The sequence below is a fragment of the Enterobacter cloacae complex sp. P13B genome (assembly GCF_014895915.1).
GTDB classification, from domain to species: Bacteria; Pseudomonadota; Gammaproteobacteria; order Enterobacterales; family Enterobacteriaceae; genus Enterobacter; species Enterobacter bugandensis.
In genome coordinates this window covers 1-57,671 of record NZ_JADBQN010000021.1, presented here as the reverse complement: position 1 = coordinate 57,671, position 57,671 = coordinate 1, and the positions used below count along the sequence as shown (strand labels likewise).

The following is a 57,671-nucleotide window of genomic DNA, read 5'->3' as shown; positions in this document are numbered from 1 at the left end:
ATCGAGGGCGGAGAAGGCTTCATCCATTAATAATATGTCTGGATTAATGGCTAACGCGCGGGCTAATCCAACGCGCTGACGCATCCCGCCCGAAAGCTCGTCCGGGTAGGCATGAGCGTAATTTTCCAGCCCAACCTGACGCAAAGCATCCAGGGCTTTTTCCTGACGTTCCTGAGCAGGCGTGCCGGCTAATTCCATACCGAAGGCGGTATTATCGAGCACCGTCATATGCGGCATCAGCGCGAATGACTGAAACACCATTGCGATCTTCTTTCTGCGCACCTCGCGGAGTTCTGCGTCTGAGATTCTGGCGATATCCACGCCGTCAATCAGCACCTGTCCGCGGGTGGGTTCAATCAGGCGATTGAGAAGGCGAACCATAGTGGATTTACCCGAACCGGATAACCCCATGATGACAAAAATCTCGCCTTCTTCAATGGCCAGACTGGCGTCTTTAACGCCAAGCGATAGCCCGGTTTTTTCCAGAATTTGCTCTTTCGAAAGGCCTTTCTCAATATATTTGAATGCGCGCTGCGGGTGCTCGCCAAATATTTTATAAAGATTTTTCACTTCTAATTTAATTGCCATGCAATAGAGAGTGTCCTGTTATTTGTTTATGTCGATATGATTACCATGGTAAATTGTTAACGGGCATAACCCTAACATACTGAGAATCTGAGACAACCCTGAGTTGGCCTGGCGCCGGAATTTTGTTGCAAGCGAAACGGCTGAATTTCCCATGAATAAAGGGCTGAGGGCGGTTTGAATTTTTCTCAATTTTTTGCTGCTGCGTCGGGAAATTCGCCTGAATCGGTGTGATTCAGGCGAATATGACGGGGAAATTACAGTGTAGTGCCTGGTGAAATAGTGGTGTGGAAATAATGAGATTTATATTTAATTAATGAACGTTAATTCATACATTAAAAATCCCAATCCTCATCTTCTGTCTCCACCGCTTTACCCATCACGTACGACGATCCGGACCCGGAGAAGAAATCGTGGTTTTCGTCCGAATTGGGCGACAGCGCCGCGAGGATCGCCGGGTTTACCTCCGCCATCTCCGGCGGGAAAAGCGCGTCGTAGCCCAGGTTCATCAGCGCTTTGTTCGCGTTGTAGCAGAGAAACGCCTTCACGTCCTCTTCCCAGCCCGTTCCGGCGTACAGCTCTTCGGTATAGCTCAACTCGTTGTCATACAGATCCATCAGCAAATCGAGGGCGAAACCTTTGAGTTCCTCGCGTTTTTCCGGGCTGACTTTCTCCAGCCCTTTCTGATACTTATAGCCGATGTAATACCCGTGCACCGCCTCGTCACGGATAATGAGGCGAATCAAATCGGCGGTGTTGGTGAGCTTGCCCCGGCTCGACCAGTACATGGGCAGCCAGAAGCCGGAATAGAAGAGGAAGGATTCCAGGAACACGCTGGCGATCCTCTTCTTCAGCGGCTCGTCGGCGCGGTAATACTCCAGCACCAGCTCCGCCTTGCGCTGCAATGACGCGCTCTCTTCGCTCCAGGCGTAGGCCGCGTCCACGTCTTTGGTCTGGCACAGCGTGGAGAAAATCGAGCTGTAGGAGCGGGCGTGCACCGCCTCCATAAAGCTGATGTTCGACATCACCGCCTCTTCGTGCGGCGTCAGCGCGTCGCTCATCAATGCGGGCGCACCGACGGTATTCTGAATGGTGTCCAGCAGCGTCAGGCCGGTAAAGACGCGGATCGTCAGCTGCTGTTCGGCGTGGCTCAGCGTCTGCCAGGCTGGAATATCATTGGAGAGCGGCACCTTTTCCGGCAGCCAGAAGTTGCTGGTCAGGCGGTTCCACACCTCCAGGTCTTTATCGTCCTGAATCTTGTTCCAGTTAACGGCACTCACGCGTGACAGTTTCATCCTTTCTCCTTACAGCGCGCAGGACACGCAGCCTTCGATTTCGGTGCCTTCCAGCGCAAGCTGGCGCAGGCGAATGTAGTACAGCGTTTTGATGCCTTTCTTCCAGGCGTAAATCTGCGCTTTGTTGATATCCCGCGTGGTGGCGGTGTCCGGGAAGAAGAGCGTCAGCGACAGCCCCTGATCCACGTGTTTTGTCGCCTCGGCGTAGGTATCAATGATTTTTTCCGGGCCGATCTCGTACGCGTCCTGGTACAGAGCCAGGTTCTCATTGGTCATAAACGGGGCAGGGTAGTAGACGCGTCCGGTTTTGCCTTCCTTACGAATTTCAATCTTCGACACGATCGGGTGAATGCTCGACGTGGCGTGGTTGATGTAGGAAATCGAACCGGTTGGCGGTACCGCCTGCAGGTTCTGGTTATAAATGCCGTAGCGCATCACGTCGTCGCGCAGCTGCTGCCACATCTCGCGCGTCGGCAGGGTAATGCCGGCGCGGTCAAACAGCGCGCGCACTTTTTCGGTTTTCGGCTGCCAGTCGCCTTCCAGATACTGGCTGAAATACGCCCCGCTGGCGTAGCGCGACTGCTCAAAGCCTGCGAACCGCTGGTTGCGCTCGCGCGCCAGCATCATTGAGGTATGCAGCGCATGCCAGGTGACGGTGTAGAAATAGAGATTCGTGAAATCCAGCCCTTCCGGGCTGCCGTAGGCGATGCCTTCCCGTGCCAGATAGCCGTGCAGGTTCATCTGCCCCAAGCCGATGGCGTGCGACGTGGCGTTGCCCGCCTCAATGGACGGCACGCTGCGGATGTGGCTCATGTCCGATACCGCTGTCAGCCCGCGAACGGCGGTCTCCACCGTGCGGCCAAAATCCGGCGAATCCATGGTGTGGGCAATATTGAGCGACCCGAGGTTGCAGGAGATATCTTTGCCGATCTCCGCGTAGTCCAGGTTCTCGTCGTAAGCGGAGGCGCTGTTGACCTGCAAAATTTCCGAGCACAGGTTGCTCATGTTGATGCGCCCGGCAATCGGATTGGCGCGGTTTACCGTATCCTCGTACATGATGTACGGATAGCCGGATTCAAACTGAATTTCCGCAAGCGTCTGGAAGAAATCGCGGGCGTTGATGTATTTCTTGCGGATGCGATCGTCTGCAACCAGCTCGTCATAAAGCTCGCTTATCGCCACGTCGCCAAACGCTTTGCCGTAGATCCGTTCAACGTCATACGGCGAGAAGAGCGCCATGTCGGCATTCTCTTTGGCCAGCTTAAACGTGATATCCGGGATCGTCACGCCGAGCGACAGGGTTTTGATGCGGATTTTTTCGTCGGCGTTTTCGCGCTTGGTATCGAGAAAACGCAGGATGTCCGGGTGGTGCGCGTGCAGGTAAACCGCCCCCGCCCCCTGGCGCGCGCCAAGCTGGTTGGCATAGGAAAACGCATCTTCCAGCATCTTCATCACCGGGATCACGCCGGAGGATTGGTTTTCGATGCGCTTGATCGGCGCGCCCGCTTCCCGCAGGTTCGAGAGCAGAAACGCCACGCCGCCGCCGCGTTTGGAAAGCTGCAGCGCCGAGTTCACCGCACGGCCAATCGACTCCATATTGTCTTCGATGCGCAGCAGGAAGCAGGAGACCAGCTCGCCGCGCTGGGCTTTACCACAGTTGAGAAACGTCGGCGTAGCGGGCTGGAAGCGGCCGGAGAGGATCTCTTCCGTCAGCCGTTCAGCCAGCGCTTCATCGCCCTGGGCCAGCGTCAGGGCCACCATCACGGTGCGATCTTCAAAGCTTTCTAAATAGCGTTTGCCGTCGAAGGTTTTCAGGGTGTAGCTGGTGTAATACTTCCATGCGCCAAGAAACGTCTGGAAGTGAAAACCGCTGGCGTGCGCACGTTCAAACAGTCTTACCACGAAGGGACGATCGTAGCGGGCCAGGACGCGCTCCTCGTAGTAGCCCTCGTTAACCAGATAGTCGAGACGTTCATTCTGGCTTGCAAACGTCACGCTGTTGGGCCGCACGTGGGCGGCGAAAAAAGCCTCTACCGCCTCGCGATCTTTGCCAAACTGAATGCGCCCCTCCCGGTCATAGAGGTTAAGCATCGCGTTTAATGCGTGGTAGTCCGGCGTCGCCTGAATTACCCGTTCTGCGGTTGTCGTTGCCAAAATTCGTTCACTCCTTTACGCACGTTTTCTACGTCCTGCTGTGTCCCCATCAGTTCAAAACGATAGAGATACGGCACGCCGCATTTTTGAGAGATGACATCCCCGGCGCGGCCAAAGGCATCGCCAAAATTACGATTGCCCGCCGCGATCACGCCCCGAATCAGTACCCGGTTATGAGGATCGTTCAGAAAGCGGATCACCTGGCGAGGTACTGCTCCTGCCGTACCGCCGCCGCCATAGCTGGGCACCACCAGAATGTAAGGTTCGTCTACCTGAATGCGCTCCCGCTCATTGAGCGGAATACGCACCGCTGGCAGCCCGAGGCGCTCAATAAAGCGCAGCGTGTTTTCTGAGCTGCTGGAGAAGAAGACCAGCACACTCATGCACGCGTGGCCTGAGCGCTCAGGCGGTTAATCATGTCCGGGCGAAAGCCAGACCAGCTGGTATCACCGGCAATGACCACCGGAAGCTGACGAAATCCCTGTTCGCGCAGGGTATCCGCGGCATCGGGCACCAGGTCGATATTTACCATCTCAAACGCCACGCCGCGGCTCTCCATCGCCCGTTTGGTGGCGTGGCACTGAACACAATCGTTACGAGTGTAAATAATAATGCTCATGATTCGTATTTCCATTTAGAATGAGAAAACGGCGCGAGTTAACGCGTCATAGAGTGTGTGTCTTTCTTAAGGGAATACTAGATGTAGTTGATAAAAGATTCAACCATACAAGATATGGGAAATTCAGATTAATATTGCCCTGATGATGAGCACAGCGGGGCAGGGCGGGCTGTACGGGTTTTTCAGGCTTACAGGCATAAAAAAGCCCCGGCGCCTGAGGCTACCGGGGTTGAGAATGCGGGCTTACTTACGCAGGCTGAGCAGGGCTCCGACAAAAATGCCGACCGCCGCGACGGTTCCCAGCGTACACAGTGGTTTTTCACGTACGAAGGTCGTAGCACAGCTTGCCATGTCGCAGGCCGCCTGCGTAGCGCGTGAACGTCCGTTCATACGGGCGCGGGTTTCACGGAGCAGAGACTGAGCCTTACGTTTCGCAGCATCTGCTTCATCCTTTGCATCGGATCCCCAGGATTTCAGCACTTCCTCAAGCGTGTCCGCTAATTGGCTGACATCATTACGAATATCCTGCGCGTCGTCGTTAATATCGTTTCGGTTCGGTCTGTTAAACATACGATCCTCCGTAATTTTGTGTTCCCGTTTAGTTTAGTTCAGAAATTTAATATCTGAAGCGCGTCACGCGTTATCCGCCAGTTTATGGACTATTCTGAAAGCCCTGCTAATGCTGATTACTGTAAGGTTGCCGGGCAGGAAAAGATAACGAGGAAAAGATATGTATTTACGACCTGACGAGGTGGCACGCGTTCTTGAAAAAGAGGGATTCACCATGGATGAGGTGACGCCAAAAGCGTATGGATATCGCCGCGGCGAGAATTATGTTTATGTTAATCGTGAAGCCAGGATGGGACGTACCGCTCTCATTATTCACCCGACGCTGAAAGACAGAAGTCTGTCATTTGCTGAGCCTGCCTCGGATATTAAAACCTGCGATCACTATCAGCAATTTCCGCTCTATTTAGGCGGTGAACGGCATGAGCATTATGGTATTCCGCACGGTTTCAGTTCGCGTATGGCGCTGGAGCGGTTTCTGAAGGGACTGTTTGGCGACGTACAGTAAATCTGCGACTGGCTTTCGCCAGTCGCTTCACATTACGCTTTTACCTGGCCGTACTGGCTGACCTTAAACAGGCGGCGGCAGTAGTCGAGGAAATAGCCGTATACCGCACCCATCAGCATTGATACCACGATATTCGAACTGACCGCTGCGGCGATCTGGTGCCAGTCCGCGCCCACTGTCAGGAGAATAGCCACGTAGACCGGCGACTGGAACGTGACGTACGCCAGCACGTCGGCAAGATTTTTCATCCAGCCCGCCGGGCTGATGCGGCGCGCGAAACGCATAACGGCATCGCGGTATAGCCCGTAAGGCCATGCGATAATAATATTGACCGGGATCGCCACCAGACGAGAAGAAAGTGACTGCTCGAAGGTCATTCCGGAGAGGAATATTTCAATCAGCATGTTCACAACGGAACAGTAGACAACCATCGCGAAAGTATCCGCCACCGCGTGGCGCAGGCGAGATTGCGGCGAGAACATGTCTGAACTCCTTGAGAAGAACGCAGTGGAATCGGTTTTCCTTCAGCGGCTAGTGCTTTAGGTTGGTTTGTTTGAGGTGTATAGCGTATATCTCTATGTTTGAACTAACAACTAGTGATTAATTTTTATTTACTCGCCTTTTGTCCACAAAATTCTCTAAAATCGGTTGTTTTTTATCCGGTTCGTTATAATCTGTCTCATCAAATGTTTTACTTATATAAATCAGTGTCTTAGATGTTTTGCTTTTGACGCAGAAATCCACTCCCCTGATGAGAGCGCAGTATGCTGTGATTTGGATTAAAGTTGACCATTTATATTGATTTGGTGATTAGATCTACATGTTTCCCGCCAATGCTATGCGCTATTATTAACGGCGATATTTAAATATATTTACATTTATGCCCGTTTGGACCTTTGGGTAGATATTTCAACTGAAATGAATTATTCTTGGGGCGATTTATCTATTTACCCCAAAGAAAAGGTTTTCAATAATATGTCTTTGACGTTACAGAATCTTAATAATATCCGAACCCTGCGCGCGATGGCGCGAGAATTAACCCTGGACGTTCTTGAGGAAATGCTGGAAAAGGTCAGGGTCGTTACTGAAGAAAAACGCAATGAGCTGGCGGAATTAGAGCAGCAGCGCGCTGAACAGCAGGAAAAAATTAATAACCTGCTGGAACTGATGAAAGCCGATGGTATTTCTCCGACTGACCTGCTGGGTTCAGAACTGGCGCAGGCGGGTAAACCGACTAAAAAGCGTAAACCGCGTGAAGCGAAATATCGCTTTATTGACCAGAACGGTGAAGAAAAAACGTGGACCGGCCAGGGCCGCACGCCGAAGCCTATTGCCAGCGCGCTGGCAGAGGGTAAATCACTGGATGATTTTCTGATCTAATACGTGGACCGGGCGGAACAAGCCGCCCGGTTGTCTGTTCAGCAGACGCCGAAATCACCTTCTTCGGTATACGGCGCCAAATCGGCCGCTTTCAGCGTATATTTCTCGCCTTGTTCATTGCTGGCCTGTACCGCCACCACGTTTTCACCGTTCACTTCGAGCACTTTCAGCTTTGGGCCGCCTTTTAGCGGTTGCACATAATCACCGACAGAAAACATATAACCTCCTCATCGTTTTAGCGATCTTCACCTTAGCCGACGTCTGATGCCGGGTACAGCGTAATTCATTGATTACTGCTTATGAGGTATGACGGTTCCACGGCATCACTTTCAGCAACCGTGCCATACCGCAAAAACCTGTCACACCGGCGAACAGAAGCCCGGCCAGCTTCCAGCCCTGAATCCCCCCCTCAACCACGAAGGCCTGAGCCGACAATAAGAGAAAGAGACATGATGTTTCCTTACGGTCAATTTATGAGTAGTAGAACATTTAAGGAAGGGCTTAAGCCAGTGTAAAGAGGGTAAAGGCAGGTAAAAGCGCGAGAGACGAATGGCAGTAACCCGTAAACTGGCTATGCTTAGAGAAATGTCTCTTTTTAATTTTCAATTGGTTAGCTTGCACGGAGTGATTATGGGTTTTTGGCGCGTTGTTTTTACGATTATTCTCCCGCCGCTGGGCGTGCTGCTTGGCAAGGGACTGGGCTGGGCGTTTATTCTGAACATCCTTCTGACCATCCTGGGTTACTTCCCGGGTCTTATCCACGCGTTTTGGGTGCAGACGAAAAACTAAGCACGCCACAGTAAATCACTGTATATACCGGTTAATACGCCTTCCGGGCCAAACTGCTGTTTGATCCAGCGCGTCACCTGGCCGGTCGCCGCATGCTGCGTGGCGAGCAGCATGCGCGAGTCCTGACGCGGATTGTTAATACGCCGCGTGATGAGCAGACCGTCTTCCATCGCTTCTCTTGCCATGTATTCCGGCAAAAAGCCAATCCCTTCCCCCAGAATCTGGCACTGGCACTTGGTGTTGAAATCCGGCACCAGAATTGCCTCCTGCCCGTGCAGCAGCCAGCCGACCTTCTTGTTGATAGTATGCGCGGTATCTTCCACCATGATGTTGGGGTACAGGCGCAACTGGCTCTCCGCAATCGGTTCGGGAACAAAGGCGAGGGGATGTTCCGGCGCGATGGCAAACACCCAGCGAATGGCGCCAATTTCGGTGTAATCAATCCCGCCGCCGTCCAGCAGCGTATCCGGCGCGCCAATCGCGATGTTGGCCTGATTGTTGATGATCGAATCCCATACGCCGTTATACACCTCGGTCGTCACCGTGATCTGGCAGGTGGGAAACTGCTTTTTCAGCACCTGCAGCAAACGCGCGGTATGGCGCGGCGTATACAAGAGCTGATTAATGCAGATGCGCACTCGCGCCTCGATGCCCTGCGAAATGGTATCAATCCCGCGCTTGATGGCGTGGAAGTCGTTCAGCAGGTCGGTGGCCTTACGGTAAAAATAAAACCCGGACTCCGTCAGCTCGATGCTGCGCGTGTTGCGCACAAACAGCACCACGTCCAGCCCGGTCTCCATGCGTTTAATGGTGTAGCTAATGGCGGAGGTCGTCACACCCAGCTCGGCGGCGGCTTTGCTGAAGCTGCCGAAGCGTGCCGCGGTGGTGAAGGCCAGCAGGTTCTCTTCGGTAAAGATGGAATTCATATCACAGCATCCTCAGCCATCAGTTTTGAACATATTTTAACAGCGCCGTTACATCATATTTGAAGTGTGTCACAGTTCTGACTATTTACGCGGAGCCGCGTCCTGCAAGGCTTTTACAACCATAAGGATAATGCTGCCTGAGGCGCTAAAAAACGGTAAACCATAAGAAAAAGGTTGCACAGACGCACGTTTTAGCCTGACTGTTGAATTTAACTCAACAATGAATTGCGTGTCGATGAATCATTTTTAAGCGGATTCTTTTGTGACCAGGCTGTTGCTATTCTCAGGTCATCAGAAGTGAAACATTGGGAGACTGAATATGTCTGCAAACGCACTCGTTACGGAATTTCTGCTGGCGGCAGAAGAGGGCAACATCGACGCGCTAAAAGCCTGCCTGGATAACGGCGTGGATATTAACGCCACCAACCGCCAGAAAAGAACCGCCATTATTATTGCCAGCCTGAAAAAGCATTATGCCTGCGTGGAATTTTTAATTGCCGCCGGCGCGGATATTGATAAACAGGACCAGACCTGTTTTAACCCCTTCCTGATAAGCTGCCTGACTAATGATTTAACCCTGCTGCGCATCGTTCTTCCGGCGAATCCGGATCTCGACCGTCTGACGCGCTTCGGCGGCGTGGGCATTACCCCTGCCAGTGAAAAAGGCCACGTTGAAATCGTGCGCGAGCTGCTGGAAAAAACCGATATTAACGTCAACCACACTAACTTTGTCGGCTGGACGCCGCTGCTGGAAGCCATCGTGCTGAATGACGGCGGCGCAAAGCAGCAGGAAATTGTGAAGCTGCTGCTGGACCACGGCGCGAATCCGCACATGACCGATAAATACGGCAAAACCCCGCTCGAACTGGCGCGGGAAAAAGGCTTCGATGCAATAGCCGACCTGCTGCTGGCGGCGGGCGCATAACGCATTCGGCCAGCTACGTCCGGCTGGCCGTTAATTCAAACAGTATTTTTACCGACGTGCATTCTGCGCGACGGCGGCCCCCTTTTATCCGTATTCAGGAGAAAACAATGCCAACCAAAATCGTCATAAAAAAGAACACGTATTTCGATTCGGTTTCCTTAATGTCGGTTTCCACCAAAGCCAATAAACTGCCGGGCGTCGAACAGGCGTTTGTGGCGATGGCGACGGAAATGAATAAAGGCGTTCTGAAAAACCTCGGGCTGCTCACGCCGGAATTAGCGGAAGCCAAAAATGGCGACCTGATGATCGTAATTAAAGGCGACGCGGCGAACGATGAAACGCTGGCGGAAATAGAAGCTTTATTTACCCATAAAGCGAGCAGCGGCACCCATGAAGCACGCTACGCGACGATTGCCAGCGCCAAAACTCATTGCCCGGACAGCAACCTGGCGGTCATTTCCGTCAACGGCACCTTTGCCGCCCGCGAAGCGCGTCAGGCGCTGGAAAACGATCTTAACGTCATGCTCTTTTCCGATAACGTGTCGCTCGACGACGAGCTGGCGCTGAAGCAGCTGGCGCATGAGAAAGGGCTGCTGATGATGGGGCCTGACTGCGGAACCGCCATCATCAACGGTGCGGGGCTGTGCTTCGCCAACGCGGTGCGTCGCGGGCCGATTGGGATTGTTGGCGCCTCCGGCACCGGCAGCCAGGAGCTGAGCGTGCGCATTCATGAGTTCGGCGGCGGCGTGTCGCAGCTGATCGGCACCGGCGGACGCGATCTTAGCGAGAAAATCGGCGGTCTCATGATGCTCGACGCCATTGACATGCTTGAGGCGGATGAGGGCACCCGGGTGATTGCGCTCATCTCCAAGCCGCCTGCGCCAGCGGTGGCAGAAAAGGTGCTGGCCCGCGCCAGAGCCTGCCGCAAGCCGGTGGTTGTTTGCTTCCTCGGCCGCAGCGAACCGCCCGCCGATGAAGACGGCCTGCAGTTTGCGCGTGGCACCAAAGAAGCGGCGCTGAAGGCGGTGCTGCTTACCGGCATTAAAAAAGAGTCCCTGGATCTGCATCCGCTCAACTGGCCTTTGATTGAAGAGGTGCGCGCCCGCCTGACCCCACAGCAGAAGTACATTCGCGGCCTGTTCTGCGGCGGCACCCTGTGCGACGAGGCGATGTTTGCCGCGCTGGAGAAGTTCGACGATGTCTGGAGCAATATCCAGCCGGATCCGGCTAAGCGCCTGAAGGACATCAGCGTCAGCCAGGCCCACACCTTCCTTGACTTCGGTGACGACGACTTCACCAACGGCAAACCGCACCCGATGATCGACCCGACCAACCGCATCAGCCGCCTGCTGCAGGAGGCGCGCGATCCGCAGGTGGGCGTCATCGTGATGGACTTCGTGCTCGGCTTCGGCGCGCACGAGGATCCGGTGGGGGTGATGATCGAGGCGATCAAAGAGGCACAGGCGATCGCGAAAGCCGATAACCGTCCGCTGGAGATCCTCGGCTACGTGCTTGGCACCGACCAGGATCCGCAGTCGCTGGCGCAGCAGTGCCAGCTGCTGACCGACGCAGGCGTCATCTGGGCCAGCAGCAGCACCAACACCGGATTACTGGCACGTGAATTTGTCTGCAAAGGGGAGAAAGCATAATGACCACTTTATTCAACCAGCCGCTAAACGTCATTAACGTCGGCATTGCGATGTTCAGCGACGACCTCAAAAAGCAGCACGTTCCCGTAACCCAGCTCGACTGGACGCCGCCGGGGCAGGGCAATATGCAGGTTGTTGAAGCGCTCGACCAGCTGGCGGAAAAACCGCTCGCGGAGAAGATCGCCGCCGCGAACAAAATCGCCCTTGAGCGCATCATCCAGTCTCATCCGGTGCTGGTGGGCTATGACCAGGCAATTAACGTAGTGCCGGGCATGACCCGCACCACCATTCTGCACGCCGGTCCGCCCGTCGCATGGGAAAACATGTGCGGCGCGATGAAGGGCGCGGTTACCGGGGCGCTGGTATTTGAAGGGCTGGCGACGGATCTGGAGGATGCCGCAAGGCTGGCGGCTTCAGGTGAGATCACCTTCTCGCCGTGCCACGAGCACGACTGCGTGGGCTCCATGGCGGGCGTCACCTCCGCGTCAATGTTTATGCACATCGTTGAGAACAAAACCTACGGCAACCGGGCGTTCACCAACCTCAGCGAGCAGATGGCGAAGATCCTGCGCATGGGGGCTAACGACCAGAGCGTGATCGACCGCCTGAACTGGATGCGCGACGTGCTCGGCCCGATGCTGCGCGACGCGATGAATATCATCGGCGAAATCGACCTGCGCCTGATGCTGGCCCAGGCGCTGCACATGGGCGACGAGTGCCACAACCGCAACAACGCCGGCACCACGCTGCTGATCCAGGCGCTGACGCCGGGGCTGATTCAGGCGGGCTATCCGGTGGAGCAGCAGCGTGAGGTGTTCGAGTTTGTCGCCAGCAGCGACTACTTCTCCGGCCCGACGTGGATGGCGATGTGTAAAGCCGCGCTGGATGCCGCTCACGGCATTGAATATAGCACCGTGGTTACCACCATGGCGCGCAACGGCTACGAGTTCGGCCTGCGCGTTTCCGGCCTGCCGGGGCAGTGGTTCACCGGCCCGGCGCAGCAGGTGATTGGCCCGATGTTCGCGGGCTACAAGCCGGAAGACTCCGGACTGGATATTGGCGACAGCGCCATCACCGAAACCTACGGCATCGGCGGCTTTGCGATGGCGACGGCACCGGCCATCGTTGCGCTGGTGGGCGGCACGGTGGAGGAAGCCATCGACTTCTCGCGCCAGATGCGCGAAATCACCCTCGGCGAGAACCCGAACGTCACCATTCCGCTGCTGTCGTTTATGGGCATTCCAACCGCCATCGACATCACCAGAGTGGCGGGCAGCGGCATTCTGCCGGTGATCAACACTGCCATTGCCCACAAAGACGCGGGTATCGGCATGATTGGGGCGGGCATCGTTCACCCGCCGTTTAGCTGTTTTGAAAAGGCGCTGTTGACCTTCCGCGATCGCTACGTTCTATAAGGTATGCATCCATGAAAAACATGAAACTGGAGTGGAAAAGAGGTGACTGGGCGGCCTATTTCGGGTTGATGACCAACAACCTGACTAATTTGCTGACCATGATGGGGTTGCTCATTTTTGTCGTCGGCATCCCGAAGGAGATTGTTTATGGACGCATCGCGCCGGCCTTCGGGCTGGCGGTGCTGGTAGCGAGCTTATGCTACACATGGTTTGGCCTGCAAATGGCGCGCGCCACCGGACGTACGGACGTCACCGCGCTGCCGTCCGGCCCGAGCGCACCCTCGATTTTTACCGTGACCTTCCTGGTCCTGATGCCCGTCTACCAGCAAACCGGTGATGCGGATTTCGCGATCCAGATTGGCCTGGTGTGGTGCTTCGTGGAAGCGATGATCCTCGCGGGCGGCTCGTTCCTGGGTGAGACCATCCGCAAGATGATCCCGCGTACCGTGCTGCTGTCGTGCCTGTCCGGTCTTGGCCTGCTGCTGCTGGCGATGAACCCGATGTTGCAGGCGTTCGAAGCGCCCACCGTGTCGTTCATCGTTCTGCTGCTGATCTTCATTAACTGGTTCGGTAAAAAGCCGATTTTCGCCAAAATCCCGACCGGCCTGCTGCTGCTGATTGCCGGAACGGCACTGGCGTGGATTTCCGGACTGCAAAGCCCGGATGCCATTAAGGCGTCCATGTCATCCTTCGGCTTTAACCCGCCGGAGGTCCACGTGGACAGCTTTATGCAGGGCCTGCCACACGCGCTGCCTTATCTGGCGTCCGCCGTACCGCTGGGTCTGGCGAACTACATCTTTGACCTGGAGAACATCGAAAGCGCCCACGCAGCGGGGGATGAGTACCCGACCCGCAAGGTGATGCTGGCGAACGGCCTGGCTTCCATGCTCGGCTGCCTGATGGGCAACCCGTTCCCGGTCACGGTCTACGTGGGCCATCCCGGCTGGAAGGCGATGGGGGCGAGCATCGGCTACACGCTGGCGTCCGGCGTGACCATGTTCATCGTGCCGCTGTTCGGGCTGGGGGCGTTTATGCTCGCCATCATACCGATGACCGCTATCGTGCCGATTCTGGTGTTTATCGGTGTTGTCACCGCCAACCAGGTGGTGCGGGAAACGCCCAAAGTGGAGGTGCCCGTCATCTTTATCTGCCTGTTCCCGTGGATCGCTAACTGGGCGCTGACCATGATGAACAGCGTGATGAGCGCGGCGGGAACCAGCGCGGCGAAAATTGGCACCGACGTGCTGCACAGCAAAGGGATCTACTACGAGGGGCTGATGCACCTCGGCAACGGTGCGCCGCTCGCCAGCATGCTCTGGGGCTGTATCGCTATCTTCGCCATCATCAACAAACCGCTGCGCGGGGCCGTCGCCGCCGCAGGAGGCGCGCTGCTGGCGCTGTTTGGCGTGATCCACGCGCCAGTGGTGGGCTTTGCCGAGGGCAGTTCCCTGATGTTCGTCACGGCCTACCTGATGATGGGCGGCATGTTTGTGGTGAAGCATTTCCTCGACAGCCGCGAAGTTGCGAGCGCTGAAGTTACTGTTGCGAAGGAAAACGTATGAAAGAGCTAATGGTCGTCGCCATCGGCGGCAACAGCATTATCAAAGACAACGCCAGCCAGTCGGTTGAACATCAGGCGCAGGCGGTCAAAGCGGTGGCCGAGTCGGTGCTCGAAATGCTGGCCTCCGACTATGACATCGTCCTCACCCACGGCAACGGCCCGCAGGTGGGACTGGATCTGCGCCGCGCCGAGATCGCCCACGAGCGGGAAGGGCTGCCGCTGACCCCGCTGGCAAACTGCGTGGCGGATACCCAGGGCGGCATCGGCTACCTGATCCAGCAGGCGCTCAACAACCGCCTGGCGGCGCGTGGCGAGCAAAAGGCGGTCACGGTCGTCACTCAGGTGGAGGTGGATAAAAACGATCCCGGCTTTACGCACCCGACAAAACCGATCGGCGCGTTCTTCAGCGAGGCGCAGCGCGACGAGCTACAGCTCGCGCACCCGGACTGGCATTTTGTCGAGGATTCAGGCCGGGGCTATCGCCGCGTGGTGGCCTCGCCCCAGCCGCTGCGCATCGTCGAGGCGGATGCGATTAAAGCGCTAACGCAGAAAGGTTTTGTGGTCATCGGCGCGGGCGGCGGAGGCATTCCCGTGGTGCGCAGCGAGCAGGGGGATTATCAGAGCGTGGATGCGGTTATCGATAAAGATCTCTCCACCGCGCTGCTGGCCCGTGAGATTTGCGCCGACGTGCTGGTGATAACTACCGGCGTGGAGAAAGTCTGCGTTAACTTCGGCAAGCCAGACCAGCAGGCGCTGGACACCGTCAGCGTGGCGCTGATGACGCGCTACATGGATGAAGGACACTTTCCGGCGGGCAGCATGCTGCCCAAAATCGTCGCCTCGCTGGCATTTTTACGCCACGGCGGCAGGCGCGTGATCATCACCTCGCCGGACCGCCTGCCCGCGGCGCTGCGCGGTGAAACGGGTACCCACATTGTTAATGAAGGAAGATAAGATGAGTGAAAACAAAAGCCGCCGCGAGTTTATCAGCCAGAGCGGCAAAATGGTCACCGCCTGCGCGCTGTTTGGCGCCACCGGCTCCGTCGCGTATGCTGCCGACACTGCAAAGGCAACCTGCGAGACGGGGAAACCGATGAAGATCATCGCGAAACATTACTATCTGGACAACGTGCTGCTGGAGGCCGGGTTCAACGTCGACGGCAGCGTGGCGACGAGCACCCGCACCGAGCTGAAAACGCTGGAGATTAAAGACGGGAAAATTGTCGCCCTGCGCGACAACGGCAGCCACGCCGACGCCGCGCTGCCGCACTACGACGCGGGTAAAAAGCTGATGCTTCCGGCGATGCGCGACATGCACATTCACCTGGATAAAACCTTCTACGGCGGCCCGTGGCGCTCCCTGAACCGTCCGGCGGGCACCACCATTCAGGACATGATCCGCCTGGAGCAGACGTTGCTGCCGGAGTTACAGCCCTACACGCAAGAACGCGCCGAAAAGCTGATCGACCTGATCCAGTCGAAAGGGTCCACCATCGCCCGCAGCCACTGCAATATTGAGCCGGTTTCCGGCCTGAAAAACCTGGAAAATTTGCAGGCGGTGCTGGCGCGCCGCAGCGCAGGTTTTGACTGCGAAATCGTTGCCTTCCCGCAGCACGGCCTGCTGCTCTCCAACGCTGAAAAGCTGATGCGCGAGGCGATGCAGGCGGGGGCGCACTACGTAGGCGGGCTGGACCCAACCAGCGTTGACGGCGCGATGGAGAAATCGCTCGATACTATGTTCCAGATTGCGCTGGATTACGACAAAGGGGTGGATATTCACCTCCATGAAACCAGCCCGGCGGGCGTGGCGGCGGTGAACTACATGGTGGAAACCGTGGAGAAAACGCCGGAGCTGAAGGGGAAGCTGACCATCAGCCACGCCTTCGCGCTGGCGACGCTCAACGAGCAGCAGGTGGATGAGATTGCCACCCGCATGGCGGCGCAGCAGGTGACCATCGCCTCCACCGTGCCGATTGGCACCCTGCACATGCCGCTGAAGCAGCTGCGGGAGAAGGGCGTGTTTGTTATGACCGGCACCGACAGCGTGATCGACCACTGGTCGCCGTACGGTCTGGGGGACATGCTGGAGAAAGCCAATCTGTACGCCCAGCTCTATATTCGCCCGAACGAGCAGACGCTCTCCCGCGCGCTCGGCATCGCCACCGGCGACGTGCTGCCGCTTAACGATAAAGGTGAACGCGTATGGCCGAAAGCGCAGGACGACGCCAGCTTTGTGCTGGTGGACGCCTCCTGTTCCGCCGAGGCGGTGGCGCGCATTTCTCCGCGGACCGCGACGTTCCACAAGGGGAATCTCGTCTGGGGTGTTGTTGGCTAAAAGCGATCCGGGTGGCGCTGCGCTTACCGGGTCAACATGGGATCGTAGGTCGGGTAAGGTGAAAACGCCACCCGACAATGCAGTATACTGCTATGCACATTTTTAAAGAGGGAGCTGCCATGGCACAAAACATCTACGACAACCCGGCGTTTTTTGAAGGCTACGCTCAGCTTCCGCGTTCGGTGCACGGGCTGGACGGTGCGCCTGAGTGGCCTGCGCTCAAGGCAATGCTGCCTGATTTAACCGGCAAAGCGGTTATCGATCTCGGCTGCGGTTACGGCTGGTTCTGCCGCGCGGCGCGCGAACTGGGCGCTAGCGACGTTACGGGCGTCGATATCTCAGAAAAAATGCTTGCCCGCGCGGCTGAACTGACGGATGACGTACAGATTCACTATCAGCGTAGCGATCTGGAATCTCTTCAGCTTCGCGAAAACAGTCTCGATCTGGTCTACAGCTCGCTGGCGCTACACTACCTGCCGGAGCTGGACACGCTATTCGCCAATGTTCAGCGTGCGCTAAAACCGGGTGGCAGCCTGGTCTTCTCGATGGAGCACCCAATTTACACCTGCGCCACCCGTCAGGGCTGGCTGACCGACGACAGTGGCGAGCGGTTCTGGGGCGTGAACCATTATCAGGACGAAAGCCAGCGCGTCAGCAACTGGCTGGCGGATGGAGTGATTAAATACCACCGCACGCTGGGCACCACGCTTAACGCGCTGATAAAGGCCGGGTTAACGATAAGTGAAGTCAATGAGTGGGGACCAACGCAGGCGCAGATTGACGCCTGGCCTGCATTGTCTGAAGAGGCGGAGCGCCCGATGCTGGTGCTGATGTCCGCCCGTAAGGCTCAGTAACCTACCTTATACACCCGCCCGCTCTGCACCCCTTCCACGCTGCGGCGGTAGGCCTGGGCCACGGTCGCGGCGGGAACGCTTTCAAAGCCAGGGAAGAACCCGTCATATGCTTCGGCGGATTCCGTCAGTACCGTTGGGCTAATCAGGTTAATGCGGATCCCGCGCGGCAGTTCGCAAGCTGCGGCGCGGACAAACCCTTCCAGCGCCGCATTGACCGTGGTGGCATTTACGCCCTGCGCAATCGGCTCGTGCGCCACAATCCCGCTTATCAGCGTAATCGAGCCGCCTTCGTTCAGATAATGCTGGCCGGTCAGCGCCAGACGCACCTGCCCGAGCAGCTTGTCCTGCAGGCCCTGGTTGAAGTCGCTGTCCTTCATGGTCGCGAGCGGGCCAAAGTAGAGACCACCGCTGGCGGAGACAATCGCATCCACCGGGCCGATTTTCTCAAACAGCGCCTTCACGCTCGCCTGCGAGGTGATATCCACCTGGTAGTCGCCCCGCGTGCGACCCACGCGGATGACCTCGTGACGACGGCTTAACTCTTCGGTTACGGCACGACCGACCGTACCGCTGGCACCAATAATGACGATTTTCATATCCGACTCCTCATGTTGTGAGCCCTCATTCTTTAATAAATAAAAATTCAGATAAACTGGGCTAAAGTTAGATGATTACTAACCAGGAGTTTGGAATATGGATAAGCTTCGCGGCATGGAGACGTTTATCGCGGTGGTAGAGAGCGGCAGCTTCACCGGCGCGGCGGCGCGGCTGGAGATGTCGGCGGTGATGGTCGGGAAATATATTGCGCTGCTCGAATCTCAGCTCGGCACGCGGCTGCTGGAGCGCAATACCCGTCGCCAGAGCCTGACCGACGCCGGACGCGTTTATTTCGAAGAGGCCAGGCGCGTGCTGGAGCAGGTCTCGATTGCCGAAAGCGCGGTTGAACGGCTGCGCGCGACGCCCGCCGGCACCCTGCGCGTCACCGCCCCCACGTCGTTTGGCGGCTGCGCGATCGCCCCTCTGACGGCCACATTTTTGCAGCGCTACCCGGAAGTGCGTATCGAACTGGATCTCACCAACCGGATGGTCGATCTGGTGGAAGAGGGGGTCGATCTGGCCATTCGCATTGGCGATATCCGCAATGACGATCTGGTGGCGAAATATCTGTGTCCCTACAACATGGTGATCTGCGCCGCGCCGGATTATCTGGCGCGACACGGCACGCCGCAGACGCCCGCCGATCTGGTGGATCATCTGTGCCTGTCGCACACGGTGTGGACCGCGCGCAACGAGTGGCGGCTGCCGGGTGCGGAAGGGGAGGTGCGCTGGAAGCGGGATGCGATCTTAAGATGCAACGACGGCTACGGCTTACGCATGGCGGCGCGAGCCGGGGCAGGGCTGCTGCTGCAACCGGAAGTGCTGGTGGCGGAAGAGCTGGCAAGCGGCAGGCTGGTGCGTGTGCTGGAGCCGTTCACGCCCGCGCCGAGGCCGGTGCATTTACTGTGGCGTCAGGATTTGCGTCCCCTCCCTAAGCTAACGGAATTTATTGCTCATATTCTGCTAAGATTGGGCACAATATAAAAAAAGAAGGTAATCAAAGAATGTCTGCAAACAAACTCGCCAGCAGCGCGCAGGGCCTGCAATCATCTGCCATCCGTGAATTATTAAAACATAGCAAAATGGCGGGCGTGATTTCGCTGGGCGGCGGTATTCCCAATCCGGACCTGTTCGATCGCGAAGGGCTTAAAATTGCCGCCGATGCCGTGTTGTCACAGAATTTTGGCGAGGCGTTCCAGTATGGCCTGACGGAAGGCGTACCGGGGCTGCGCGAAGAAATTAAACGCATCTGCGAGGGGCGCGGCATCGCCTGTAAGGCCGATGACGTGGTCATTACTTCCGGCTCTCAACAATCTCTGGACGTGCTGGCGCGTGCGTTAATTAATCCGGGCGATACGGTTGTCGTTGAACGTCCTACCTATCTCGCCGCGCTGCAGGTCTTTGGCCTGGCACAGGCGAATTTTGAATCCGTCGGCACCGACGGCGACGGCATGAAGGTCGATGAACTTGAAGCGTTGGTGGCGAAGAAAACCATCAAGGCGGTTTATATCGTTCCAACCTTTGGCAACCCTGGCGGCGTAACGCTTTCCGAAGCGCGCCGTAAACAGCTGGTGGAATTATCAAAGCGCTATGATTTCGTGATTATCGAAGACGATCCGTACAGCGAAATTAACTACACCGACGACGTGTTCCGCCCGCTGATTGCCCATGCGAAAGATATCGGCAATGAAGATAACGTGGTGTACACCTCTACCTTCTCCAAAATCCTCGCGCCGGGCACCCGCGTGGGCTGGGTGCTGGTGCCGGAATGGCTGAAGCGCGCGGTGGTGAACCTCAAGCAAACCACCGATCTGCACACCAGCACGCTGTCTCAGCTGATGACTTACGAGTACCTGAAAACCGGGCGTCTGGCGAACCAGATTAAAATGATCCGCGAGGCCTATCGCCAGAAATACCAGACGTTTGCAACGGAACTGGAAGCCGAGCTGGGCGATGTGATGTCGTTCCACAAGCCGAAGGGCGGGATGTTCCTGTGGGCAAAAATGAACAACGGCATGAATACGACGAAATGGCTGGAAAAAACCTTAAGCAATGGCGTGGTGTTTGTACCGGGCGAGTTCTTCTACTGCAACGAACCGGACCAGACAACGCTGCGCATGTCATTCGTCACCCCAACGGATGAGCAGCTTAAAGAAGCGGTTCGACGCCTGAAGATCTCCCTGTAACAGAGCGCGCATAACGGCAGTTGCCGTTGTGCGCGCAGGGTGAGCTTATTGCGTGGCGTGGGCGAGCGCGCGGTCTGAAGCATCGCCGCCGATCGTCTGCGTCACTTCATGGATACGACAGATTTTCCCCTCGCGCAATGCGGCAAACATATACACCTCTAATTCCGCCTGGCGACCATCTGGATACGTCACCGTAGCCCAGTGCCGGTCTGCTAAAAGATTCTCGTGACAGGCCAGCTCTTCTACCCTGAATGCGATCGCGCGGATCTGCGAGCGGACGTGGTTCAGGTGCTGCACAAAACCCCGATAATCAAGTGCGTGACCATCCGTGTACTGCTGGTAATCGGGCGTGAACACCTCTGCGGGATCTAATTCGCCTTTGAACAAGCGGCTTAACAGGCACGCCATTTTTTCGCGCTGTAGGGTATTGTCAGGCTGGGCTATCAGGGTTGTGATGATGCTCATATTGGCTCCTTGTGTAGTTGAGCCACCATTATCCTTGACAGTCGACGGCGCAGTTTCTGTAATACGTCGATGAATAACGATTTTCGGCCAGGACAAGATGATCGGTACAGAGACGCTCCGCCATCACGGCGGTTATCGCACCGCGTGGCACAGCCATCCCACGGGACAACTCTGGCGTATTGCAACGGGGCTGCTGGTGATTGAGACCCAACAGGGGCGTTCGGTTGTACCGGCAAACCATATTGGCTGGATCCCGCCGGGCCAGCAGCACGCCGCCTTTTCTGAAAGCGCGATAGAAGGCTGCGCTATCTATCTTGACCCTGCGTGCTGTGCAATGCTTCCCGATGCCCCCGCGCTGTTCGAGCCCGACGATCTCACTCATGCACTGTTTTCCCGCTTAAGCGTTGCAGAAAACGAGTACGATCCGCGAAAGCTCACCCTGCTGCTGGATGAGCTTGCCCTGACGCCTCAGGTGCGCTTTTATCTGCCCGTACCAACGGATCCGCGTCTGAAGAAGGTGGTCAGCCACTTGCTGCAGTGTGTCGATGATAATCAAACGGTCAAGAGCCATGCCAGCCATGCCGGGATGAGCGTGCGTACGTTTAACCGTCGATTTAGCGCCCAGACGGGAATGAACTTCGTCAACTGGCGGCAGCTGGCGCGCGTCATGCAGGCAATGGAGTGGCTGGCGGCGGGGAAGCCGGTGGGATGGATTGCGCTGTCCTGCGGCTACAGCAGCGTCAGCGCATTTATTGAAGTTTTCAGATTGTGGACCGGTAAAACGCCGGGACAGTGGGGGATTAAAGGTGGCGCTGTAGAGCCGGTTTGATTCAGGCCACATCCGGCTGGCCTGATTTCCTTTTTGCCATGATTTCTGCAATCGTTTTTATACGGCTCAACTCCTCCTGAGTCCGGGAATTGGTTTGCGCTTCCCAGACGTCGACGTTTAGCTGCAGGTTCAACCAGAATTCAATGGTGGTATCGAATGCCTTGGCCAGTCTGATTGCCATATCGGCCGTCAGTTTACGATTATTATTAACGAGAGCACTGATGGTGTTACGGTGCATGTTAAGCATTTCCGCAAGATCGCTAATTTTCAGATTGAGCGGCTCAAGATATTCATACTGCAACACATCGCCCGGCGAAGACTATCGCTCCCTCAGCGCCTCCTTCGCCCGGTTAAACGGCTTGATCAGATAATCCAGTACCGTTTTCTCTCCGGTCTTGATGTCCACTGTGGCAATCATCCCCGGCACGATCGAGAAATGCCTGCCCGCCTTATTCACCAGGTAATCCTGGCTGGTGCGGATAAACACGCGGTAGTAGAACACCTCCGGCTTGGCCTCGTCCTGGATAGTGTCCGGTGATATGGTCTCCACCACCCCGTGCAGCCCGCCGTAGATGGCGTAATCGTAGGCGGTGATCTTCACCAGCGCCTCCTGGTTCGGGTGGATAAAGGCGATATCGCGCGGCGAGAGGCGGGTTTCAATCAGCAGATGATCGTCCACCGGCACAATCTCCATCAGCTCGCCGTTGGGCGGGATCACCCCGCCGATGGTGGTGACTTTGATGTTTTTCACGATCCCGCGCACCGGGGATTTTACCGTCAGGCGGGTGACGGAATCCTCGCGGCCTTTGAGGATCGCCGAGACCATATCCACCTCGGCGTTGGCCTTGGATAGCGCCTCGCGCGCCTGAACGTAGTACTGGGAACGCACGTCGGTGAGCTTCAGCTCCAGGTCGCTTTTCTGCCGCTGCAGGCGGAGCACTTCCACGTGGCTGGCGGCGCCGGTTTTTACCAGCCGCTGGGTGATTGCCAGCTCTTTGTTTGCGAGATCTAACGCTGAACGCAGTTCACGCTGCGTGTCCTCCAGCTGCGCGCGGCGCGAATTGTAGAGCCGCGTTTCGGCGGCGGTCAGTTCGGTCCATTTCTCCAGCGAAGGCGGGAACTTCAGCGGCAGATCGTTCACCTCGGCGTACAGACGGGCGCTGGAGGCAAGCGACGCGCGGTAGCGCGCCGCGCTTTCGCCGACGTTCGATTCGGAACGCGTTGGATCCAGCCGCGCCAGCACCTGTCCGGCCTGCACCTGATCGCCTTCGTGTACGTTCAGCTCGGTGAGGATCCCCCCATCCAGCGACTGCAACACCTGCTCGCGCGAGCTGGGGATCACTTTTCCGGTTCCCGTTGAGACTTCATCCAGCATCCCAAACCACGCCCAGACGCCCAGCGCCACAAACATCAGCAGCGAAAAGATCACAATCCGCCGCGCGCCGGTATAGCCGCTTTCGGAGTCGAGCGCATTATCCAGATCGTCCATCGCGGCCACGTCACGCTGACTGATTTTCATTTTTCCACTCCCGTCCGGTTGCTGCCTGCTGCTGTTGCTGCATGCGGCTGTTGTTCAGCGCCTGCGCTTTTGGCGCGTCCATGACCAGCATCCCATCTTTCAGCACGACCACGCGCTCCACCAGCTCCAGCACCGGCACGCGGTGGGTGGCGACAACCAGCGTCCGGTTGCCGAGCCACGCCCCCAGGCGCTGGATAAATTCCCGCTCGGTGTGTTCGTCAAGGGAAGCGGTCGGTTCGTCCATCAGCACGATATTCGGATCGCGCAGCAGCATCCGCGCCAGCAGAATCGACTGCCGCTGCCCGCCGGACAATCCCACGCCGTTCTCCATGATCGGGTAGTCCAGCCCCTTTGGCAGCTTCTGCACAAAACTGGCTGCGCCGCACATCTCCAGCACCTCGAAAATCTCTTCGTCGGTGGCGCGCGGCATGCCGAGGGTGATGTTCTCGCGCAGGGTGCCGTAAAACAGCCGCGCGTTCTGGGTCATAAAGCCAACGTTTCGCCGCACGTCGGCCACGTCCAGATGCGGCAGGCTGAGGTTGTCGAGCCGCAACTCGCCGGCCGCCAGATCCATGCCGCCCGCCATCGCCTGCAGGAGAGTGGATTTGCCCGCGCCGTTACGCCCGAGGATCGCCACTTTCTCGCCCGGCCTGATCTCCAGACGGTTAATGCGCAGCGCCATGCGCGGATCTTCCGGCTGATAGCGGAACTGCGCCTGCTCGAAAAGATAGTGTCCGCGCAGCACGTCCTGGCGGATCGGCGTCTCTTCACGCTGATTTTCAGTAGGAAGCTGCATAATGCTGTCCAGCCCCTCTTTGGCGGCTTTCACCTGCTGCCAGCGGGCGAGCACGCCGCACAGCGTCGCCATCGGGGCGATCATCCGGGAGGCCAGCATTGAGGCGGCTACCACCGAGCCGGTGGTCAGCGTGCCGTCAATCACCATCGGCGCGCCAACCACGATCACGGCGGCGTAAACCAGGCTCTGAACGGTCATCCCCCAGCTGATCAGGTTCTGCGTCAGCTCGCGGGTGCGCAGGCCGGATTCCGCGGTGATCTGGATATAGCTGTTCCACTGCTGCAAAAAGCGGTTCTCCGCCTGCATCAGCTTGATGTCCTCCAGCCCCTGCACGCTCTCCACCAGCACCGCGTTGCGCAGGGTGGATTCATGCGCCGACTGCTTCGCCAGCTCCGCCAGCTTCTTTTGCAGCAGCAGGCCCGGCAGCACCATGATCACTGCCGCCACCGGGGCGATCCACGCCAGCTGCGGCGCGATGATCGCCAGCACCACCACAAACAGGAAGAAGAAGGGCAGATCGACAATCGTCGAGATGGTGGAGGAGGTGACCATCTCGCGGATCTGCTCCAGCTCGCGCAGCTGGGAGATAAAGCTGCCGGTGGAGCGCGGAATGGCGCTGTGGCGCAGCCGTAACGCGTGGCCGAACACGCGATCCGAGACGCGCAGATCCGAGCGTTTGCCCAGCAGATCCATAATGTGCCCGCGCGCAACGCGCAGCACAAAGCCAAACAGGGTGGCGATCAGCACCCCGATGGTCAGCACGTAGAGCGTCGGGTAGGACTGGGCGGGGATCACCCGGTCATACACCTGCATGGAAAAGACAATGCCGGAGAGGGAGAGCACATTGATAAACAGCGCCGCCAGCATCACCCAGCTGTAGGGGCGCAGGTCGCGCATCACCAGCCGGTAGAGCCAGTCCGGACGGTACTTTGAGATGTAGGCGTCCACGCGGCTGTCCTTAAGCGCGGCCAGCGGACGCAGGGCGATAACGTGGCGGATGGCGGGCAACATTGCGCTCATCGACAGGCGGTTGGTGTATGTCTTGTCGTCGAAAAAGCTGACCTCGAGCGTATCTTCTCCGTCGAAATTCTCGATCACGCCGATTTTTCCGTCGTTCAGCGCCACCACCACCGGCAGACGCCAGCTGTTGATCGACTGCTGATCGGCCGTCAGCAGCTGGAACGTCAGCCCGGCTTCACGGGCAAGCTGAGTCAGCGCGGGCACCATCGGTTTGCCTTTCAGCCACGGCGCGCCCGCGACGAGCGAGCCTGGCGAACAGGCAACGCGGTAGCGCGTGGCGACAAAGCCAAACGCCTGAGCCCACTGCTCCAGCGCCTCATCCGTCATCGTTTCCCCCTGCGGGATGTCGCGTTGCTTCATGGCTGGATCTCCACGGTCTGGATGGTGCGGTTATCAAGATCGAACGCATGACGCAATTGCCCGGTGTTATAGAGGCAGTTGAGCTGCAGCTGATGCAACTGACCGAGGGTCTGCTGCTGGGTAAAGCGCGCCTGATAGACCTCCTGCTCGGCGTTGAGCACGTCCAGCAGCGGGCGCGAGCCGAGATCGAGATACTGCTGCTGGTAGAGCTCGCGGGTGCGGGCGCTGAGCGCCTCCTGGCGGCCCTGAATTTGCAGCGTGCTTTGCAGGCTCATGACCTGGCTGCGGGCCTCCAGCAGCTTCTGGCGGACATCGAGGCGCGTGCGCTGAATGGTCGACTGCGCCGCTTCCACCGCGTGACCGGCGGCGTTGCGTCGGGCGGTGAGTCCGCCGCCCTGATAGAGCGGCATCTGGACTTTCACCCAGGCGGAATATTGGGTGCGGTCCCGCGTTTCGTTACCCGCGTAGCGATCGTTCAGATAGTGACGGACTTCCGGCTCCAGCGAGACGGTTGGCGTCATCTGCGCGTCGGCGTAGTCAAGGTTAGCCTGAGCGACGTTCGCCTGTGCCCAGGCAGCGAGGACCGCAGGCACCAGACGATCGTCCGGCTCGGCGATATCGCAGCTGCGGGCCAGCTTCTGCGGAAAGTCATTGCTGATATCGTTCAGGCTGTTCCAGCCGAGAAAGCTCATCAGCGTGGCGCGGGCGCTGTCGAGGCTGGCCTGATACTGCATCAGCTGGGCGCGCGCCCCTTCAATGCGCGCGTCGGTCTGCACCACGTCAGAGAGCGAGGTGGCCCCTTCGTCGTTACGCAGGCGGGTCAGCTTGCCGATTGATGAGAGGGCGTCAAGCTGCTCTTTGGCGGTGTCGACCATCTGCTGCCAGGTTTGCACCTGCACCATGGCGATAGCGGTATCGTGGGCGATGGTGTCGATGCTGACCAGCACGTTGGCCTGCTGCTGGGCGACCCCGGCGTTTTCGGCCCGCACCTGGCTTGCCACTTTGCCGAAGTCGTAGAGCATCTGTGAAAGAGAGAGCACCAGCGACGGCGTAAAGCCGTTCTGGTCGCCGTCGTGGGAATACCCGTTGTCCATGCCGGCGTTGATTTGCGGATAGTATTTCGATTTGGCGACGTCGACCTCTTCGTTCTGTTCGTAGAGTTTGCCCACGGCTTCAGCGATCGCCGGGTGCCAGGTGACGGCGCGATTAACGGCCTCGCCAAGCTGTAGTGAACCGGGAGCGGCTTTGCCTGCCACCGGGGCGACGCGGCCATTCAGTGAGGGGAGTTCCTGCGTTTCGCGGAGCTGTCCGGTATTGATGGTTGCCGCCGGGTTTGCCGCGATGGCGGGTATAGATATCAGGCAGCACGAGAGCCACCAGTAAGGCATCTTTATTCCCATGTCTTGTCCCTAATAAATAAGTACAGCTTTATTATTTATGCCCGGGCGCTGTGCGCCCGGGTCATGTCCTGCAGGTGCTATCAGGTAATGATGTGTTGCTGGTTCACAAGCTCGTCGTACGTGGTCTGCACGTTATCAAGCGTAACGAGTGCAGTATTAGTGTAGGTGCTCCCTGCGCCGTCACGGTCGATGGAGATCACAGTGTTGCTACCGCTTTGCGTGACATTGATATAATTCCCCAGCGAGGCGGTATTACCGTCCCAGCCCACCAGCAGATCGCCAATGTCGATCTTGTCTCCCTGCGCCAGGGAGAAGTTCGTCCAGTGGTCGCCGCCGGCGCTGGTGATGTTGCCCCCCGTCGCGTTGCCCGCCGTGCTGTTCAGCACCTGATAAATCAGCGTGTCGCCGTAGGCCGTACCGCTAATCACATCGTTATGCTCCGAACTGATAAATTTCGGCGCCATGTTGATGGTCAGCGACGCGGTGTCCGTGGTGCCGTTGGCATCGGTCAGGGTGTAGTTAAAGACCTCCTTCGTGGTAATGGTAGAGAGCGATATCCCCGGGTTGAGCGTATAGGTGTAACTGCCGTCTGCGGCAATCGCCAGCGTGCCGTAGTGACCCGTGATGCTCGACTGCGTGCTGCCGGTGTAGGGATCCAGCGTAGTGGTAACGCCGTCGTAGCCGGTAATGCTCACGCGGGTATCCACCGAGTGCAGCTGGTCCATCGTCCCTGCGGAACCGGTGCCGTCGAAAATGTTGCCGTCAACGGTGTGGGTGCCCGTGGCGTCGAACTGCGACAGCGAGTAGCTTGTGCCGGTGACGCTTGGGGTGATGGTGATATTTCCTACTCCCAGCGGCCCCATTCTGCCGGTATAGCTCAGGGTGTAGGTCCCCGCCTCCAGGTCGAGACCCGTCAGGTTGACCGTTGCCGTGCCGCCCAGCAGCAGCCCGCCGTTGAACGAGCCGGTTCTGACGGTGGTGGCGCCGTTGGTCAGCGTCCAGTCAACCGTCAACCCTGTAAGCGTCAGCAACGAGGCGACGTTAAACGACAGCACCACGTTGTGCAGCGCGGTATTGGCATCCACCACGAAGGTGCCGGAGCCGGAGCCCTGGGTTGAAGCGAGCAGCGCGGCGTTCCAGCTCGCCGTCCCGACGGTTGTATCCGAGTACGCGGCGGTGTGGTGTACCGACGTCACGTCCATCGCGGTGCTGACATCATTCACCGCATTCATCGGCTGCGCGGTTGGGGTGATGTTGAGCGAAGCCGTGTCTTTCGTGCCGTCCGGCGCGGTAATGGTGTAGACGAAGGTATCCGGGGTGCTGATGTGGTCAACGCCGACGCCGCTATTCAGGGTGTAGGTGTACTCCCCGGCCGCGCTGATGCTCAGCGTACCGTACTCGCCGGTAATGTTCGTCAGACCGCTGCTGTTCACCGCTACGCCGTTAACTTCCGTCACCAGCGTGCCGACTGGCGCAATATCATCCGACAGAACGTCCCCGGTAGTGCTCGCGCTGACGCTCGCCACGCTGTAGACATGATCCTGCAGCACGTCCAGCGTGTAGGCCGTCAGGGCGGTGATCCCCGCAGCCGTATTCAGCAGGAACAGGTACTCACCGGCCGGCAGCTGCAGCGTCAGCTGAGGCGAGGTGCCGCCCAACAGCGGCGCGCGCAGCCAGCCTGGTTCAACGCGCATCTGCTCGAAGGTCTGGGTCGCGTTGTTGAACTTATAGACGTACAGATCAAACACCGACGCCAGCGCCACGCCGCCCACGGAGGCCTGGATGGTCATGGTGCGGGTAGTGCCTTCCTCCACGTTATAGATGATGGGATTGGTCATATCGTCCAGCAGGTTCAGCCCCAGCGTGTTGCCGAGATTGATTCCCACCAGGGTAAAGCCGCCCTGGGACGACGTACCGTTGTCAATCGCGTTGACGGTGGTATCGAAGGTCAGCGAGTTCGTATCGTCAACCGCGACAATACCGCTGGTGGCGGTACCGGTGCCCAGCGACAGCACCAGATTCGCCGACGCGCTGACGCCGTTATGCGTGATGGTGTAGCTGAAGCTCTCCGTCCGGCCAATCACCGATGCGCTGGTGTTGGTCAGATCGTAGGTGTAACTGCCGTCGCGGTTAATGGTCAGCGTACCGTACTGGCCCTGGATCACCGTGCCGTCGGCAGTGACGCTGGTGGTGACACCCTGGGCGTTAGTGACGGCCGTGACCGTTGCCCCTGCCGGAGCGTTGTCGCTGCCTGCGGTTGGGTCAACGTCGGTGATCACGTTACCGCCGAGGCTGGTGTCGCCCGTAACGGTGCCCGGCCCGGTCTCTTTCACCGCCACGTCGAGGCTGGTGTAGGAGCCGGTTGCCAGCAGGTTGGTGTTATAGCTCAGCACGCGGTAGTTGCCGTCTGCCAGCCCGGTCAGGTTCAGCGATACGCCGGTTGCGCCGAGGGTCAGCAGGTCAGCAAACTGCGGCTGTCCGGTATCGACTACGGTAGTCCAGGTGTTGTTAACGGTGTCAAAGCGCTGAACCACCAGCTCAAGGGTGTTGAGCAGAGAGAGCACGGCCCCCGTGGCGTTGGCGTTCACGACGATATCCGCGCTGCCGCCGCTGCCCACGGTGAAGTTGACCTGAGCGGTGTCATTACCGAGCAGCGTCAGGACGTTGCCCACGGCGCCGACCAGCAGGAAGCCGTAGTCGCTGTACTGGCTGTTGGTGACGGTGGCCGTGGTGCTGAGATCCAGCTCTTCGACATTATTGCTGGCGGAGAGCGGCACCACCGGCGCGAGCGCCGAGCCGGGCTGTGAGATATTGCCCGCCGCGTCGGTGGCGGTGATTTGCAGCGTCTGGCCTTCAGTCTGTTTGTTAACGAAGGTGTAGCTGTACGTGCCGTTGCTGCCCGCTGTGGTCGTGACCGTTGAGCCGTCCGCGAGACGGATGGTGACGGTACTGCCTGCTTCAGCATTGCCGGTTAATACGCTACCGTCGGCGTTGAAGGTTCCGGTTGGTGCCGTTGGCGCGGTCAGATCGACGATAATCGTCGTCACGGCCGATGCCGGGCTGGTGTTGCCTGCGGCATCGGTGGCCGTGGCGGTGAAGTTGTGGGTGCCCTGCGTCAGCGTGGTGGTTTCCGGCAGCGTCCAGTTGCCATTGCCGTCGGCGGTGACGGTGCCCACCAGCGTGATGCCATCGTAGATCCGTACCGTTGCATTCGCTTCGGCGGTCCCGCTCAGGGCCGGACGCGTGTCGTTGGTCGGGGTGGTGCCGGTTACCGGACCGATGACGCTACCGACATCATCAATTACCGAGCTGATGACCGGCGCTGCCGGAGCAAGGGTATCGACGTTAATCGTGTACCCGGCGGTTGGCGCGCTGGCATTGCCCGTCGCATCGGTGGCGGTAAAGGTCAACGTGTGCGGGCCGTTGCCCAGCGCCGGAGAAGGCGTATAGCTCCACGCCCCGCCGGTGGCGATCACGCTGCCAATCTGCACGCCGTTATCGAAGATTTTCACCGTAGAACCCGCTTCTGCCGTACCGCTGAGGGTTGGCTGCGCGTCGTTGGTTATTCCTCCGTTCGCGACTGGCGTTGCCGCATTGCCGACGTCATCCAGAATGCTGGTGAGCACCGGCAGCGCTGGCGGTGCGGTGTCAATCGTCAGACTGAAGCTTGCGGACGACGCGCTGGTGTTGCCTGCGGCATCCGTAGCCTGCGCGGTGAAGCTGTGCGCCCCCTCTGTCAGCGTGGTATTGAGTAAGATACTCCAGCTGCCGCTGCCGTCTGCGGTGCCCGTCCCGACCAGCGTGGTTCCCTCATAGATATTCACGGTGGCAAACGGTTCGCTGGTTCCGACCAGCCGCGGTACGGTGTCGTCGATCGTCTGCCCGGACGTGATTGGCCCGGTAATGTTCCCCACATCGTCAAGCGCCTGGCTGATAACCGGCGCGGTGGGTGCCGTGCTATCGACAACCAACGTAAAGCCTGGCGAGGCGGGGCTGATGTTTCCTGCGGCATCGGTGACCGTGGCGGTCCAGGTGTGGCTGCCAGCCGCCAGTGGCGTGGACGGCGTAAAGCTCCATGCACCGGTACCGTCAGCCAGCGCGGTGCCGACAGGCTGCCCGTTTTCATAGATAGTGACCGTGGCGTTGGCCGTCGCGGTGCCGCTCAGCGTTGGCGTGGTGTCGTCGGTGCTTTGCCCGGAAGTGAGCGGGGTTTGAATACTGCCCACGTTATCTGCCGCGGCTGAAATGACCGGCGCAGACGGCACGCCCGTATCCACCGTCAGGTTAAACGGTGCCGTTGCAGTACCCACGTTGCCCGCCGCGTCGGTGGCGTTGAAGGTAATGGCATGCGGTCCGTCGATCAGATCGGTACCCGGCGTGAAGGTCCAGCTGCCCTGGGCATTGACCACGGCGGTGCCAATTTCGTTGCCATCAACAATCACGTGCACCGTAGAACCCACGTCGCCCGTACCGTTGAAGGTCGGACGCGCGTCGTTAGTGCTGTTACCCGACGTGAGCGTCCCCGTGATCGGTGCGACATCGTCAATCACGCTGGTTACCACCGGCACGCCGGGGCCTGCGGTATCGACGGTGAAGGCGAAGACCGACGAGTTCGCCGAGGCGTTGCCCGCGGCATCCGTTGCGTACGCGCGCAGGGAGTAGCTGCCGTCGTCCAGCGGCGTGGTCGGGGTGAAGGACCAGTTACCGTTTCCGCCGACGGTCGTCGTACCCAACTGCGTACCGTTATTCATGATGTAGATGGTGCTGCCTGCCTGTCCGGTGCCGCTAATCGTTGGGGTGTTGTCGTTGGTCGACTGTCCGCTGGTGAGGTTGCCCGTGACGCCGCCAGGGACGTTATCACTTACCGTATCCAGCGTTGGAACCGTCGGCGCCGTGAGGTCAACCACCACGCTCCACGGGTCGGAGACCAGGCTCAGGTTACCCTGCGGATCGGTTGCCTGAACCGTGAACGCGTGTGGCCCTTCGACAAGCGCGGTCTCTGGCGTAAAGCTCCACGCGCCGGTGCCATCAGCCGTAACCACGGCAATCTGGGTTGCGCCATCGAAAATGGTTACGATGCTGTTTGCGTCCGCTGTCCCCGAAAGGGTTGGCGTGGCGTCGTTCGTTTCGCTGCCGCTGGCTACCGGGGTGGCGGTATTGCCCACATTATCCGTTACGCTGGTGATGACCGGCGTGGTGGAAATGGAATCCACCACGATGGTGAAGTCCGCCGAAGGACCGCTCTGATTTCCCGCCGGATCGGTCTCGCGGATGGTCAGAACATTACTGCCTTCTGGCAGGGCGGGCGTGGTGTAGCTCCAGGTGCCGGTATTACCAACCACCACGCTGTCCAGCAGCACGCCGTTGTTGTAGATGGAGATGGTGTCACCCACCGCGCCGGTGCCGGTGAGGGTCGGCTGGCTGTCGTTGGTGGTCTGGCCGCTGGTCAGCGGACCGGTGACAGGACCCACGTCGTCAATGACCGAGCCAATAGTTGGCGTGCCCGGCGCGGTCAGATCGACGGTTACGCTGGCCGCCGGAGAGCGGCCGCTTGTGGCACCGTTGAGGGTCGCGGTCACCTCAAAGGTGTGCAGCCCCTCGCCAAGCGCGGCCGGCGTATAGCTCCAGTTGCCGCTGCCGTCGGCGGTCACCGTTGTTAATGGCGTCGTGCTACCGTCCTGATAGATAGTAATCACGCTGCCCGCTTCGGCCGTACCGGTAAGCGTTGGCGTGGTGTCGTTGGTGGTTTTGCCTTTCACATCGCCGGTGACCGGGTCCACGTCATCAACGATGGCCGTAATAACGGGAACCTGCGGCAGCTCAAGCGGCGAGTCGGTGACGATAAAAGGCACGTCAGCGCTGGCATTTCCTGCGGCGTCCGTGGCGGTCACGGTCAGCGTGGTTGGATCCAGCTGCGCCGGGCTCAGCGCAATGGAGAAGCTGCCGTCGCTGCCGACAACGCCGGTACCAATGACCGTGCCACCGCTGTCTTTCACGGTAATGGTGCTTCCCTCTTCGCCGGTACCGGTCAGCGGTGTTCCTTCATCTGGCAGGCTCATGTTGCCCGGATCTGCCGGGGCGACGGTATCTACCGTCACGCTCACCGGTGCGGAACTCCCTGAAATATTGCCCGCCGGATCGCTGGAAGAGACGGTGAAGGTATATGTAGCATCCGGCAGCGTCGCGTCGGCAGTCCAGCTCCAGGTGCCATCCGGCTGTATCGTTACCGGTGCTCCTGACGGGGTACCGTCGATGGAGACGATAACGGTGGCGCCGGGCTCGCCGGTCCCGGTCAGGGTCGGCGTGCCGTCATTCGTATAAAGCAGGTTATTAGACAGCTGGCTGCCCTCAACCTCGGTAATGGCCGGGACTTCAGGCGCAACGGTATCGAGGGTGACGGTAAAGACCGGGCTGAGCGCGCTGACGTTACCCGCCGCGTCAACGCCTGCGACGGTGATGTTCAGCGGGCCGTCCGTTTGCGTTGGCAGAATAAGGCTCCATTCGCCGTTAACCACAACAACGCGCCCCAGCTCGACGCCGTTGTTGTAGACGATCACCGTCTCACCGTTAACGCCGGTTCCGCCCACTGTGGGGGTGGTATCCGTGATGTAGCCGCCGTTTGCTTCACCCCCTACGGCGCTGATCGACGGAACATCCGGTGCTACGGTATCCACGGTAATCGTAATCGCTGGCGACGGGTCAGAGACGTTGCCCGCCTCATCGGTGGCGGTGGCGGTATAGACGTGGCTGCCTTCCCCAATATTACTGTCAGGACGCCAGCTCCAGTTGCCGTTGCTGTCTACCGTTACGGTGCCCACGATGGTCGGTGTGCCGTTAACGGTATCAGTGATGTTGATAACGTCATTCGCCGTACCGGTGCCGCTCAGGATCGGGCGCGGATCGTTGGTGGTTCCGCCATCGGGAACGGGGCCGGTTATCTGGCTGACGCTATCGGTAATCACCGGTGCTGCTGGTGCTGTTGGCGCATCGGTATCAATGGTGATGGTGACCGGCTGGGACGGGGCGCTTTCGTTGCCCGTGCCGTCCATATTGGTGACGGTCAGGGTAATGTCATAGGTGCCGTTAGGCAGCGGGGTAGCTGGCGTCCAGGTCCAGTTGCCGGTGCCGTCCACGAGCACATCATCAAGCTTGACCCCACCGTTGTAGATGGTCACGGTATCGCCCGGATTGCCGGTGCCGCTCAGGGTCGGCGTGGTGTCGCGGGTGGTTTCTCCCGGGTTCAGCGGCGTTTCTGTGCCGTCAGGATTGACGGTGATTGCCGGGATCTCCGGCGTGGCTGGCGGAACGGTATCTACCGTCAGTTCAAACGGCGTTGAGATGGTGGTATTGCCCGCGGCATCCGTGGCATGCACCGTCAGCGTATGCGGGCCGTCGGTGAGCGGGATAACGGGGGTAAAGCTCCAGCCGCCGCTGCCGTCGAGGGTCGCGGTGCCGAGCAGGGTGGTACCGTCATAGACGGTAATCACCGCATCTGCCGGGGCGGTGCCGCTCAGGGTCGGCGTGGTGTCGTCGGTGGTGTCGCCGCTGGTAAGCGGCCCGTTAACGCCGCCGACGTCATCGGTTACGGTGGCGATGGTGGCCGCCGCTGGCGGCGTGGTATCGACGGTCAGGGTAAAGCCGCCTGACGGCTGGCTGGTATTACCCGCTCCATCGGTGGTGACAGCGGTAAAGGTATAGGTGCCGTTAACAAGCGGTGTGGTTGGGGTATAGGTCCACGTGCCGCTGCTGTCGATCACAATTGTCGTGAGATCGACGCCGTCCTGGCGGATGGTGACGGTTGAGCCCGGCTCCGCGGTGCCGTTGAGCGTCGGCGTGGTGTCATTGGTGCTGTCGCCAGAGTTGAGCGCGCCGAGGCGCTCTGGCACGTCATCCACCACCTGGGTAATGACCGGCGCATCCGGGGCAACGCTGTCAATGATGATGCCCCAGCTGTTGGATACGTCGCTAATGTTGCCCGCCGCGTCAGTTGCGACGGCGGTCAGGGTATGTTGACCCTCAGCGATCGGGGTGTCCGGAGTAAAGCTCCACGCGCCGAGGCCATCGGCGACGGTGGTTCCAATATCAACCCCATCCACGCGGATGGTGACCGTGGCGTTGGCCGCGGCGGTACCGCTGAGCGTCGGGGTTGAATCATTGGTGGTCTCATTGAGGTCGAGCGAGCCGGTTCGTTCAGGCACATCGTCAACGACCTGCGTAATCACCGGGGCGGCCGGTGCCGTCCCGTCGACGATAATGGTCCACGCGTTCGATTGTCCGCTCGGGTTACCGGCGGCATCCGTCGCCGTTGCCGTCAGCACGTACGTACCATCAGCCAGCGGAGAGGGCGGCGTAAAGCTCCACAGGCCGGATGAGGGGACGGCCACCGTGCCGATGATATCGCTGCCGTTGAAAATCGTGATGGTCGAACCGGGTTCGCCCGTGCCGTTCAGGGTCGGCGCCCGGTCGTTGGTCAGCCCATTCTGGTCCACGGGACCGGTTGTGTTCAGCACGTCGTCAATCACCGACACGATAACCGGGGCCTGCGGAGGGGTGACATCCGGCGCAGCTGCGGAGGTTGCTGGCCCCGTGTTGCCCGCAGCGTCGGTGGCGTCTGCGGTCAGGATTTCGCCGTTGAGCTTAGGCGGGGTCAGCGTCAGGCTAAAGTTGCCCTCGCTGTCGGCCACAGGGGTGCCAAGGATAGCGTCGCCTTCACGGATGGTTACCGTGCTGCCAGGCTCCGCGGTGCCGGTGATGGTGCCGCCATCATTCGATACGACGAGGTCGCCGGGGGCCAGCGGCGGCGTGGTGTCCACGGTGAAGATGATTGGCTCTGAGGCCGCACTCTGGTTTCCGGCTGCATCGGTTTCAACGACGGTTATCGTGTGCGTTCCGTCCGCGAGCGGGCCCTCTGGCGTGACGCTCCAGGTGCCGTTCGGCAGCACCGTTGTGGTTCCAACCGCAACGCCGTTATCGTAGATAGTGATTGTGCCACCGGGCTCGCCCGTTCCCGCCAGGATCGGCTTTGACGCATCGGTAGGTGTGCCTGCGGTTATGGTCCCTCTGATCGCACCCGTGTCGTCGGTCAGCACAATCGCGGTTGGCGCGGTCGGCGGGGTAAGATCCACGGTGAGGGTAAATACCAGTGAGGCTGGTCCGAGGTTGCCGGCGGCGTCGGTTGCCCGCACGGTAATCTGGTGGGTGCTTTCAGTCAGATCGGTTGACGGGGTAAATGTCCAGGTGCCGTTGCTGGCGACGAGCGCCGTGCCAATGGCGACTCCGCCGTCATAGATGGTTACGGTGGAGCTCGCCTCCGCGGTGCCGCTGAGCTGCGGGCGTGGATCGTTGGTGCTGCCGCCGTTAGTGACCGACCCCGTTTGAGGATCAATATCGTCCGTCACGCTGCCGATCGTTGGGGCATCGGGTGCGGTGAGATCCGGCGCCGTAATCGTTGTGCCCTGGCTGGTATTCCCGGCCGCATCCGTCGCGGTGGCGGTCACCTGTTCGCCGTTGGTCAGCGGAGTGCCGAGAGACACAGTAAAGTTTCCGTCACTGCCGGTTTTTCCGGTGCCAAGGACGTTGCCGTTCGCGTCTTTCAGCGTGATGGTACTGCCGGGCTCGGCGGTACCGGTGACGCTTTTACCGTCCGACGAGAACTGAAGGCCGGAGGGTGCATTCGGCGGTGTTGTATCCGGGTTGGTGGGATCGACTGGCGTACTGGGGTTAGGGTTAGGATTGTTGTTATTCCCATCATCGTCATCCCCGCCGCCGCCGCCGCTGGAGCTTGCCACCGCCGCGATGGCGCCAGCCGCGACAATGCCGCCCAGCGCCCACGGCCAGATGGCGGCACCACCTGCATCACTCCCGGATGCGGCCAGCACGGCGTCCGTGGACGCGATGGATTCGTACGTGGCGGCTCCGGTTGGATCTTCAATCCACCATAACGCACCGTCACTCTCCTGGAGCACCAGCTGGCTCACGCCCTGCGCGTCGGTGACATAGAAATTTTTAAGGGTGATCACTTCCCCTGAGTGCAGTGTCACCACCAGATCGTTACCACTTCGCGCGAAGTGGGAGACATCGGCTCGCTCTACATGAAGCTCAACGATAGAGGAATGGCTCAGCGTAACCTGTGTGCCTTCCGTAGTCGTTTCCACGCCAGTGAGTTTTGATATAACAGAGATTTGGCTCATTTAGGTATTACTCCAGCAGAGTTATCGTGAACGACGAGCAAGACGAGCCATCTCTGGAGAAGGTAAAGGGCGCCCCCGGCGGAGTTACTGTTTTTTAAACAGCACTCACCGTCTTTTTTAGAGCGAACGATGCCCGCCAGGATTCAGAGTGGCAACATCAGAGCGAATGTAATTACTTACGAGTCAGAATGTTTGCTATGCGTATTTTGTGCCTTATAAAACCCTGTAATTAATAGAGGATTTGGTTTTGAGGATATAAAAATGATATAGCCAGAAAACGGTGAATGTGCAAATTAAGCTTTCGTAAATAAAGAGGTAGGTCGTAAAGATGTCATTAATTTATTAATGGGGTTTATGTATTTGTTTTATTAATGGGTTGTTTTTGTTGGGTTTTTTCTGATTGCAGTATGCTTTTTTATTTATGTTTTAGATGTAGTTTAATAATTGGTAGTGACGTTTTTGAATGCAATTAAAAATGTTATTATTTAAAGCTGCTTAATCATGGTTTAAGTTAGGATAACATTTTTGATGTAGGATATATTATATTAATAGGGATTTAAAATATATTCTTATGTGGTGTTGGAATTATGCTACTGCGAGCAGGAAATATAATAACCTGCTGTATTTTCAATACGGTCATTCATTTACCTGATACTGAGGGCGAAAAAAATGACCGCAGAGATGGGCATCCGGACATTTGCATCGATCCTATCTGTCGTCATAAGGCGGCGAACAAAAAGGGGCAGATATACACGACGTATCGCTTTTATTTGAAGCAATAAAAAAGGCCGCTAACGCGGCCCTGAGGTGAGTGTGTCGGTTATTCAGTAACTTTCTTTTCCAGCTCGCTGGCACCTTCTTTGGTTTTGTTCCAGCCTTTCTCTGCGCCTTCTTTAGTGGCATCCCACCCCTTCTCGGTGCCTTCTTTGGTTTTATGCCAGGCTTTCTGGGAATCTTCGCTGACTTTGCTGCCAAAGCTTTCGCTCTTACCTTCCGCAGCATGCTGCTGTTTCAGCTTCAGCTCTTCGCCCTTGTTCTGCTCTTCGTGCAGTTTTTGCTTCGCTTCGTTGGCGTTTGCGTTCGCCGCAGCGACGGTATCGTCAGTTGCATGTGTGGTCGCAGCAAATACTGGGGAAGCCAGCAGAACGGCAGATAATGCGATAATTGTTTTTTTCATAATATCCTCATTTAACGTTATCGGTTATGAGCGTGATTCAGCATGGCACAGACGAAGCGGGGTGGCTTTAGGAAAAAACTGTAATGAGATCAAAGTACCCAGGTAAGCGCCTCCTTGCTTGAGGATCACCCGAAGGATAAAAAACCTATTTCTATGAGGGCTGCAAGGGTCAGCAGAATAAAGAAAATAACGACCATGGGTCTGTACATTTTAAGGCTCCATCCTTGTGTGATGTCTTGTCCAGCGTACGGGATACATCGTTAAGCCATCCCCGGCACGACATATCCCCTGAGTGAATTGTGTCCGTTTTTACTTTTCCATGGGAGGAGGGCGGTGTCGTTGATGTTTATCAAAGGGCAGCGGCAGGGTAAGGAAAATCTGCATGAAAGTTACTGCGCCTTGTTAGCGTTGAACGCTTTGCGTTGCCGCTGGCTGTCGCCACTGGCGGACGTGCTCGATCAGGGCTCTTAGCTTGGGCGCCATATTGTGACGCTGGGGGAAATAGAGATAAAAGCCTGGAAAAGACGGAAGAAACGTATCCAGCAGGGCAACAAGCTGCCCCGTTTCGATATACGGAGTGAATGTATCCTCCGTGGCTAAGGTTATGCCGCCGCCGGCCAGTGCCAGGCTGAGCATAAGGCGCAGATCGTTTGTGGTGATCTGCGGTTCAATCGCCACATCGAAAGGAACGCCCGCCTCCTCAAATTCCCAGCGATAGGGGGCAACGTCCGGGGCTGGGCGCCAGCCGATACACCGGTGAGCCACCAGCTCGCGGGGGTGCTCAGGTACGCCGTGAGTCGCCAGATAGGACGGTGAAGCCACCACCCTCTCACGCTGCTGACCCGTAAGGGGAACGGCGATCATGTCTTTTTCAATAACTTCACCCAGCCTTACCCCGGCGTCATAGCCCGCCGCCACGATATCGAACTCCTCGTCCGACACGAAGATATCAAGCGATACCGCAGGATGCGCAGCCGCAAACGAAGCGAGCAGCGGGCCAGAGAGAAACGCTTCCGCGATTGAGGTGACCGCGATTCTGAGCTGACCGCGCGGTGTGCTGTCCGACGCGACGTCTTCAAATGCCGCTTCAATATTGGCGATGGGAGCCTGCAACGATTTACGCAGCCGTTCCCCTGCTTCAGTGAGGCTTACCGAGCGCGTGGTGCGCATCACCAACAGGGTTTGAAAACCATCTTCAAGACGCCTAATCCCCTGACTGACAGCGGAGCGGGTTATGCCCAGCCGCGCGGCGGCAGCGCTAAAGCTGCGCTCCTCGGCGACCGCCAGAAAAATAGGTAACAGATTGAGATCGATTTTCATTGTTTAACATTGCTAACCAGTGAGTCCAGTAAATGCAGGATACAAGAAACAATGGTGAGTATCTATTATCACGTTGAACTAACGTAAGGAGCAAAACATGAACAAAGTTATCTTAATTACCGGTGCATCAAGCGGTATCGGAGAAGGTATTGCCAGAGAGTTAGGCAAGGCAGGCGCGAACGTTTTCCTGGGCGCTCGCAGGCTGGATCGCATCAACGCCCTGGCTGCTGAAATCCGCAGTGCAGGGGGGGAAGCAGAGGCCGCAGTCTTAGACGTTACCAGCCGCCAGTCGATGGCTGACTTCGTACAGGCAGCGCGTGAAAAGTGGGGCCGCATTGACGTGCTGATTAACAACGCGGGCATCATGCCTCTTTCTCCGCTTTCGGCAGGCAAGCAGGATGAGTGGGAGCGCACCATTGACGTGAATATCAAGGGCGTGCTGTGGGGGATAGGCGCCGTTCTGCCGATTATGGAAGCCCAGGGGTCGGGACAAATCATTAATATCGGCTCGATTGGTGCCTTGTCCGTGGTGCCCACGGCTGCTGTCTACTGTGCCACCAAATTCGCCGTACGGGCGATTTCGGATGGTTTACGTCAGGAAAGTTCGAACATCCGCGTGACCTGCGTTAACCCTGGGGTAGTGGAAAGCGAACTGGCCTCGACCATTACGCACCCGGAAACCATGGCGGCGATGGACGCGTACCGTGCTATTGCCCTCAAACCTGCTGATATCGCCCGCGCTGTGCGCCACATCATCGAGGCGCCTGAGAGTGTCGATACAACAGAAATTACGATCAGACCGACGGCATCTGCGAACTAACGTTGCGGATGAAAAAATGCAGGTTAGCGCAGCTGGTTGACAACAGATCTGACTGGTCTGCGAATCCAGACTACGCTTGCTAAAAAATGGTCGTCTGAATTTCGGTTGTGACGTTCATACTGAATGCTTAGATTCATTTTCAATCTATTGAGAGGAAATGAATATGAATTTTGCAGAACTCCACAACCAGGAGCAGCCCCTGCTTATCGCTAACGTTTGGGACGCCGCCAGTGCTGTCGCAGCGCAAGAAGCAGGCTATCAGGCACTGGGAACGTCCAGTGCAGCAATAGCGTCCATGCTGGGATATGAAGACGGGCAGGGAATGCCGTTTGATGCGTTATTTTATGTGGTCACCCGTATCCGGGCTGTCAGCAGCCTGCCATTGAGCGTTGACATGGAAGCAGGATATGGTGATTCAGCCGAAGAGATAGTCGCTAATCTCAGGCGCCTTGCTCAGACAGGCGTAGCAGGCGTTAACCTTGAAGACAGCAGAGTCATTAATGGTAAGCGTCAGCTTGACGATATCTCTGATTTTTCCCGTAATCTGAGAACAGTATGCAATGCGCTGAGAAGCGAAAACTGTAGCCTGTTTCTGAACATTCGGACTGACACTTACCTGCTCGGGCATGAAGACGCATTGCAGGAGACGATATTACGGGGTCAGAGCTATAAAGCTGCAGGTGCTGATGGCCTTTTTGTTCCCTGTCTGACGTCAGAGAAAGACATCAGCCTCATTGCAGAGGCAACGGGTCTGCCTCTGAACGTCATGTGTATGCCCGATCTTCCGTCGTTCGACAGGCTGAAGCTGGCCGGGGTAAACCGCATTTCAATGGGCAATTTTGTTCATTCAGCCATGCAGTCAACGCTGAGTGATGTAATGCATGCGATTCGAGCTCGTCAGACGTTTGCAGGACTTTTTAGCGATGAAAATAACCGATAAGAATTTGTGTGATATCTGGTATCAGGCATTACTCGAACGAGATTCAGAATATACCGGCGTATTTTTTGTTGGCGTCAAAACTACTGGCGTATTCTGCATTTCGGTATGCCGGGCGCGAAAGCCCAGGCGCGAAAATGTTGAATTTTATAAGGATGCCAAATCTGCCCTGGCGGACGGCTTTCGTCCCTGTAAGGTCTGCAGACCCGCTGAAAATGCGCACAGCGCGCCATTATTTGTTGAACAGGCGCTTGCGCTTGTCAGGCGCGATATTAAATCCCGTGTGGCTGACGCGCAGCTTCGCCAGCACGGAATCAGTCCGGAGCGGGTAAGACGCTGGTTCCTGCAACATCACGGCATCACTTTTCAGGCTTTCCAGCGAATGCAGCGGGTGAACGTTGCCTTGCAGGAGCTTAAAAGCGGACGAGCGGCTACTGACGTTGCGCTGGACAATGGCTATGAATCCCTGAGCGGGTTTGGTTACATCTACAAGCGGCTTACTGGCGCAGCGCCGACTCAGGCAACCGAGGTGATTGTCATTCATCGGTTTACCACTACGCTTGGGCCTATGTTTGTCTGCGCGACAGAGCGGGGAGTGTGTCTGCTGGAGTTTACCGATCGCCGGATGTTAGAAACAGAATTCCGCGATATCCAGCGTTTATTTAACGCCAGAATTGTCACCGGAGAAAACAGCCATACACGGCAGACAGTAAAAGAAATCAGCGAGTATTTTGCCGGAACTCGTCGACAGTTTGAGCTCTCTGTGGATGCCCCGGGCAGCGATTTTCAGCAATCCGTCTGGCATGAGTTGCGTGCAGTTCCCTATGGACAGACTTCGCATTATCAGGCCATTTCGCTAGGGATGAATAAGCCCAATGCTGTGCGCGCCGTCGCTGCAGCTAATGGTGCAAACCGGATTGCGATTGTGATCCCTTGTCACAGGATAATTGGCAAAGATGGAAAGATGACGGGTTACGGCGGTGGTATTTCGCGCAAAGAATGGCTCATTGAGCATGAGCGAAACAATGTTTGATGGCGTAATGTTCCATTGTTGCCGGAATATTTTACGAACTTCGCGGTATAAAATGCAGACACAAAAAAGCCCGCAGGGCTTGCGCCGTGCGGGCTCTTAGGACTTCATCGGATGACTCTGGTAATCACCGATGGAGAATTTTGGTGGAGCTGGCGGGAGTTGAACCCGCGTCCGAAATTTCTACATCCTCGGTACTACATGCTTAGTTTGTCTTTACATTCGCACGCCAGCTGCGGACAGACACGCCACTAACGAACTAGCCTGATTAGTTTTAACGCTTCAACCCCAGGCAGGGCTTCCACGCGATCTCTTTTGGGTTTGACCTCTCTTTGATCCCCGTCTTAAGAGCGGAAGCTAGGGAGAGAGGGCTCAGAGCAGGTTATTAAGCTGCTAAAGCGTAGTTTTCGTCGTTTGCGACTATTTTTTTGCGGCTTTTAACGAGGCAAACCGCCCCTCGGCATGCACCTTGGGTTTCGCAAATCCCGTCGAATCCAGAATCAGCCCCAATAGTGTTGAACTAAGTATACCAGATTTCACTTCCTGGATACCAGCCCGGAACGCTAACTTATTGAATAGTACAATAAGTGTACAGAATCAACGTCCTGCGTTTTTCATGATGCGCGCTTTATCCAACTGCCACTCGCGTTCTTTCAGGTCAGTACGTTTGTCGTGCTGTTTTTTACCTTTCGCGACGCCAATTTTCACTTTGCACCAGGCATTTTTCCAGTACAGTGACAGGGCGACCACGGTGAAACCTTCACGGTTGATGCGTCCGTAGAGGGATTCCAGCTCACGCTTGTTCAGCAGCAGTTTACGGGTGCGCGTTGGGTCACATACGTAGTGCGACGAGGCGACGGTCAGCGGCGTAAAGTTCGCGCCGAACAGGAAGGCTTCGCCATCTTTAAGGATCACGTAGCTGTCGCCGATGTTGGCTTTCCCGGCGCGCAGCGATTTTACTTCCCAGCCCTGCAACGCAAGGCCAGCTTCGAATTCTTCTTCAATGAAATACTCGTGGCGAGCACGCTTGTTGAGCGCAATGGTCGCCGAGCCTGGTTTATGTGCTTTTTTCTTCGTCATAAGTGTCGTAAAGCCGTCGGTAATCTGATTTCAAAAAGTCACCTCATTGCGTCCTGTGAGGTCTAACGCGCTATCTTAGCACGAGATGAGGCTTAGCGTTTTTTTAACAGGTGATAAATGTTATTATTTGTCCGTTGTGTGACCATGGAAAATGCTATGCCTCAGATTAGCCGTACTGCGCTCGTTCCTTACAGCGCGGAACAAATGTATCAGTTAGTGAACGATGTTCAGTCTTATCCAGAGTTTATCCCGGGATGTACCGGGAGCCGCGTTCTGGAGTCTGGCCCGACGCAGATGACTGCGGCGGTGGATGTCTCCAAAGCGGGGATCAGCAAGACGTTCACCACCCGCAATACGCTGACTAACAATCAGAGTATTTTGATGCATCTGGTGGATGGTCCATTTAAAACCCTGATGGGTGGCTGGAAGTTTACGCCACTGAGCGCTGACGCCTGCCGCATTGAGTTCCATCTGGACTTTGAGTTCACCAATAAGCTAATTGAGCTGGCGTTTGGCCGCATCTTTAAAGAGCTGGCGTCAAATATGGTTCAGGCGTTTACCACCCGCGCCAAAGAGGTTTACAGTGTCGCATAAGATTGCTGTAGAGGTGGTCTACGCGCTGCCGGAGAAGCAGTACCTACAGCGTGTAATGCTGGAAGAGGGGGCAACCGTTGAGGCGGCTATCCGCGCGTCCGGCATCCTCGAGCTTCGCAGAGATATCGACCTGGCGAAGAACAAGGTCGGGATTTACAGCCGTCCGGTGAAGCTGGGCGACGTGTTGAAAGAGGGCGATCGGGTGGAGATTTATCGTCCTCTGATTGCCGACCCGAAAGAGCTGCGTCGCCAGCGCGCGGAGAAGTCTGCTAAGTAGCGTGTTTCCCCCTCACCCTGTCTCTCTTCCCAAAGGGGAGAAGGGATAAAGAAAAACAAAAAAGGTGCTCGTTGAGCACCTTTTTGCATTTCTGGCTTTTGATTATTTTGTCAGGGCAGGTTTGTTGTCGATGTTGGTCAACACACCGGCGCTGCTGAAGGTCAGCGTCAGGGTCTGCTGGGTCACGCTTTCGTGGCCAGGCTGCTGACGGAATACATAGAACCAGGTGTTAGTGCCGAACGGATCGGTCATCATCGGGGTTCCCAGTGCATAAGCGACCTGCTGTTGTGTCATCCCCACGCGGATTTTGGACACATCGTTAGGGGTAAGGTAGTTCCCCTGGTTGATGTCAGGACGGTAAACCACTTTCTCCAGAGTGGAACAGCCTGCGGTCAACATCAGAAGAACCGCTGCGGCAGCGGTCAGCATTTTACAACGCATAGTGATTTGATTCCTTTTCGGGCCCGAGCAGAACGCGGCTCATATGTAATATGCCGATGATAATAGACCTTGCCCCACTTTGAAACCGGTCTGGCGGCGTTTTTGTTGTTCTGTATGACCCTGAGATCCCGAAAAAGTTTATGCCGCCAGCAGTTCTTTCGCGTTCGCGAGCGTGTTACGCGTGACTTCACTGCCGCCGAGCAGTCGTGCCAGCTCCTGAAGACGCGCGCGTTTATCCAGCGGCTTCATGTGCGTTTCGGTCATTTCGCCGTCGGTTTCTTTACTGACAATAAAGTGATGATGACCACAGCCCGCGACCTGCGGCAGGTGGGTGACACACATCACCTGCGTTGACTCACCTAGCTGGCGCAGCAGTTTACCCACCACTGCCGCCGTTGGGCCGCTGATGCCGACATCCACTTCATCGAAAATCAGCGCCGGGGTTTCCATTTTACGTGCGGTAATCACCTGAATCGCCAGCGCAATACGCGACAGTTCACCGCCGGATGCCACTTTGGAGATTGCCTGCAGCGGCTGCCCCGGGTTGGTGGTGACGCGGAACTCGATGCGATCCGCCCCTTCTGCCGTCAGGTGGTTCTCTTCAAAACGGACATCAATGGTGAATACACCGTGCGGCATCGCCAGCGTGTGCATGCTGTCGGTGATGTGCTGGCTTAGCTCCTGAGCGTAATGTTGACGGATCTCATGCAGTTTTTTCGCCGTGGTCAGCGCCTGCTGATGATGCAGGTTCACGGCCAGAGAGAGGGTTTCCTGCGAATCAGCCTGATCGTCAAGCTGCTGCTGTTCTTCGAGCAGAGACTGATAATAGCCTGGTAGTTCTTCCGGCGTGACATGGTGCTTGCGCGCCAGTGAAATCTGACGAGAAAGGCGCTGCTCCAGCTCAAACAGACGGTTCGGGTCGAGGTCCAGCCGTTCACAATAATGACGCAGTTCGTCACTGGCTTCTGAGATTTGAATCGCGGCCTCTTCCAGCATATCCAGTACGCCAGAAAGTTTACTGTCCATGCCGGCCAGTTCGGTGACCAGTTGACGGACATTGTACAGCTGGCTCTGCAGGTTAACGTCTTCGCCATCTGCCAGCATGTTGAGGGCATTCTGGCTGGTTGAGAGCAGGTGGCCGCTGTTGGCGAGGCGCTTGTACTCTTCGTCAATTAGTTCAAACTCACCCGCCTGCGGGTTGAATTCGTTCAGCTCTTTAAGCTGGTACGCCAGCAGCTCCGCACGCGCGGCGCGCTCCTGGCTTTGCTGCTGGTGCTGGGCGAGCTCGCGGCAGCTCTGATGCCACTGGCGGTAGTGCTCCGCCATAAGTTGAGTAAGCGCGTACTCACCCGCATAGCCATCAAGCAGGGCTTTCTGCTGTTCTGGTTTGACGAGTTGCTGATGCGCGTGCTGACCGTGGATCTGGATAAGCAGCTGGCCGAGTTCGCGGAGCTGGGAGAGCGGGACTGCCGTGCCGTTGATAAAGCCACGGGAGCGCCCGTCGCTGCTGATCACGCGGCGAAGTAAACACTCACGTCCATCTTCGAGCTGATTTTGTTCCAGCCAGCGCAGGGCTGCAGGGGTATCTTTCAGGGAGAAACGTGCGCAAAGATCGGCACGGTTTGCGCCCATGCGCACCATGTCGCCTTCTGCACGGCCGCCAAGGCACAAGCCGAGGGCATCAATGGCAATGGATTTACCCGCACCGGTTTCGCCGGTGATCGCCGTCATGCCGCTGTGGAAATCGATCTCAAGCTCACGAACAATGGCAAAGTTGCTGATGGTCAGTTGTGCCAGCATAATTGTTTTCCTGTATGAAAAACCATAACTGTGTTTTCATACAGTATAAACTGGTTTTTTATACAGTAAAGTACTGGATGCAAAATCAGAACAATTTTTTTGACCAGCCAAGCTTCGAGCTTAATGTGTTGAAATAGCTGTAATCTTTCGGGTGAATCAAGTTCAGGTGGTAATCACACCGGCGAATAAGAACATCTTCACCTTCCTGGATTGGCAGCGCGATCTGGCTGTCGCAGCTGATCTCCAGGTCGTTACGGCGGTGCGAGAAGCGCAGACGTATCGTACTGTCGCCGTTAATCACCAGCGGGCGCGCGGAGAGCGTGTGCGGGAACATCGGCACTAGTGTAATAGCATCCAGAGAGGGCGTCAGGATCGGGCCGCCCGCAGAAAGCGAGTAGGCGGTTGAGCCGGTCGGGGTGGAGATAATCAACCCGTCAGAACGCTGGGAGAAGGCAAAGATTTCGTCGATATAAACTTCGAACTCAATCATGTGTGCCACTTTGCCGGGATGAAGCACCACCTCGTTAATCGCGGTGCTGATGCGCTTCTGACAGTCCTGCTGGCACACCTGCGCTTCCAGTAAAAAGCGTTTTTCGCTGATATAATGACCTTCTAGCACGTCGGCCAGCTGTTGCTGCGCGTTGTCCGGGTCGAGGTCGGTTAAAAAGCCGAGATTGCCGCGGTTGATACCGATGACCTTGATGTCATAACGCGCCAGCGTGCGTGCCGCGCCGAGCATGTTGCCATCGCCGCCCACCACCACGGCGAGATCGGCCTGTTGGCCAATTTCCGCAAGCGTGCCGGTTTTGACGCTCTTCAGCTGCAGTTCCTGCGCAATTTGCTGCTCGACCATCACTTCATAGCCTTTGCTACACAACCAGCGATACAACATTTCATGTGTCGTCAATGCGGTAGGGTGACGCGGATGCCCGACGATCCCAATACACCTGAAATGATTATTCATTTTCTGGAGGTCCTTGTGCCTGATGAATGATGACAATCTCTCTTGTTCCCTTGAATCCAGGAAACTGATCCCCATAATAAGCGAAGTTAGCGAGATGAATGCAGAAAAACGCGGAGAAATTCATGAGTAGTAAAGAACAGAAAACGCCTGAGGGGCAAGCCCCTGAAGAAATTATCACGGAACAGCACGATGAAGTTGAGGCTGTAGAGCCAGACGCATCTGCTGAGCAGGTGGACCCGCGCGATGAAAAAATTGCGAATCTGGAAGCCCAACTGGTAGAAGCACAGAATCGCGAACGCGACACCGTTCTGCGCATCAAGGCGGAAATGGAAAACCTGCGTCGTCGCACCGAGCAGGACGTTGAGAAGGCGCATAAATTTGCGCTGGAGAAATTCGTCAACGAACTGCTGCCGGTGATCGATAGCCTCGACCGCGCGCTGGAAGTGGCTGACAAAGCGAATCCGGACAACGCGGCGATGATCGAAGGTATCGAACTGACGCTGAAATCCATGCTCGACGTGGTGCGTAAGTTTGGCGTGGAAGTGATTGCGGATACCGATGTGCCGCTGGATCCAAACGTTCACCAGGCCATTGCGATGGTGGAATCTGAAGAGATTGAAGCCGGTAAAGTGCTGGGCGTGATGCAGAAAGGTTACACCCTGAACGGCCGTACCATTCGCGCTGCGATGGTGACCGTGGCGAAAGCGAAAGCCTAATTTGCTACCTGTAGTGCCGGGTGGCGGCATTCGCCTTACCCGGCCTACGCTTTACTCGGCAATACTTTCCCGAAGTGGCGTAACGGGCAGCACCTTCACCTGCTTAATCATATTGTCCTGCACGTCCAGGATATCAATATCGTACTGCTCAATGCGCACCCGCGTGCCCGCCGCCGGGATCTCTTCCAGCGCTTCCAGAATCATCCCGTTCATGGTACGAGCTTCATCTTCCGGCAAATGCCAGTTAAAGGCTTTGTTGAGTTCACGGATGTTCGCGCTACCGTCAATCAGCACCGAACCGTCGTTTTGCGGGGTGACCTCTTCCGCGAGAGAAGGGGACATCGACGTGGTAAAGTCTCCGACAATCTCTTCCAGAATATCTTCGACCGTCACCAGGCCCTGAATATCGCCGTACTCGTTGACCACCAGGCCGACTTTTTTCTTGTTGCGCTGGAATTTAACCAGCTGCGTGCTGAGCGGCGTACCTTCCGGCACGTAGTAAATCTCGTCGGCGGCGCGCAGCATCACCTCTTTGGTGAACTCTTTTTTCTCGGTCATCAGACGGTAGGCTTCGCGCACGCGCAGCATACTGATGGCGTCATCCAGCGAGTCGCGATAGAGCACGATGCGCCCGTGCGGAGAGTGCGTCAGCTGGCGGACAATGGCTTTCCAGTCGTCGTTGATGTCGATACCGACGATTTCGTTACGCGGCACCATGATGTCGTTCACGCTTACCTTTTCCAGATCCAGCACCGACAGGAGCATATCCTGATTGCGCCGGGAGATCTGCGAGCGGGATTCGTTCACGATGGTGCGCAGCTCTTCTTTGCTAAGCGCGCTGCTGATAGTGACGTCGGCTTTGATCCCCACCATCCGCATCAAAATGCGTGTGACCATGTTCAGCAGCCAGACCAGCGGCATCATCAGGATCTGCAGCGGCGCCAGCAGGAAGCTGCTCGGGTAGGCCACCTTTTCCGGGTAAAGCGCGGCGATGGTTTTTGGCAGTACTTCGGCAAACACCAGCACCACAAACGTCAGCACGCCGGTGGCAATCGCGACCCCGGCGTTGCCGTACAGGCGCATCCCAACGATGGTGCCGAGGGCTGAGGCCAGAATATTGACAAGGTTGTTGCCGATAAGCACCAGGCTTATCAGCCGATCCGGCTTGCGGAGCAGTTTTTCAACGCGGCGGGCGGCACGGTTACCCTGTTTAGCACGATGACGCAACCGGTAACGGTTTAAGGTCATCATGCCGGTTTCCGAGCCGGAGAAATAGGCGGAAATGACCACCATGACGATCAGGATAACGATCAGCGTGGTGGTAGAGATGTGTTCCAGGGGGAACTCCTTTTATAACTTAGCCAGCAAATTGCTGTATGAAGCGGCTGCCAAAATAGGCAAGGGTGAGAATGCCCGCACCCGCGACGTTGAACCAGACGACGCGACGACCGCGCCAGCCTTCATGATAATGGCCCCACAACAGGACAATATAGACAAACCACGCGATGATGGAGAGCACTGCTTTATCGATATTCTCCACGCTGAACAGGTTCTTCATGTAAAACAGGCCGGTGCAGAGCGTGAGCGTCAGCAGCACCACGCCTATTTGGGTGATGTGGAACATCTTACGCTCAATGACCATCAGCGGCGGCATTTCATGGTTGAACGCCAGCTTTTTGTTTTTCAACTGGTAATCAATCCAGGCGAGCTGCATGGCGTAAAGCGCGGCGATGATCAGCGTCGCATAGGCGAACAGCGACAGGCCGATGTGCACCAGCATCCCCGGCGTCGCCTCCAGATGCGTAATGAATTCATTAGGCATAAAGGTGGCTAAAGCCAGATTGATCAGCGCGAAGGTATAGACAATCGGCAGCAGCAGCCAGCCGCGATTTTTAGACGCGACGATGGTCATTACCGTACAGATCATCAGGCTGACCAGCGAGCCGACGTTGAGGACGCTCAGGTTTTGCACGCTGCCGTCGCCGGGAATAATGCGTGATTCCAGCGCAAACGCGTGGCTTATCAGTGCGATGACCGCCGAAAGAATAGCCATGCGCCGCCAGCCGCTGTTTTTTTGCAGCAGTCCGGGAATAATCAGCGCGAGGCTGACAGAGTAGGCAACAAGGGCGATCAGTGCGAAAACAGGCATATAGGCATCGACAGTTGTCTTAATAAGAAAGAGAAGCAGTATAACGTTACGTGACGCCTGCTCCAACCGTTGCATAACAACAAAGGCGCCTTCATGTTATACTCCGGCAAAATTCTGTGTATGTGTCGCTCAATGCGGCCCAACGTTTCTACTCAGGCGAGAGACAATGTTTGATAATTTAACCGATCGTTTGTCGCGCACGCTGCGCAACATCAGCGGCCGCGGACGCCTTACTGAAGAGAACATCAAGGAAACGCTGCGCGAAGTGCGCATGGCGCTGCTGGAAGCAGACGTGGCGTTGCCGGTTGTTCGTGATTTTATCAACCGCGTAAAGGAGAAGGCGGTTGGTCATGAAGTTAACAAGAGCCTGACCCCGGGTCAGGAGTTCGTCAAAATCGTTCGTAACGAACTGGTTTCGGCGATGGGCGAAGAGAACCAGGTGCTTAACCTGGCGGCTCAGCCGCCGGCCGTGGTGCTGATGGCGGGCCTGCAGGGTGCGGGTAAAACCACCAGCGTCGGTAAGCTGGGTAAATTCCTGCGCGAAAAGCACAAGAAGAAAGTGCTGGTGGTCTCTGCGGACGTCTATCGCCCGGCGGCGATCAAGCAGCTGGAAACGCTGGCCGAGCAGGTCGGCGTGGACTTCTTCCCGTCTGACGTTGCCCAGAAGCCTGTCGACATCGTTAACGCCGCGCTGAAAGAAGCGAAGCTGAAATTCTACGACGTGCTGCTGGTGGATACCGCCGGTCGTCTGCACGTTGACGAAGCGATGATGGACGAAATCAAGCAGGTGCACGCTTCTATCAACCCGGTAGAGACCCTGTTTGTCGTTGACGCCATGACCGGTCAGGATGCGGCAAATACTGCGAAAGCGTTTAACGAAGCGCTGCCGTTAACCGGCGTGGTGCTGACCAAAGTCGACGGCGACGCCCGCGGCGGTGCGGCGCTTTCTATTCGTCATATCACCGGTAAGCCGATCAAGTTCCTCGGCGTGGGCGAGAAAACCGAAGCGCTGGAGCCGTTCCACCCGGACCGTATCGCCTCCCGTATCCTCGGCATGGGCGACGTGCTGTCGCTGATCGAAGATATCGAGAGCAAGGTTGACCGCGCGCAGGCTGAAAAACTCGCCAGCAAGCTGAAAAAAGGCGACGGTTTCGATCTGACCGACTTCCTTGAGCAACTGCGTCAGATGAAAAACATGGGCGGCATGGCAAGCCTGATGGGCAAACTGCCGGGCATGGGCCAGATCCCTGACAACGTTAAATCCCAGATGGATGACAAAGTGCTGGTGCGTATGGAGGCGATCATTAACTCCATGACGCTGAAAGAACGAGCCAAGCCAGAAATCATCAAAGGTTCCCGTAAGCGCCGTATCGCTGCCGGTTGCGGCATGCAGGTGCAGGACGTTAACCGCCTTCTGAAACAGTTCGACGACATGCAGCGCATGATGAAGAAAATGAAGAAAGGCGGCATGGCGAAGATGATGCGCGGCATGAAAGGCATGATGCCTCCCGGTTTTCCAGGGCGTTAATCGCTTTTGAGATTGCTTTTTGCCCGAAAATGAGTAAAATTTTCGGGCTTTTAATATGACACCCGGGCTCCGTTCCTCGATGGGGCCCGGTTGTTTTATTCACACAAGAGGATGTTATGGTAACTATTCGTTTAGCACGTCACGGCGCTAAAAAGCGTCCGTTCTACCAGGTTGTTGTGACTGACAGCCGTAATGCACGCAACGGTCGCTTCATTGAGCGCGTTGGTTTCTTCAACCCACTGGCCTCTGGCGCAGAAGAAGAAACCCGTCTGGATCTGGATCGTATCGCTCACTGGGTTGGCCAGGGCGCTACTGTTTCCGATCGCGTTGCTACGCTGATCAAAGCAGCAAACAAAGCAGCTTAATCTGTCACGGTGGTCATGATGAGCAATAAAGCACCTGTTGAACCGATCGTATTGGGAAAAATGGGTTCTTGCTACGGTATCCGTGGTTGGCTCAGAGTGTTTTCCTCCACTGAAGACGCTGATAGCATTTTTGATTACCAGCCCTGGTTCATCCAGAAAGCCGGTAAGTGGGAAGAGGTCGAGCTGGAAAGCTGGCGTCACCACAATCAGGACATCATCATCAAGCTGAAAGGCATTGACGATCGTGATGCCGCGAATGCGCTGACTAATTGTGAAATTGTCGTGGATTCGTCGCAGTTGCCACAGCTGGAAGAGGGCGACTACTACTGGAAAGACCTTATGGGTTGCCAGGTAGTCACCACTGAAGGTTACAGCCTGGGGAAAGTCATCGATATGATGGAAACCGGGTCAAATGACGTTCTCGTCATTAAGGCAAACCTGAAAGATGCATTTGGCATCAAGGAGCGGCTGGTCCCGTTCCTCGATGGACAGGTTATCAAGAAAGTCGATCTCGCTACTCAAACCATTGAAGTAGATTGGGATCCTGGTTTTTAAATTCTCCGGATAAACGGTAAAAGACGGCGCTATGTGGATTGGCATAATTAGCCTGTTTCCTGAAATGTTCCGCGCGATTACCGATTACGGGGTAACTGGCCGGGCAGTAAAGAATGGCCTGCTGAGCATCCAGAGCTGGAGTCCGCGTGACTTTACTCATGACCGGCACCGTACCGTGGACGATCGTCCTTACGGCGGCGGACCGGGGATGCTAATGATGGTGCAACCCTTACGGGACGCCATTCACACAGCAAAAGCCGCGGCAGGTGAAGGCGCAAAGGTGATATATCTGTCACCTCAGGGACGCAAGCTTGATCAAGCGGGCGTGAGCGAACTGGCGACGAATCAAAAGCTGATTCTGGTCTGTGGTCGTTACGAAGGGATAGATGAGCGCGTAATTCAAACCGAGATTGACGAAGAATGGTCTATCGGCGATTACGTTCTCAGCGGTGGTGAGTTACCGGCAATGACGCTGATTGACTCCGTCGCCCGGTTTATTCCGGGGGTTCTGGGCCATGAAGCTTCGGCAACGGAAGATTCCTTTGCCGATGGATTGCTGGACTGTCCACACTATACTCGTCCTGAAGTGTTAGAAGGGATGGAAGTACCGGCAGTGTTACTGTCAGGAAACCATGCCGAGATACGTCGCTGGCGTTTGAAGCAGTCGCTGGGCCGAACCTGGCTTAGAAGACCTGAACTTCTGGAAAACCTGGCTCTGACTGAAGAGCAAGCAAAGTTGCTGGCCGAGTTCAAAACTGAACACGCGCACCAGCAGCATGAACATGATGGGAATGCGTAATACGCTCCCGAATATCAGTTTACCCAGGATAAGAGATTAAATTATGAGCAACATTATTAAGCAACTTGAACAAGAGCAGATGAAGCAGGACGTACCTTCCTTCCGTCCAGGTGACACCGTGGAAGTGAAAGTATGGGTTGTTGAAGGTTCCAAAAAACGTCTGCAGGCATTCGAGGGCGTGGTTATCGCTATTCGTAACCGCGGTCTGCACTCTGCATTCACTGTTCGTAAAATTTCCAACGGCGAAGGCGTTGAGCGTGTCTTCCAGACTCACTCTCCGGTAGTTGACAGCATTGCTGTTAAACGTCGTGGTGCTGTACGTAAAGCTAAACTGTACTACCTGCGTGAGCGTACTGGTAAGTCTGCTCGTATTAAAGAGCGTCTGAACTAAGATTCGCTTAAGCGACATCCTGTTAGAAAGGGCTGGCCGAAAGGCTGGCCCTTTTTTTATCCCTTAATTCATTGGCAAATTTACAAATAATATAGTTTATCGTTCTGACACATTTCACAATCAGGGATAGTATGCGCACATAAATTGCACTAAGTAACTTAAAAAATAACCACAGCATTTTAATTGTAGGTATATAATTGATTTGATAACAATCAACTAATGTTACGTGTGAGTTGTATCAAGTAAGCGAAGATAACTAGATGAGTCATTATTCAGATAAAGAAACATTAGTCTAAGTCTTCGCTGAAGAGTTAGTGTCTGAGATTCTCTCTATGAAAGTAGCTGTTTTCGCTAAAAAATTCCTTCCCCGGGAGGGCTGTCGTTATTTTAGTTAAAGTTAAGTAACCTAATGGACATAAACGTACCATTAAATCCTAGAGAAAAAATATAATGTATGGTATTGTCAAGAGTTAATGTTCTGGGGGATTGATAATGAAAAAAGTCGGTTTGTTTTTCTTGTTTGGCATTTTGCAATTTGCTTTTGACTCGGTCATCTATACTATATTATCAACAGTAGGCATAGATATTATTCTGGCTAATATTTTATCAAGAGGAAGCGCCGCGTTACTAGGCTATTTTGTTAATGGTAAATATACCTTCAATAAAAAACCATCCTCAGAGTCTTTTATTAAATTTTGTATTTACTGGCTCTTCATGACAGCATTGAGTAGCTTTTTACTTTGGATTTCGAAAGAAATATACTGTGGAGAGAAAAATGTTGGTGTCACATTTATAAGTAAGGTACTGGTAGAATTTATTTTGTTTTTTATCAGTTATATTCTGGCAAAAAAAATGGTTTTTACTAATGAAAACAATGCGTAAAGATATGAAAGTTGCTGTTGTTATCCCTTGCTACAAGGTGAAGAAACATATTCTAGATGTGATAAATAACATCGGAAATGAGGTGGCTATTATTTATGTTGTTGATGATAAATGTCCAGAGCTGTCAGGGGAATATGTTCAGCAGAATTGCATAGATCCACGAGTTAAAGTGATATTTAATAATGAGAATAAAGGGGTAGGTGGGGCTGTCATAAGCGGTTACTTAGCTAGCCTTGAAGATAATGTGGATATTGTTGTCAAGTTAGATGGTGACGGGCAAATGGATCCCTCCTTGATTGGTGATTTTATAAATCCTATCTCGAAAGAGTTTGCAGATTATACGAAGGGTAATCGATTTTATGACGTAGAAAGTTTAAAGCCTATGCCGAAAATCAGACTCTTTGGCAACACTGTACTTTCTTTTATGACAAAATTTTCATCTGGCTATTATAACATATTCGATCCAACAAATGGTTATACAGCTATTTCATCATTTGCCTTAAAGAAAATAAATCTTGATAAATTAAGCAAGCGATATTTTTTTGAGTCCGATATACTGTTTAGATTGAATTTAATTAATGCGAAAGTTGTGGATGTTCCAATGGATGCTATCTATGAAGATGAAGAATCTAATCTTCACATCAAGAAAATAGTATTTCCATTCTTGAAAGGTCATTTAAAAAATGCAATCAAAAGAATTATTTATAATTATTATTTGAGAGACTTTTCAGTTGCTTCAATTGAGCTATTTAGTGGGCTTTTATTATCAATGTTTGGTGTTTTATATGGATTGTTTGGTTGGTATAGATCTATATTTTTAAATGAGTTGGCTAGTGGGGGAACCGTGATGTTGTCTGCGTTACCTATTATTTTAGGTATGCAGCTTTTATTAGGGTTTATTCAGGCAGATATCGAACGTCAGCCTAAAAACTCAATAACTGAATTGTTTAATAAATAATTGCGAAAGTTGATATGATAAAAAGGAGTGGTAATGAATATTAATCTAAAACTGTCCACTGATAACTATGCAAAATTAAATTCTTTACTTTCGTACATGGTCGCCGTTGTTATAGCCTATTCTGTGTATTATATTTTATGTCCTGGGTTTATTTCGTATGATACTCTTGAACAATATAAACAAGCAGCAGGCATAATACCGGTTTACACTGCACATCCAGTTATAATGTCATATTTCTGGATGTTACTGATTAAGTTGACAAACAGGCCAGAGTTGTTGTTCCTCGTGTTTCAGTTGTTATACTGGAGCTCAGTAGCAATGCTTGCAAATGTATTGACAGAAAAGATATCTAAAAGACTACTTATCATGTTTTTTGTCGGGTTTTGGCCTCCCTTGTTTTTAATCTCATTAAATGTCTGGAAAGATGTGGTAATGATGTGTGCATTATCAATATCCGGAATATCTATATATGCTTATTCTCAGACACCTAAGCGATTCTGGATAATGCTGTGCTTATTTTCTTTATTGATAGCTACAGCAGTTAGGGTGAATGGATTTATACCATCGGTATTTATTTCGATGGGCCTTTTCTTAATGTATTTTTTAAATAAGAGAAGTGGCTTTCTTGAAGGTTTTATAAAATCTATAGTGTCCACAATTATATTTTTATTGACGTCGTTACTATTTGTTTTTGCAATTAACAGCAATGCAATAAAAACTCCTAGCTTAGGTTCTTTGGTTGGTTGGGATTTTGCTTGCATTTCTATTGATGAGAATAAAATCGTTATCCCTGATTATATGATAAAAGGAAAAGACAAAGGAAAGCTTCTTAAAGAAATGAAAGATGCGAACAGCAGAGAGGCTAATTTTCCTGTTTTTTCTGTTATTCCCATAAATATTGATGCTAAAGACCAGAGTAAACTTAAATATGATTGGGTGCGAATCATTTTTGAGCATCCTGGTGCGTATTTTAAGCACAGATGGTATGTTTTTTCAGTACTATCTGGTAAGACTGTGAATGGTCACACATATTATCCATTCCATCCCGGGATACAAAGCAATGATCAGGGTTTTTACTTTAAACATATCAATGAAGATACTGCCAATAAGTTGATTGGATTTTTTACTTTAGTTGCGGATACGATACCGTTTAAGGTATATATTTATTATATCATTTCAATTTTAATAATGATTAGATGTGTTTCTTACTTTGTGAAAGCAAAAGGAAATGCTTACACAAATATAGCTATTTTTGCAATATGCATGAGCGGGTTAATGAGTAATCTTTCATTGTTATTCTTGGCTACAGCAGCTGATTTCAGATATTCAATATGGCAAATATTATCTGTGGTTATTGCTACATTGATGATAATATCTTCATCCGTACATCAAAAAACTGTCGATTAAAAGTTAGTATAGTACGTTAATCTTAAGAGGGTGATAAATTTAATCACCCTTTAATTTAATGTATGCTGGTTCTTTGTTGAAGGTTTTTGCATAAATAATATTGTTGTCCCTTAATTCCTATCACATTAAGGATAACTATTCCTTTAATTGACGATGACGGAATAAATGTTGTAAAACCTGAATCATCAAGTCCTTGCTTAAAATAAGTAGATACATCATCTCTTTTAGTTTTGAAGGTACTGTATCTTACAATGTTATCTCGTGCATCCGTAATAGATATTTGTACTTTATCAAAAGGCAGTCCTTCATTGGTGTTTAAAACTGCCCAGCCATTTATTACCAAATTTTCATTATCTTCTACAGATGTAGTTGATGAAATTCTTTTAGCATTAATCGTTTCTATTCCTCCAGCACAATCTATAGTCTTATAATTTTCTGGGAGAGAGTTGAATTTTTCTGAGTGCTGTTCACCACATCCTGAAAATAAAAATGAGGATGCAGCAAAAAATAACTTTATACATAAACTATTTTTTTTTAATTTTAAATGTGTCATGGGA

At 55.3% G+C, this 57,671-nt stretch carries 52 protein-coding genes, 1 other RNA gene and 1 pseudogene (1 of these 54 running past the window's edge); 27 read left to right on the top strand and 27 right to left on the bottom strand.

Annotated elements, in window-relative coordinates; genetic code table 11:
* The 6 genes from proV to IM273_RS10815 all read right to left on the bottom strand — a co-directional run.
* Positions 1-588, bottom strand: partial view of a glycine betaine/L-proline ABC transporter ATP-binding protein ProV gene (gene proV / locus IM273_RS10840; protein WP_045260893.1) — the start only. 615 nt of this gene lie to the left of the window's left edge; 588 of the gene's 1,203 nt are visible here — the first part of the coding sequence; its start codon is at positions 586-588; its stop codon lies beyond the left edge, outside the window.
* 332 nt (positions 589-920) lie between these two features.
* Positions 921-1,880, bottom strand: a complete 960-nt coding sequence (nrdF, locus tag IM273_RS10835; RefSeq protein WP_193051730.1) for a class 1b ribonucleoside-diphosphate reductase subunit beta — start codon at positions 1,878-1,880, stop codon at positions 921-923.
* Positions 1,881-1,889: 9 nt separating this feature from the next.
* Positions 1,890-4,034 carry a class 1b ribonucleoside-diphosphate reductase subunit alpha gene (gene nrdE, locus IM273_RS10830; RefSeq protein WP_193051731.1) on the bottom strand — a complete coding sequence of 715 codons (2,145 nt, stop codon included), beginning with the start codon at positions 4,032-4,034 and terminating at the stop codon, positions 1,890-1,892.
* Positions 4,007-4,417 (bottom strand): class Ib ribonucleoside-diphosphate reductase assembly flavoprotein NrdI, encoded by a 411-nt coding sequence (gene nrdI, locus IM273_RS10825; RefSeq protein ID WP_028014174.1) that lies wholly within the window; start codon positions 4,415-4,417, stop codon positions 4,007-4,009. The genes nrdE and nrdI overlap by 28 nt, the downstream gene beginning before the upstream one ends.
* A complete protein-coding gene (nrdH, locus tag IM273_RS10820) occupies positions 4,414-4,653 on the bottom strand; it encodes a glutaredoxin-like protein NrdH (RefSeq protein WP_032644910.1) in 240 nt (79 codons plus the stop codon). Before nrdH ends, nrdI begins: the two co-directional genes overlap by 4 nt.
* Positions 4,654-4,896: 243 nt before the next feature.
* Positions 4,897-5,223: a DUF883 domain-containing protein gene (locus tag IM273_RS10815; RefSeq protein WP_023308924.1), complete on the bottom strand. Its 327-nt coding sequence runs from the start codon at positions 5,221-5,223 to the stop codon at positions 4,897-4,899.
* A gap of 160 nt (positions 5,224-5,383) precedes the next feature.
* Between IM273_RS10815 and IM273_RS10810 the strand changes: the two genes are divergently transcribed.
* Positions 5,384-5,728, top strand: coding sequence for a DUF2002 family protein (locus IM273_RS10810; protein WP_023308923.1), 345 nt, complete (start codon positions 5,384-5,386; stop codon positions 5,726-5,728).
* A gap of 32 nt (positions 5,729-5,760) precedes the next feature.
* On the opposite strand, the gene alaE is transcribed toward IM273_RS10810, so the two are convergent.
* Positions 5,761-6,210: an L-alanine exporter AlaE gene (gene alaE, locus IM273_RS10805; RefSeq protein ID WP_028014172.1), complete on the bottom strand. Its 450-nt coding sequence runs from the start codon at positions 6,208-6,210 to the stop codon at positions 5,761-5,763.
* Between the two features lie 493 nt (positions 6,211-6,703).
* On the opposite strand from alaE, the gene stpA reads away from it, so the two are divergent.
* Positions 6,704-7,108: a DNA-binding protein StpA gene (stpA, locus tag IM273_RS10800; RefSeq protein ID WP_048959573.1), complete on the top strand. Its 405-nt coding sequence runs from the start codon at positions 6,704-6,706 to the stop codon at positions 7,106-7,108.
* 38 nt (positions 7,109-7,146) lie between these two features.
* Here stpA and IM273_RS10795 read toward each other — a convergent pair whose 3' ends face one another.
* Positions 7,147-7,326 carry a hypothetical protein gene (locus IM273_RS10795; RefSeq protein ID WP_028014170.1) on the bottom strand — a complete coding sequence of 60 codons (180 nt, stop codon included), beginning with the start codon at positions 7,324-7,326 and terminating at the stop codon, positions 7,147-7,149.
* A gap of 79 nt (positions 7,327-7,405) precedes the next feature.
* Positions 7,406-7,555 (bottom strand): annotated as a pseudogene (locus IM273_RS22730) (hypothetical protein); the annotation flags it as partial.
* A gap of 183 nt (positions 7,556-7,738) precedes the next feature.
* Here IM273_RS22730 and IM273_RS10790 point away from each other — a divergent pair.
* Entirely contained in the window at positions 7,739-7,897 is a 159-nt protein-coding gene (locus IM273_RS10790) for a YqaE/Pmp3 family membrane protein (protein WP_032644909.1), read from the top strand.
* Here IM273_RS10790 and IM273_RS10785 read toward each other — a convergent pair.
* A complete protein-coding gene (locus IM273_RS10785) occupies positions 7,894-8,823 on the bottom strand; it encodes a LysR substrate-binding domain-containing protein (protein WP_028014168.1) in 930 nt (309 codons plus the stop codon). The two genes, IM273_RS10790 and IM273_RS10785, sit on opposite strands and share 4 nt — an antisense overlap.
* A 319-nt stretch (positions 8,824-9,142) precedes the next feature.
* Between IM273_RS10785 and IM273_RS10780 the strand changes: the two genes are divergently transcribed.
* The 7 genes from IM273_RS10780 to IM273_RS10750 all read left to right on the top strand — a co-directional run bounded on the left by IM273_RS10780 (position 9,143) and on the right by IM273_RS10750 (position 17,562).
* A complete protein-coding gene (locus IM273_RS10780) occupies positions 9,143-9,748 on the top strand; it encodes an ankyrin repeat domain-containing protein (RefSeq protein ID WP_041908539.1) in 606 nt (201 codons plus the stop codon).
* A gap of 107 nt (positions 9,749-9,855) precedes the next feature.
* Positions 9,856-11,397, top strand: a complete 1,542-nt coding sequence (gene fdrA / locus IM273_RS10775) for an acyl-CoA synthetase FdrA (protein ID WP_193051732.1) — start codon at positions 9,856-9,858, stop codon at positions 11,395-11,397.
* The gene (locus tag IM273_RS10770) at positions 11,397-12,812 is read left to right on the top strand and encodes a DUF1116 domain-containing protein (RefSeq protein ID WP_048959576.1); all 1,416 of its coding nucleotides are present in this window, start codon (positions 11,397-11,399) and stop codon (positions 12,810-12,812) included. The genes fdrA and IM273_RS10770 overlap by 1 nt, the downstream gene beginning before the upstream one ends.
* Before the next feature lie 11 nt (positions 12,813-12,823).
* Entirely contained in the window at positions 12,824-14,374 is a 1,551-nt protein-coding gene (locus IM273_RS10765) for a hypothetical protein (RefSeq protein WP_045260886.1), read from the top strand.
* A complete protein-coding gene (locus tag IM273_RS10760; RefSeq protein ID WP_193051733.1) occupies positions 14,371-15,327 on the top strand; it encodes a carbamate kinase family protein in 957 nt (318 codons plus the stop codon). The genes IM273_RS10765 and IM273_RS10760 overlap by 4 nt, the downstream gene beginning before the upstream one ends.
* Position 15,328: 1 nt before the next feature.
* Complete coding sequence (locus IM273_RS10755) at positions 15,329-16,708, top strand: amidohydrolase family protein (protein WP_193051734.1); 1,380 nt, start codon at positions 15,329-15,331, stop codon at positions 16,706-16,708.
* A 119-nt stretch (positions 16,709-16,827) separates the two neighbouring features.
* Positions 16,828-17,562 carry a bifunctional 2-polyprenyl-6-hydroxyphenol methylase/3-demethylubiquinol 3-O-methyltransferase UbiG gene (locus IM273_RS10750; protein WP_193051735.1) on the top strand — a complete coding sequence of 245 codons (735 nt, stop codon included), beginning with the start codon at positions 16,828-16,830 and terminating at the stop codon, positions 17,560-17,562.
* Here IM273_RS10750 and IM273_RS10745 read toward each other — a convergent pair.
* Positions 17,556-18,158, bottom strand: a complete 603-nt coding sequence (locus tag IM273_RS10745; protein ID WP_126344982.1) for a short chain dehydrogenase — start codon at positions 18,156-18,158, stop codon at positions 17,556-17,558. The two genes, IM273_RS10750 and IM273_RS10745, sit on opposite strands and share 7 nt — an antisense overlap.
* Before the next feature lie 97 nt (positions 18,159-18,255).
* On the opposite strand from IM273_RS10745, the gene IM273_RS10740 reads away from it, so the two are divergent.
* Together IM273_RS10740 and IM273_RS10735 are read left to right on the top strand one after the other, a co-directional pair.
* Positions 18,256-19,143 carry a LysR family transcriptional regulator gene (locus IM273_RS10740; protein WP_063437854.1) on the top strand — a complete coding sequence of 296 codons (888 nt, stop codon included), beginning with the start codon at positions 18,256-18,258 and terminating at the stop codon, positions 19,141-19,143.
* A 20-nt stretch (positions 19,144-19,163) separates the two neighbouring features.
* Positions 19,164-20,345, top strand: a complete 1,182-nt coding sequence (locus IM273_RS10735) for a PLP-dependent aminotransferase family protein (protein WP_028014153.1) — start codon at positions 19,164-19,166, stop codon at positions 20,343-20,345.
* 45 nt (positions 20,346-20,390) lie between these two features.
* On the opposite strand, the gene IM273_RS10730 is transcribed toward IM273_RS10735, so the two are convergent.
* On the bottom strand, positions 20,391-20,810 hold the full coding sequence (locus IM273_RS10730) for a nuclear transport factor 2 family protein (protein WP_023619020.1): 420 nt from the start codon (positions 20,808-20,810) through the stop codon (positions 20,391-20,393).
* A 97-nt stretch (positions 20,811-20,907) separates the two neighbouring features.
* Between IM273_RS10730 and IM273_RS10725 the strand changes: the two genes are divergently transcribed.
* Positions 20,908-21,639, top strand: coding sequence for a helix-turn-helix domain-containing protein (locus IM273_RS10725; RefSeq protein WP_193051736.1), 732 nt, complete (start codon positions 20,908-20,910; stop codon positions 21,637-21,639).
* A gap of 1 nt (position 21,640) precedes the next feature.
* Here IM273_RS10725 and IM273_RS10720 read toward each other — a convergent pair whose 3' ends face one another.
* The 7 genes from IM273_RS10720 to IM273_RS10690 form a co-directional block, all read right to left on the bottom strand.
* A complete protein-coding gene (locus tag IM273_RS10720) occupies positions 21,641-21,943 on the bottom strand; it encodes a HigA family addiction module antitoxin (RefSeq protein ID WP_275155743.1) in 303 nt (100 codons plus the stop codon).
* Between the two features lie 15 nt (positions 21,944-21,958).
* Positions 21,959-23,128 (bottom strand): HlyD family efflux transporter periplasmic adaptor subunit, encoded by a 1,170-nt coding sequence (locus IM273_RS10715; protein ID WP_088204896.1) that lies wholly within the window; start codon positions 23,126-23,128, stop codon positions 21,959-21,961.
* Between the two features lie 10 nt (positions 23,129-23,138).
* Positions 23,139-25,334, bottom strand: coding sequence for a type I secretion system permease/ATPase (locus IM273_RS10710; protein ID WP_028014148.1), 2,196 nt, complete (start codon positions 25,332-25,334; stop codon positions 23,139-23,141).
* The gene (locus IM273_RS10705) at positions 25,331-26,734 is read right to left on the bottom strand and encodes a TolC family outer membrane protein (RefSeq protein ID WP_193051738.1); all 1,404 of its coding nucleotides are present in this window, start codon (positions 26,732-26,734) and stop codon (positions 25,331-25,333) included. Before IM273_RS10705 ends, IM273_RS10710 begins: the two co-directional genes overlap by 4 nt.
* A gap of 80 nt (positions 26,735-26,814) precedes the next feature.
* Positions 26,815-36,924, bottom strand: coding sequence for a BapA/Bap/LapF family large adhesin (locus IM273_RS10700; RefSeq protein ID WP_193051739.1), 10,110 nt, complete (start codon positions 36,922-36,924; stop codon positions 26,815-26,817).
* Positions 36,925-37,744: 820 nt separating this feature from the next.
* Positions 37,745-38,101, bottom strand: a complete 357-nt coding sequence (locus IM273_RS10695; protein ID WP_028014145.1) for a hypothetical protein — start codon at positions 38,099-38,101, stop codon at positions 37,745-37,747.
* Positions 38,102-38,503: 402 nt separating this feature from the next.
* On the bottom strand, positions 38,504-39,421 hold the full coding sequence (locus IM273_RS10690; RefSeq protein ID WP_193051890.1) for a LysR family transcriptional regulator: 918 nt from the start codon (positions 39,419-39,421) through the stop codon (positions 38,504-38,506).
* A gap of 97 nt (positions 39,422-39,518) precedes the next feature.
* Between IM273_RS10690 and IM273_RS10685 the strand changes: the two genes are divergently transcribed.
* From IM273_RS10685 to IM273_RS10675, 3 genes are all read left to right on the top strand, one after another.
* On the top strand, positions 39,519-40,241 hold the full coding sequence (locus IM273_RS10685; protein WP_047367534.1) for an SDR family oxidoreductase: 723 nt from the start codon (positions 39,519-39,521) through the stop codon (positions 40,239-40,241).
* A gap of 163 nt (positions 40,242-40,404) precedes the next feature.
* Positions 40,405-41,181, top strand: a complete 777-nt coding sequence (locus IM273_RS10680) for an isocitrate lyase/phosphoenolpyruvate mutase family protein (RefSeq protein WP_193051891.1) — start codon at positions 40,405-40,407, stop codon at positions 41,179-41,181.
* Positions 41,165-42,211, top strand: a complete 1,047-nt coding sequence (locus IM273_RS10675) for a bifunctional transcriptional activator/DNA repair enzyme AdaA (protein ID WP_045631577.1) — start codon at positions 41,165-41,167, stop codon at positions 42,209-42,211. Before IM273_RS10680 ends, IM273_RS10675 begins: the two co-directional genes overlap by 17 nt.
* A gap of 141 nt (positions 42,212-42,352) precedes the next feature.
* On the opposite strand, the gene ssrA is transcribed toward IM273_RS10675, so the two are convergent.
* Positions 42,353-42,716, bottom strand: a transfer-messenger RNA (tmRNA) gene (gene ssrA, locus IM273_RS10670).
* Positions 42,717-42,805: 89 nt separating this feature from the next.
* Entirely contained in the window at positions 42,806-43,288 is a 483-nt protein-coding gene (gene smpB, locus IM273_RS10665; RefSeq protein ID WP_024908331.1) for an SsrA-binding protein SmpB, read from the bottom strand.
* 156 nt (positions 43,289-43,444) lie between these two features.
* Between smpB and IM273_RS10660 the strand changes: the two genes are divergently transcribed.
* Entirely contained in the window at positions 43,445-43,882 is a 438-nt protein-coding gene (locus tag IM273_RS10660) for a type II toxin-antitoxin system RatA family toxin (RefSeq protein WP_008502504.1), read from the top strand.
* Positions 43,872-44,159 carry an RnfH family protein gene (locus IM273_RS10655; protein WP_045260867.1) on the top strand — a complete coding sequence of 96 codons (288 nt, stop codon included), beginning with the start codon at positions 43,872-43,874 and terminating at the stop codon, positions 44,157-44,159. Before IM273_RS10660 ends, IM273_RS10655 begins: the two co-directional genes overlap by 11 nt.
* A 102-nt stretch (positions 44,160-44,261) precedes the next feature.
* Here the strand turns inward: IM273_RS10655 and bamE are convergent, their stop codons facing one another.
* From bamE to nadK, 3 genes are all read right to left on the bottom strand, one after another.
* Entirely contained in the window at positions 44,262-44,600 is a 339-nt protein-coding gene (gene bamE / locus IM273_RS10650; RefSeq protein ID WP_028014132.1) for an outer membrane protein assembly factor BamE, read from the bottom strand.
* Between the two features lie 138 nt (positions 44,601-44,738).
* Positions 44,739-46,400, bottom strand: coding sequence for a DNA repair protein RecN (recN, locus tag IM273_RS10645; protein ID WP_136485173.1), 1,662 nt, complete (start codon positions 46,398-46,400; stop codon positions 44,739-44,741).
* A gap of 85 nt (positions 46,401-46,485) precedes the next feature.
* Positions 46,486-47,364, bottom strand: a complete 879-nt coding sequence (nadK, locus tag IM273_RS10640) for an NAD(+) kinase (protein WP_008502500.1) — start codon at positions 47,362-47,364, stop codon at positions 46,486-46,488.
* A 122-nt stretch (positions 47,365-47,486) separates the two neighbouring features.
* Between nadK and grpE the strand changes: the two genes are divergently transcribed.
* Positions 47,487-48,080 (top strand): nucleotide exchange factor GrpE, encoded by a 594-nt coding sequence (grpE, locus tag IM273_RS10635; protein ID WP_032644906.1) that lies wholly within the window; start codon positions 47,487-47,489, stop codon positions 48,078-48,080.
* Between the two features lie 51 nt (positions 48,081-48,131).
* On the opposite strand, the gene IM273_RS10630 is transcribed toward grpE, so the two are convergent.
* Both IM273_RS10630 and IM273_RS10625 read right to left on the bottom strand, forming a co-directional pair.
* A complete protein-coding gene (locus IM273_RS10630; protein ID WP_193051892.1) occupies positions 48,132-49,418 on the bottom strand; it encodes an HlyC/CorC family transporter in 1,287 nt (428 codons plus the stop codon).
* 19 nt (positions 49,419-49,437) lie between these two features.
* Positions 49,438-50,229, bottom strand: coding sequence for an inner membrane protein YpjD (locus tag IM273_RS10625; protein WP_032645009.1), 792 nt, complete (start codon positions 50,227-50,229; stop codon positions 49,438-49,440).
* Between the two features lie 166 nt (positions 50,230-50,395).
* Here IM273_RS10625 and ffh point away from each other — a divergent pair, with 166 nt between their 5' ends.
* The 8 genes from ffh to IM273_RS10585 all read left to right on the top strand — a co-directional run bounded on the left by ffh (position 50,396) and on the right by IM273_RS10585 (position 57,114).
* Positions 50,396-51,757, top strand: coding sequence for a signal recognition particle protein (ffh, locus tag IM273_RS10620; RefSeq protein ID WP_003863132.1), 1,362 nt, complete (start codon positions 50,396-50,398; stop codon positions 51,755-51,757).
* A 116-nt stretch (positions 51,758-51,873) separates the two neighbouring features.
* On the top strand, positions 51,874-52,122 hold the full coding sequence (rpsP, locus tag IM273_RS10615) for a 30S ribosomal protein S16 (protein WP_022649067.1): 249 nt from the start codon (positions 51,874-51,876) through the stop codon (positions 52,120-52,122).
* A 15-nt stretch (positions 52,123-52,137) separates the two neighbouring features.
* Positions 52,138-52,677 (top strand): ribosome maturation factor RimM, encoded by a 540-nt coding sequence (gene rimM / locus IM273_RS10610; protein WP_028014127.1) that lies wholly within the window; start codon positions 52,138-52,140, stop codon positions 52,675-52,677.
* Between the two features lie 31 nt (positions 52,678-52,708).
* On the top strand, positions 52,709-53,476 hold the full coding sequence (gene trmD / locus IM273_RS10605) for a tRNA (guanosine(37)-N1)-methyltransferase TrmD (protein ID WP_014832949.1): 768 nt from the start codon (positions 52,709-52,711) through the stop codon (positions 53,474-53,476).
* 43 nt (positions 53,477-53,519) lie between these two features.
* The gene (gene rplS, locus IM273_RS10600; RefSeq protein ID WP_002914145.1) at positions 53,520-53,867 is read left to right on the top strand and encodes a 50S ribosomal protein L19; all 348 of its coding nucleotides are present in this window, start codon (positions 53,520-53,522) and stop codon (positions 53,865-53,867) included.
* A 492-nt stretch (positions 53,868-54,359) separates the two neighbouring features.
* The gene (locus IM273_RS10595) at positions 54,360-54,749 is read left to right on the top strand and encodes a GtrA family protein (RefSeq protein ID WP_193031136.1); all 390 of its coding nucleotides are present in this window, start codon (positions 54,360-54,362) and stop codon (positions 54,747-54,749) included.
* Complete coding sequence (locus tag IM273_RS10590; RefSeq protein WP_193031138.1) at positions 54,733-55,707, top strand: glycosyltransferase family 2 protein; 975 nt, start codon at positions 54,733-54,735, stop codon at positions 55,705-55,707. The genes IM273_RS10595 and IM273_RS10590 overlap by 17 nt, the downstream gene beginning before the upstream one ends.
* 33 nt (positions 55,708-55,740) lie before the next feature.
* Entirely contained in the window at positions 55,741-57,114 is a 1,374-nt protein-coding gene (locus tag IM273_RS10585; protein ID WP_193031140.1) for a hypothetical protein, read from the top strand.
* 55 nt (positions 57,115-57,169) lie between these two features.
* Here the strand turns inward: IM273_RS10585 and IM273_RS10580 are convergent.
* Positions 57,170-57,671: hypothetical protein (locus tag IM273_RS10580; protein ID WP_193055543.1), on the bottom strand; the 502-nt coding region annotated here is incomplete at its 5' end.

Excerpts from the sequence above, each read along its gene's own strand:
- nrdF (WP_193051730.1), bottom strand. The coding sequence starts at position 1,880 with ATGAAACTGTCACGCGTGAGTGCCGTTAACTGGAACAAGATTCAGGAC.
- nrdI (WP_028014174.1), bottom strand. The coding sequence starts at position 4,417 with ATGAGTGTGCTGGTCTTCTTCTCCAGCAGCTCAGAAAACACGCTGCGC.
- nrdH (WP_032644910.1), bottom strand. The coding sequence starts at position 4,653 with ATGAGCATTATTATTTACACTCGTAACGATTGTGTTCAGTGCCACGCC.
- IM273_RS10815 (WP_023308924.1), bottom strand. The coding sequence starts at position 5,223 with ATGTTTAACAGACCGAACCGAAACGATATTAACGACGACGCGCAGGAT.
- IM273_RS10810 (WP_023308923.1), top strand. The coding sequence starts at position 5,384 with ATGTATTTACGACCTGACGAGGTGGCACGCGTTCTTGAAAAAGAGGGA.
- alaE (WP_028014172.1), bottom strand. The coding sequence starts at position 6,210 with ATGTTCTCGCCGCAATCTCGCCTGCGCCACGCGGTGGCGGATACTTTC.
- stpA (WP_048959573.1), top strand. The coding sequence starts at position 6,704 with ATGTCTTTGACGTTACAGAATCTTAATAATATCCGAACCCTGCGCGCG.
- IM273_RS10795 (WP_028014170.1), bottom strand. The coding sequence starts at position 7,326 with ATGTTTTCTGTCGGTGATTATGTGCAACCGCTAAAAGGCGGCCCAAAG.
- IM273_RS10790 (WP_032644909.1), top strand. The coding sequence starts at position 7,739 with ATGGGTTTTTGGCGCGTTGTTTTTACGATTATTCTCCCGCCGCTGGGC.
- IM273_RS10785 (WP_028014168.1), bottom strand. The coding sequence starts at position 8,823 with ATGAATTCCATCTTTACCGAAGAGAACCTGCTGGCCTTCACCACCGCG.
- IM273_RS10780 (WP_041908539.1), top strand. The coding sequence starts at position 9,143 with ATGTCTGCAAACGCACTCGTTACGGAATTTCTGCTGGCGGCAGAAGAG.
- fdrA (WP_193051732.1), top strand. The coding sequence starts at position 9,856 with ATGCCAACCAAAATCGTCATAAAAAAGAACACGTATTTCGATTCGGTT.
- IM273_RS10770 (WP_048959576.1), top strand. The coding sequence starts at position 11,397 with ATGACCACTTTATTCAACCAGCCGCTAAACGTCATTAACGTCGGCATT.
- IM273_RS10765 (WP_045260886.1), top strand. The coding sequence starts at position 12,824 with ATGAAAAACATGAAACTGGAGTGGAAAAGAGGTGACTGGGCGGCCTAT.
- IM273_RS10760 (WP_193051733.1), top strand. The coding sequence starts at position 14,371 with ATGAAAGAGCTAATGGTCGTCGCCATCGGCGGCAACAGCATTATCAAA.
- IM273_RS10755 (WP_193051734.1), top strand. The coding sequence starts at position 15,329 with ATGAGTGAAAACAAAAGCCGCCGCGAGTTTATCAGCCAGAGCGGCAAA.
- IM273_RS10750 (WP_193051735.1), top strand. The coding sequence starts at position 16,828 with ATGGCACAAAACATCTACGACAACCCGGCGTTTTTTGAAGGCTACGCT.
- IM273_RS10745 (WP_126344982.1), bottom strand. The coding sequence starts at position 18,158 with ATGAAAATCGTCATTATTGGTGCCAGCGGTACGGTCGGTCGTGCCGTA.
- IM273_RS10740 (WP_063437854.1), top strand. The coding sequence starts at position 18,256 with ATGGATAAGCTTCGCGGCATGGAGACGTTTATCGCGGTGGTAGAGAGC.
- IM273_RS10735 (WP_028014153.1), top strand. The coding sequence starts at position 19,164 with ATGTCTGCAAACAAACTCGCCAGCAGCGCGCAGGGCCTGCAATCATCT.
- IM273_RS10730 (WP_023619020.1), bottom strand. The coding sequence starts at position 20,810 with ATGAGCATCATCACAACCCTGATAGCCCAGCCTGACAATACCCTACAG.
- IM273_RS10725 (WP_193051736.1), top strand. The coding sequence starts at position 20,908 with ATGATCGGTACAGAGACGCTCCGCCATCACGGCGGTTATCGCACCGCG.
- IM273_RS10715 (WP_088204896.1), bottom strand. The coding sequence starts at position 23,128 with ATGGACGATCTGGATAATGCGCTCGACTCCGAAAGCGGCTATACCGGC.
- IM273_RS10710 (WP_028014148.1), bottom strand. The coding sequence starts at position 25,334 with ATGAAGCAACGCGACATCCCGCAGGGGGAAACGATGACGGATGAGGCG.
- IM273_RS10705 (WP_193051738.1), bottom strand. The coding sequence starts at position 26,734 with ATGGGAATAAAGATGCCTTACTGGTGGCTCTCGTGCTGCCTGATATCT.
- IM273_RS10700 (WP_193051739.1), bottom strand. The coding sequence starts at position 36,924 with ATGAGCCAAATCTCTGTTATATCAAAACTCACTGGCGTGGAAACGACT.
- IM273_RS10695 (WP_028014145.1), bottom strand. The coding sequence starts at position 38,101 with ATGAAAAAAACAATTATCGCATTATCTGCCGTTCTGCTGGCTTCCCCA.
- IM273_RS10690 (WP_193051890.1), bottom strand. The coding sequence starts at position 39,421 with ATGAAAATCGATCTCAATCTGTTACCTATTTTTCTGGCGGTCGCCGAG.
- IM273_RS10685 (WP_047367534.1), top strand. The coding sequence starts at position 39,519 with ATGAACAAAGTTATCTTAATTACCGGTGCATCAAGCGGTATCGGAGAA.
- IM273_RS10680 (WP_193051891.1), top strand. The coding sequence starts at position 40,405 with ATGAATTTTGCAGAACTCCACAACCAGGAGCAGCCCCTGCTTATCGCT.
- IM273_RS10675 (WP_045631577.1), top strand. The coding sequence starts at position 41,165 with ATGAAAATAACCGATAAGAATTTGTGTGATATCTGGTATCAGGCATTA.
- smpB (WP_024908331.1), bottom strand. The coding sequence starts at position 43,288 with ATGACGAAGAAAAAAGCACATAAACCAGGCTCGGCGACCATTGCGCTC.
- IM273_RS10660 (WP_008502504.1), top strand. The coding sequence starts at position 43,445 with ATGCCTCAGATTAGCCGTACTGCGCTCGTTCCTTACAGCGCGGAACAA.
- bamE (WP_028014132.1), bottom strand. The coding sequence starts at position 44,600 with ATGCGTTGTAAAATGCTGACCGCTGCCGCAGCGGTTCTTCTGATGTTG.
- recN (WP_136485173.1), bottom strand. The coding sequence starts at position 46,400 with ATGCTGGCACAACTGACCATCAGCAACTTTGCCATTGTTCGTGAGCTT.
- nadK (WP_008502500.1), bottom strand. The coding sequence starts at position 47,364 with ATGAATAATCATTTCAGGTGTATTGGGATCGTCGGGCATCCGCGTCAC.
- grpE (WP_032644906.1), top strand. The coding sequence starts at position 47,487 with ATGAGTAGTAAAGAACAGAAAACGCCTGAGGGGCAAGCCCCTGAAGAA.
- IM273_RS10625 (WP_032645009.1), bottom strand. The coding sequence starts at position 50,229 with ATGCCTGTTTTCGCACTGATCGCCCTTGTTGCCTACTCTGTCAGCCTC.
- ffh (WP_003863132.1), top strand. The coding sequence starts at position 50,396 with ATGTTTGATAATTTAACCGATCGTTTGTCGCGCACGCTGCGCAACATC.
- rpsP (WP_022649067.1), top strand. The coding sequence starts at position 51,874 with ATGGTAACTATTCGTTTAGCACGTCACGGCGCTAAAAAGCGTCCGTTC.
- rimM (WP_028014127.1), top strand. The coding sequence starts at position 52,138 with ATGATGAGCAATAAAGCACCTGTTGAACCGATCGTATTGGGAAAAATG.
- trmD (WP_014832949.1), top strand. The coding sequence starts at position 52,709 with ATGTGGATTGGCATAATTAGCCTGTTTCCTGAAATGTTCCGCGCGATT.
- rplS (WP_002914145.1), top strand. The coding sequence starts at position 53,520 with ATGAGCAACATTATTAAGCAACTTGAACAAGAGCAGATGAAGCAGGAC.
- IM273_RS10595 (WP_193031136.1), top strand. The coding sequence starts at position 54,360 with ATGAAAAAAGTCGGTTTGTTTTTCTTGTTTGGCATTTTGCAATTTGCT.
- IM273_RS10590 (WP_193031138.1), top strand. The coding sequence starts at position 54,733 with ATGAAAACAATGCGTAAAGATATGAAAGTTGCTGTTGTTATCCCTTGC.
- IM273_RS10585 (WP_193031140.1), top strand. The coding sequence starts at position 55,741 with ATGAATATTAATCTAAAACTGTCCACTGATAACTATGCAAAATTAAAT.